A 54,659-nucleotide genomic window follows, 5' to 3' on the forward strand; every position below is an offset into this window, starting at 1 on the left:
GTCGGCTGGTTGGCGAGGATGACCCGTGGTTCGCGTTCGAGCACGCGCGCGAGGATGAGCTTCTGCACATTACCGCCCGAGAGGAGGCGTGCCTCAGCGTCAGGACCAGGGCAGCGAATGTCGTAATCGGCAATAGCGCTGGTGGCACGGGCCTGCATGGCCTTGCGGTCAAGCAAGCCGGCGCGGGAGAAGTTGCGGTTGCGGACTTGCTCGATGGCAATGTTGTCGGCGACGCTCATCGTGCCAACGACGCCGTCCTGCTGCCGGTCCTCGGGCATGCGCGCCACACCGGCGGCCACCATCACGCGGGGATCAGCCTGGATAACCGGCTTACCGTAGAGGCGCAGGGCGCCGGCGTCGGGAATGGCAAGGCCGGAAATCACCGCGGCGATACCCCCCTGCCCGTTGCCAGACACGCCAGCGAGACCGACGATCTCGCCGGCTCGAAGGCGGAAGCTGACATTGCGCAGGGATTGGCGCGTGGAGGACTGGCGCAGGTGGACCGCGTCGAATTCGAGCAGGACCTCTGCCGGATGGGCTTGCGTGCGGCTGATCTCGGCCACGGCCTTGCCCACCATAAGGTCGGCGATGGCGCGGCGGTCTGCATCTGCAGTGACCAGCTCGCCAGCCTTGCGACCGGCGCGCAGCACGAGGATGCGGTGGGACACCGAGAGCACTTCACCCAGCTTGTGCGAGATGAAGATGACGCCGAGGCCGCCCGCCGCCAGCCGGCGCAGCACGGCGAAGAGACCCTCGGATTCCTGCGGGGTCAGCACCGCGGTAGGCTCGTCGAGGATCAGCACGCGGACATTGCGATAGAGCGCCTTGAGGATCTCGACGCGCTGTTTCTCGCCCACAGTGAGAGCGGCAACCGGTCGGTCGAGATCGACCTCCAGCCCGCTTTCCGCGATGATCTGCCGGACTTTTCTGCGGGCCCCGGATTTGCCACCCAAAGCCAACAGGCCTTCGGTGCCGAGACGGATATTGTCGAGGCCGGAGAGATTTTCGGCGAGCGCGAAATGCTGGTGCACCATGCCGATACCGGCGGCAAGGGCCGCGCCAGGCGAGCCACTGGGCAGGGTATGCAACTGACCGTCCCCGGCCGCGACGTGCACCACGCCTTCGTCCTGTACGTAGTGGCCAAAGAGAATGTTCATCAGCGTGGTCTTGCCGGCGCCGTTCTCACCCAGCAGCGCCAGGATTTCGCCTCTACGGAGGCTGAGATCAATCCTGTCATTGGCCATGAGCTTGCCGAAGCGCTTGGTGATGCCCTCGAGCGAGAGCACGACATTCGCCTGCTGATGCTGCATGACTGCCCCGGAACGAAGTGAGCCGGGCACCAAAGGCGCCCGGCAGAAGACTACATGGTCGAAGACGGCTCGGCGTCGTTGATTTCGACCGTAAAGGCGCCGGATATGATCTCAGCTTCCTTTGCCTTGGCCGCAGCGACGACTTCGGCGCCTGCCAGCGCTTCGTCATAGACGGCGCTCGAACCGCCATGCTCCATGAAGGCGTAGATGCCGTAGTCGGAGGCGGCAAAGGTGCCGGCTTTCACGTCGGCAATGGCCTTGTCGATCATTGGCTCGCCATGCCAGAGCGCGCTGGCCAGGATGATGCCGGGATAATCGGCGGCCGTATCGATGACGTTACCGATGGCGAGGATACCGCGTTCCTTGGCGGCGTCGCTGACGCCGAAGCGCTCGGCATAGAGGATGTCGGCTCCCGCATCGACCATGGCGAAGGCGGCTTCCTTGGCCTTGGGTGGATCATACCAGGAGTTGATGAAGCTGACGGAGAACTTGACGTCCGGGTTCACCGACAGCGCGCCAGCCATGAAGGCGTTCATGAGCCGGTTCACTTCCGGAATGGCGTAGCCCCCGACCATGCCGATGACGTTCGACTCCGTCTTGCCGCCTGCCACCATGCCGGTGAGGTAGCTTGGCTCATGGATGAAATTGTCAAAGGTAGCAAAGTTCGGCTCAACCGGCGGCAGCGACGAGCCCATGAGGAACATGATCTCGGGGTATTCAGACGCCACAGCACGAGCCGGCTGTTCCACGCCAAAGGCCTCGCCGACCATGAGCTTGACGCCCTGCTCGGCATATTCGCGCATCACCCGCTCATAGTCGGTATTGGTGACGTTTTCGGAATAGACATATTCGATCTCGCCGCGGTCCTGCGCCGCGACCAGCGCGTTATGCAGACGGCTGGCCCATTGCTGCTCGACCGGCACCGTCCAAATCGCGGCGACTTTGGTCACATCCTGCGCAAGGCTCGCGCCCGACAGGGCCAGCGCCGTACCCAATGCCAGCGCCGACACAAAGGCGCGCCGTTTCATCATCATCTTCGTCATCAGCATTCCCATGATTGTACAAAAAAACGCCCAGAATTCCTCGCTGCCTATCTAGGAGGCAAGACTTGGCCGTTTGCAAGATCAAAAGCCGCTGCTTGCTTGCTGAACAAAAGGGGATCGAAATGACATCTCGTGCATTGACTTTGACCGCCGGACCTCCCTTCAGAAGCCTTTGCCACGCGAGTCATCTAATGCGCTAGGCACCGACCGTGGGGCTTGCCGGACGGCGCCGTGCCCATGTCAGCTACGTTGTCCACGAACTAGCTTCCAGGAGCAGGGCCGAGCCAGTGCTGGGGTCGCCCGCCTCGCGGCCGGGAGCAGGATCCCTCGGCGTAGCCGCGTCTGCAACTCCTACAGGAGATGACCATGACAGAAGCTGTTTCCATTACGAGACGACATGTCGTCGCCGGGTTGACCCTGACTGCCGCCTCGGTGGCGGCACTATCGGTGGCGGGACGATCCACCGGCGCACTCGCGCAGGACAAGCCCCTCTATGAGCGGCTGGGCGGGGTATTCGCCATTGCCGCTGTGGTCGACCACTTCAGCGATGCTGTCGTCGCCAACCCGATCGTCGGGCAGAACTCGGAGAACCCACAGCTCAAGGAATGGCACACCAGCAATCTGGGAAGATTGCCGGGTCTCAAATTCATGCGAACGCTCTGGGTCTGCGAGGTTTCGGGCGGCCCGTTCCAGTTCTCGCCCACCAAGCCCGGCTCAACCCCGCTCGGCCTCGAGGAAGCCCACCGCGACCTCAAGATTTCGCCCGCGGAATTCGACGAGGTTGCCGCCGAACTCGGCCGGACGCTCGACTTCTTTGAAGTCCCGGAGGCGGAAAAGAACGAAGTGCTCGGCGCCTTTGCTGCGCACAAGGACGAAGTCACCGCCGGCTACGTCGCCAGCTAGAGTGCCGCTCGCCTCGCGTCGTCGGTACTGATGTCCCTACCCCCTGGCGCCTCCGCGACACGGGGTACGACTTACTGCGCCATTCTGGACACGCCCGTCGTCACGACTAAGGTTACAGTGCGGCCGAAGGCAACACTGTCGCCCACGGGCGCCTATGCCGTTCGCGGACGCAGCATCTCGAATAGGCTGGAGGCCTGTTCCGTCGCCGGAAACCAAGTCGGTCGGCAATGAAGTGCCTAGCGGATCGCCACGATCTCAACCTCGCGGCCGCCCACGCTCACCTCGTCGCCCACGACCTTCCCCATCATCGCGCGCGCAATCGGGGAGGCAAACGAGATCGAGCCGACCTTGGGATTCGCCTCGTCCTCACCGACGATGGCGTAGGTCTGCACCCGCCCGTCATCGCGAGTGAAGGTCACCGTGCTGCCGAAGGCAACAACCTCATTCGTCGCGGGCGGTGGAATGAGTTGGGCGGTGCGGACGCGTTCGGCGAAATAGCGCAGGTCGCGCAGCGGGCCGGCGGCCTGGCGGCGCTTTTCGTTGACGTCCTCGATCAGCATGGCGGCCTCATAGGCGTCACGCGCCGCGGCGAGCTGCCGTTCCAGGGCGGCAAGGCCTGCCGCCGTGACGAGGTTTGGTTCGGTCGAGATCGGCCGGTCGGGCAGCAGGGTCTCCGCCGCCGTTTCGGCACTGTCTTCCTTGGTGAAAGCGACGCTCACTGCAATCTCCGTCTCGACGCGGCGCCGATCGCGCCCTCAGCGGCATAATACCAATCGTCCGCTGCATGCAAATGCGCGCCAGACAAACCTATCCTCCCCGCCGACAAGCAGCCAGCGGGGATGCAGGTGCATGCAATCCGGGAGGGCTCACGCCGCCTTGACGATCTCGACAAGTTCGACGTCGAAGACCAGGTCCTTGCCGGCCAGCGGGTGGTTGGCGTCGACCTTGACGCTGGCGTCGTCGATTCCCACCACCGTGATCGGCAGCACGCCGCCATCGGCAGTGCGGGCCTGCAGCTGCGTGCCCACGCGCACGTCGATGCCGGAGGGCACCTTGGCGCGGTCTAGCGTCTGGATCGCCTCGGGGCGATGGGGGCCATAGGCCTGGTCGCAGGGAATGGTCACCGTGCTCTTGCTGCCCGGCTCCATGCCGGCAACATGGGCCTCGAGGCCCTTGATCACCTGACCGAGCCCGATGGTGAATTCCAGCGGCTCCTTGCCGGTCGAGGAATCGAACTGGGTGCCGTTGGTCAGGCGCCCGGTATAATTGATGCGTACGACGTCGCCCATCTTGGCTTCAGTCATGGCTGTTTCCTTCTGAGATTGTGGGCGTGGAACAGGCTGCCCAATCTAGGTAGGCCGCACGGCAAAGCGCGCGACAGCGATGGGTCAATGTAGGGACTGAGGCCGGTATGTAAACCTTTGGGGCGAAAAAGCTGGCCGGCAGCGCCATTCGATTTGGGGTATCTATAATATTCCTTGACAAGCATATTCCTTGTTTGGAATATATGGCCATGTCCATTTTCACCGCCATATCCGACCCCGTTCGCCGCGACATTCTTGCCCTCCTGCGGGACGGCGAGCAGCCCGCCGGCGCTTTGGTCGACACGCTCGCCTTGCCCCAGCCGAACGTTTCCAAGCACCTCAAGGCCCTGCATACGGCCGGGCTGGTGCGGATCCGGATCGATGGTCCGCGCCGCCTCTACAGCCTCGACACGGCGCCGCTGGCGGAGCTCGACGAATGGCTTGCCCCCTATCGGGCCTTCTGGGCCGGCAAGCTCGATGCCCTGGGCGACCACCTCAGCAGGAGTGATTGATATGGCGGCCAGCGAAGATCTCGGCACCTTCGAGCGCCAGGGCGAGCATATCGATGTCCGCTTCGAGCGTCACTATCCGCGCCCGGTCGAGACGGTGTGGAGCGCGCTGACCGATCCGGCGCGCCTCGCCGACTGGATGGGTGCCTCCCTTGTGGAGCCGCGCGTCGGGGGTCGCTTCGAGTTGATGGTTGACGGGTCGCACCCGATGACGGGCCGCGTGCGCGTCTGGGAGCCGCCGCATGTGCTGGAGTTCAGCTGGTCCAATACCCATGCCCCCGACTCCGTGGTGCGCTACGAGCTGGAACAGCAGGGCGGCACCACCCGCCTGGTCTTCACCCACCAGGGCATGCCCTATGCCAATAGCGCACTGATGCTGCCCGGGTGGCACGATTTCCTGGCCCATCTGGGCCGCCTGCTCGACGGGTCGGCCCCGCCGGTCGACCTCAATGGTTGGCGCAGGATGCAGGCAGTCTATGTCGATCACTACAAGCTCGACGGCGTAAGGCTCACACCCTAGCCGAACACCGACAATCACCCGAAATGCCAGACCCGGCGCATGCGGCGCCGGCAATGGCTGGACTATGCCTCAAACCGGAGAAAGCCCATGAACGATCTCAGCTATACCACCCGTTTCACCGTCCCCCAGAGCCCCGCCGAAGCCTACGCCGCCATCATCAATGTGCGCGGCTGGTGGTCCGAGAATATCAACGGCCCCACCGACAGGGCGGGCGAAGCATTCGACTACCGGTTCCGGGATGTGCATCGCTGCCGCATCGAAGTCACAGGCCTGGTTCCAGCCAGCAAGGTGACCTGGCACGTCCTCGACAATTACTTCAATTTCACGGCCGACAAGAGCGAATGGACGGGCACCGACATCGTCTTCGACATTTCGAGCACGCCGGAAGGCACTCAGGTCACCTTCACCCATATCGGCCTGGTGCCGGATTACGAGTGCTTCGACATCTGCTCGGACGGCTGGGGCACCTATATCCGCGGCAGTCTGCAGGCGCTGATCATCACTGGCCAAGGCCACCCCAATGTCGGCGAGCCGCTCAACGACAGAGAACGGTCGCTGACGGCGTGACCGCATTGGCTTGAAACCCGGCGCCCGCCTGTCGCGGCACGCTCATCCCAGCGTGATCGATCCCGGCGCGGCCGTCTCGGTCCGCAACGGGATGCAGAGGGGCCGGCCATGCACCGGATCGGTGATGATGCGGCAGCGCACGTCGAACACGCTGGCAATGGTATCCTCGGTCATCAATTGCTCGGGCGTGCCGGCGGCGGCGATGACGCCGTCGCGCAGGAAGACCAAGTGATCGGCATAGCGCGCCGCCAGATTGAGATCATGCAGCACCAGGACCACGGTGCGGCCGAATTCGTCGCGCAGCTGGCGCACCAGATCGAGGCAATCGAGCTGATGGGCCATGTCGAGATGATTGACCGGCTCGTCGAGACAGACGACGTCGGTCTGCTGGGCCAGCACCATGGCGATCCAGACGCGCTGCAACTGCCCACCCGACAGCGAGCCCAGGCGGCGCTCGCGCAGATGGGCCACGCGGGTGCCGGCCATGGCCAGTTCCAGCGCCTCACCATCGTCGCGGCTCCAGGGCTGCAACATGGACTGATGCGGATAGCGGCCGAGCCGAACCAGTTCTTCCACCGTCATGTCTTCGGGTGCCGAAGGGCTCTGCGCCAGAAGGCCGATCTGGCGGGCCAGCGCCTTGTCGCCAAGGCGGGCGATATCGACCTCCTCGAGCAGGATATGGCCGCTGGTCGGCTTGTGCAGCCGCCGAAGCGCCCGCAGCAGAGTGGATTTGCCGCAGCCATTGGGTCCGGCCAGCACCGTGATCTTGCCCCGCTCGATGGGCAGCGACAGGGCCTTCAGCACGCTCAGATTGCCGTAGCCCAGGCTGAGGTCTCGCACCTCTATGCGATAAGGGGAGCCGTTATCCGTCATGGCGTTGCTTGCCCATCAGCAGGAACAGGAAATAGGGGGCGCCAATGATCGCGGTCACCGTGCCGGCCGGAACCTCGATCGGCGCGAACAGGACCCGCACGATGAGATCGGCGCCCACCAGCATGATGGCGCCGAGCAGAAAGCTGCCAACCAGGCCCGCGAAGATGTTGCGCCCCACCAGGAGCCGCGCCAGATGCGGTGCCATCAGGCCGATAAAGCCGACGCCACCGACAAAGGCCACCGACAGCGCAGTCAGCGCCGCCGCCAGCGCGAAGATCAGGATGCGAAAGAGTGGCAGGTCCAGCCCGATGCCGCGCGCCGAGACCTCGTCGAGATCGGCCGGCGGCAGCTTGCGCCCTGCCGCCAGCACCAGCAGCATGATCGGCACCATGGCAATGGCAGTAATCTGGATTTCGCCCCAGTTGACCTCGTTGACGGCCCCCGCCAGCCAGCGCGCCGCCTGGCTGGTCTGATAGATCGGCCCGATCAGCATCAGGATCATGGTGAGCGACTTGGCGACGGCCGCCACGGCAATGCCGAACAGCAGCAGCCGGATTGCCGACGAGGCCTGCCGGCCGGACAGGATGAAGACCAGGCTGATCGCCACCAGCGCGCCGATCGTCGCCGCGACGGGCTGATAGGCGATAGAGGTCACCAGCGCATTGGATTCGTTGGAGAGCGCGGCCAGGAAAATGACCACGCCCAGCGCCGCGCCATCGATGACCCCCAGCACGCCGGGCGAGGCCAGCGAATTGCGGGTGATCTTCTGCAGCAGGAAACCGGCCACTGCCATGCCCCCGCCGGCCAGGATGGCAATGGCAACGCGCGGCAGGCGCAGCTGCAGGACGATGATCTGCTGTGTCCTGTCACCCGCCCCCAGGATGACGCCGGCCACTTGGTCAAGCGCGATCCAGGTCGACCCGAAGGCCACCCCGCTCAGCGCCAGCAGCACGAAGGCAAGGCCCATTATGGCCAGGGCCACCGGCGTCCGTATCGTCGCGACGGTATTGGGCAGGCCGCTCATGCCGCCCTCCGCTTCAACAGCACCAGCAGCACCAGACCGCCGACAACCGCGGTGATCGCGCCCACCGGGGCTTCGGTGGGGTAGATGACGAAGCGGGCCGCCACATCCGCCAGGGTCGCGTAGATGGCCCCGATCAGTGCCGCCACCGGGATCAGCCTTCCGTGGCGCAACCCCACGAGCCAGCGCGCCGCATGGGGCACCACCAGCCCCACAAAGCCCACCGGCCCCGCCATGGCCACGGCGGCGCCGGTCAGCAGCGATACCGCGACAAAGCTGCCGCCCCTGACCAGGAATAGCGGCACCCCAAGGCCCGTAGCGGTGGAATCATCGGCCTGCAGCGCATCGAGCTGCCGTGCCAGCAGCAGCGCGAGGATGACGCCAAGCCCGATGATGGGCGCCCCGGTCTGCGCCAGCGCCATCGGGCGGTCGACAAAGGCACCCGACAGCCAGAACAGCAATTGTTGCAGTTGAGCCTCGTTGGTGGTCAGCACCACTTCCACCAGGGAATGACCAAGCCCGGCAATGGTCACGCCAATCAGCACGATGCGAAGGGGTGAAAGCCCTCCAGCCCCCGCCGCGATGGCAAAGACCAGCAGGCTCGCGGCCAGCGCACCAAGCGCCGCAGCCAAAGACAGGCCCACAAGCGAGCCGATACCCAGCCAGAAGCTGGCAATGACCACGCCGAGCGAGGCCCCTGCATTGAGTCCAAGTGTGTCGGGAGAGGCGATGCGATTGCGCGACAACGTCTGCACGATCACCCCGGCCACGCCCAGGCCCGCCCCGACCAGCGGCGCAATGATCGCCCGCGGCAGCCGCAAATTGGCAATGACCACCGCCGTCTCCGAACCATCGAAGGCGACGAGCGTGGCCCAGACCTGATCGAGGCCGTAGAGCCGGTATCCAAGCGTCATGCTGACCAGCAGCACGCAGCATAGCGCGGTGCCCAGCCCGGCATAGATGGCTGGCATTGGCAGAGCTTGCCGGGTTGAGGGAATGAAAGTCAGGACAGGCTCGTAATGTTGATATTGACAGTCCGGATAAAGTCTGGTGATTGCCCAAATCATTCATGATGACTCTTGTCAAGTTAGAGGATGCGATGCGCACCATTCAGACTGTCCTGACCGCCGCGACGGTCGCGTTTGCCCTGGCGCTGGCTCCGGCGGTCGTAGCGCGCGAAGTGATCCACTCCATGGGCACGGCCGACGTGCCGGATGCGCCACAGCGAGTGGTCGTCCTGACCAACGAAGGAACGGAAGCGCTGCTGGCTGTCGGCATTACACCGGTCGGCGCCGTGCGTTCCTGGCTGGGTGATCCCTGGTACGACCACATTGCCGTGCAGATGGCCGATGTGACCGTGCTGGGCGAGGAATCCGCGGTCGATCTCGAATTGCTGGCTGCTCTTGAGCCAGACCTCATCATCGGCACCATGATCCGACATGAAAAGATCTACGAGCAGCTCTCGGCCATCGCGCCGACCGTGATTTCGGAACGCCTGCGCGGCGACTGGAAGGTCAACATGGCGCTCTACGCGGAAGCGGTGGGCAAGACGGCGGAAGCCGAGGCAGCCTTTGCTGCCTATGACGCACGCGTCGCGGCGATTAGCGACCAGCTGGGCGAGGCCAAGGCCGAGCAGATTTCGCTGGTGCGCTTCATGTCTGGCCGCACCCGCATTTATCTCAAGGATACTTTCGCCGGGACCGTGCTGGGCCAGATCGGCTTTGCCCGCCCGACCAATCAGGATCGCGATGAATTCGCCGACGAAGTGACCAAGGAACGCATCCCCGAATTCGGCGGCGATCGCCTGTTCTACTACGTCTATGAGACCGGCGATGGCGCGGCCGACAGCGCCGCTGCCGAATGGATGGCCGATCCGCTCTGGGCCGCCCTTCCCGTGGTGCAGGCCGGCAAGGCGCAGCCCGTGTCGGACGCCATCTGGAACACCGCGGGCGGCATCATCGCTGCCAATGTCATGCTGGACGATATCGAAACCATCTACGGGCTGACGCCCACCCGCTGACCATCGCAACCGGGCTGGCATTGCCGGCCCGGTTCTTTTTTCACTCCAGACGAGATTGCCCGATGTTCAGAATGATCCTTGCCGCCGCCCTGACGGGCTCGACCCTTGCCCTCGGCCTTGCCGGCGTCGCGAATGCGCGCGAGATCACCCACGCCATGGGCGTGACCGAGGTGCCCGACGCGCCGCTGCGCGTGGTGATTCTGACCAATGAGGGTACCGAAGCGCTGCTGCATCTTGGTGTGCATCCGGTGGCCGCGGCGCAGTCCTGGGAGGGCAATCCGTTCTATCCGCACCTGGCAGACCAACTCGGCGACGCGGTGTCACTCGGTACGGAAACGGCGATCAACCTGGAAATGTTGGCCGCGCTTGAGCCCGACCTGATCATCGGCACCAAGGTGCGCCAGGAAAAGATCTATCCGCAGCTCTCGGCCATTGCACCGACGGTGATGTCGGAGACCATCGGTTCTGCCTGGCTGGACAATTATCAGTTCTATGGCGAGGTGCTGGGGCTCGGCGACGAGGCGAAAGCCAATGTCGCGGCGCTCGAAGCCCATGCCAACGCACTTGCCACGGCCATCGGTGACGCCACCAGTGAGACTATCTCGCTGGTGCGGTTCGCGCCCGGCCGGACCCGAATTTATTCGGACCATTCCTTCCCCGGTGTGGTGCTCGATCTGGTGGGCTTTGCGCGGCCGCCGCTGCAGCGCAGCGAGGAGACCTTCGTGCAGATCGGCAGGGAGCGCATTCCGGAGATGGCGGGCGACCGCATCTTCTACTTTGCCGCCGACGCCGACGATGCGGAATCGCTGACCAATCTGGAAGAGTGGCTCAACGATCCGCTCTGGCTGGTCCTGCCGGCCGTGGAGGCTGGCAAGGCGACACGCGTCGAGGAACTGGCCTGGAACCTGGGTGGTGGCATTTATAGCGCCTACATGATGCTCGACGACATCGCCGAGATCTATGGCGTGCCGGCGCCCGCAGCCGACTGATCGGTTCCAAGGATGCGCGCCGGACAGGTTTTCTGCACCGATTTCGCCCTCGCCCAGAAGGAGCCGCTAGCCGGCACCGGGGCGATGGCCGAGCGCCATCTGTTCATACGCTGGCCGAAGGGCAAATGGCGCCGGCCGCGCTATGAATCGGCCGGCATGGACGCGGCGTTGCAGCAGGCAATCCACCAATCCTATGGTCCGGGCCGCTATGTGGGCCTGCTCGAAAGCGATGGCCAGCCCGATCTGCAACTGGTGTCATTTCCCGACGGCCGCACGGCCTTGCCGTCGAGCCAGCAGGAGGCCGCCGGGCTGATCCGCGCCTGGGCAGGCGGCACCGCTCTCGAGGGCCCCGCTCTGCCCCGGCCGGTGATCCTTTGCTGCACCGACGCCAAGGTCAATGCCTGCTGCGCCCTCTATGGCTTCCCGATCTACAAGGCATTGCGCGAACAGGCTGGCGGCTTTGGCTTTGACGTGATGCAGTGCACCCACTTTGGCGGGTGCCATTTCGCGCCATCGCTGATCGTGATGCCGCAGCGCTCGCGCTACGGCCGTCTGACACCAGCCGATATTCCCGCTTTCCTCGCGTCCATCGCCGCCGGCGACTATTATCTTCCCGCCTTCAAGGGGCGCCCCGACCTCAGCGAAATCGACCAATGCGTCGAGATTGCCGCAGCGCAATGGGCCGAGGCACAGGGCTACCGTCAACGCGACATCCGACTGCTGGGCCCCGCGCTCGATACGCCCACAGGCGCAACCGCCCATGCCCAGGCAGGACCGGCACGTCTGCGCGTCGAGCTGCAGCAGCAGAGCTTTCACGTGCACGGCACCTGTCGGTCGGTCGCGGAAGACGATGGCAAGATAGTGTTGCGCTGGGTGGTCACCTCGATCGCCGAGACGACGGAGCTAGGGCTGGCCTAGTGCCCGCCAAAAAATCTGCTTGCCCATGTCGATCCGGCACGGCCTCATCCGTCTAGAGGATGACAACCTCAGGGGACGTGAAAAATGGATACGCGATATGGTTGGGTCATCGTTGCCACGGGCGCGCTGATCACCTGTGTGGCCTTCGGCGCCATGTTTGCCTTGCCGGTCTATCTGCAACCCATGGCCGACGACACCGGCTGGACGCGCGCCGGCATTTCCGGCGCCATGACCGTGGGCTTCATTGTCATGGGCGTCGCCGGCTTCGGCTGGGGCACGCTCAGCGACCGCATCGGCGCCAGACCGGTGGTGCTGGTTGCCTCAATCCTGCTTGGATGCGGCCTGTTCCTCGCCAGCCGCGCCACCGACCTGCTGCAATTCCAGCTCGCCTATGGCGGACTGATCGGCGCGGCCGGCGGCGCCTATTTCGCGCCGCTGATCTCCACCACCCTCGCCTGGTTCGACAAGAACCGCAGCCTTGCGGTCTCGCTGGTGTCGATCGGCGCCGGTGTTGCTCCCATGGTCGTCACGCCGCTGGCCAGCGTGTTGATCGAGGCCTATGGCTGGCGCAGCGCCATGCTGATGATCGCCATCGGCGCCTGGGCGATCCTGATCCCGGCCAGCTTCCTCATCCGCCGCGCTCCCGAGGCCCTCAACGTACCGGCGCCCGCGGACGCTACGGAGCAGACAGCCCGCCCGGCATCGGTCTTCGCTGCGCTGCGCACGCCACAATTCGCCGTGCTCGCTCTGGTATTCTTCCTCTGCTGCGGCGCCCATTCCGGGCCGATCTTCCACACCGTCAGCTACGCCATGATCTGCGGCGCCTCGGCGCTCGCGGCCGCCAGTATCTACAGTGTGGAAGGCGTCGCCGGACTGTTCGGGCGGCTCATATTCGGCCTGCTGGCCGACCGGATTGGCGTCAAGCGCGTCATTATCGGCGGGCTGGTGCTGCAGGCCGCCGGCATCTACACCTACATTTACGTCACCCAACTCACCGAGTTCTACATGCTCGCCGCGGTGCTGGGCATGGCCTATGGCGGCGTCATGCCGCTCTATGCCGTACTGGCCCGAGACTATTTCGAGCCGCAGGTCATGGGCATGGTGCTGGGCGGCATCACCATGACCTCGTCGATCGGCATGGCCTTCGGCCCGGTTGGTGGCGGCTGGATCTTCGATACGTTCGGGGATTACCACTGGCTCTATGTCAGCTCGGCCGCCATTGGCATCGCCGCAGCCGCCATGGCACTGGCCTTCCCGCGGCCGCAGGGTGAGGTGGGGAAGCTGCAACCCGCGTAGAGAGCGGCGGCGCTAGGCCGGGCTTTCCGCCGCTGCTTCGCCGGCGTCAGCGGGAGCCCGGGCATAGGCCGCCGACAGTTCGCGGTAATGGCGCGAATTGAGCGCCAGAATGGTCACGCCGACGCCGACAAAGCCGGCGACGGTAAAGACCAGCGCGATACCCCGATCGGGCCCGGTGCCGAACCAGCCGCCGATGGCATCGGCACCGGCCCCATCGGTCATGAAGGGAATGACGATGAATTGCGTCAGCGGCCCGATCAGGAACGCGGTCAGCGGCGAGGCCGCCTGCTCGATCGATTGGGCAAAGCCGAAAACACGGCCCTGGCGCTCGAGCGGCACGACCTTTTGCAGCGTCGTATGTTCCGCCGCCTCGGCATAGGGCCCCAGCAGCATCCAGATAAAACACCCGCCCGCCAGCAGCCAGAAGGAAGGCTGGATCGTGAACACGCAACACACCGACCAGGTAATAAGATTGACCAGCAGCAGCGTGCGCAGCGGATTCCTGCCCAGGCCAGTCTTGGCGATGATGATGCCGCTGAGAATGAAGGCTGTGGAGAGCACGCCGAAGGTCAGCCCCCAGATCTGAACCGACACCAGCGACAGGCCATAGGCATCGAGCAGCGCCATGAAGATGCCGCCGAGGAAATTGTTGAAGGTGGCAAAGAAGATCAGCGCGAACAGCCCCGGCACCGCCGCGATCACCGCAATGGTGCCCTTGATGTCGACGCGTTTCGGCTCAGGCGGTACGCCCGGCTCCGGCACCGCGCGCCGCTCGTCGATCTGGACGAAATGCAGATGCGCGAAGGCTACGAGTGTCAGGCACAGCGCCAGCACCAACGTCGCCAGCATGCCGCCCCAGGCGACGAGGAACCCGCTGATCACCGATGTCGTCAGGAAGCCGATGCCTGAAACCATGCCCACCAGGCCATTGGCCTTGTCGCGGCGATCTTCGGGAATCAGCACGGTCACCAGCGTGGGCAGCGCGATGGAGCGGATATTGCCGGCAATGACGCCCAGCATGACGAGAAACACGAAGGCCCAAAGGTAGGCGCCATAGGGGTTTTTGAACGCCCCCTCGGGCTCCAGTAGCACCATGGCCAGCGTCAGCGTGTAGAACCCCGCTGAGACAACACTCGACCCCATCATGGCGAGCTTCTTGGGATTGTGATCCACGATGCTGCCGAACCAGAAGCCGAACCCCGCCGTAAGCACCAGATAAACGCCGGCGACCATGCCGGTCGCGAATACCGAACGGGTCTCGAGAAAGACCCAGAAGGTCAGCGCGAACCAGACGGTGAAGTTGGTGATGTTGGCAACGAGATTGTTGCCGAGGATCTGATGGAAGGGGTTCCGCATCGTCTTGCCTGTCGCTCTGCGCCATCGCGCAAGGTTATCGGGAAATCGGGCTATCCCCAACCATTGATGCACGCCAGTGTGCCAGCCCACGTCAGCAGGGCCTTGCCAAGGACGGCCGAACCGGCAGCGATCCGACAATTGTTCATCCTCCCGGAACCATGTTCGGGCATCTTCAGCCGATCAGTCAGCACGAGGTTACCGATGGAAAATCAGATCCGACGCCGTGCCTATGAGATGTGGGAGGCCGATGGCCGTCCCGAGGGGCAGGATCAGCAATACTGGTTCAAGGCCCTGGCCGAACTGGCCGGGGCCGCTGCCGCCACGATCAAGCCGCCACGCAAACGCGCGCCGCGCGCCGGCAAGGCCGCCTGATCCAATCGCCCGGCGACAATGTTGCCGGGCTCAGAGATCCAGCATGCGCGGCCAATAGACGTCGCTGTCGAAATCCTCGGGAATGGGCGAGAGCCGCGAAATCGCCTGTGCGGCAAATTCCACCTGCAGCGCAAAATGGCGGACATCATCGGGCATCGGGCGGCCAGTGATGAATTCACGGGTGCGCCACTCCTGGATGCGACAGGATCGGAGACGGCGGCGGGCCTCGGCTTCGACATCCTCGACGAGAATGGACACCGTCGCAGACCGCGTTTCGGGCCGTGCCGGCTCGGTCCACTCCCTGCTACCCTCGATCACCGCGAAACGCACTTTTCTGGCCCCTGAACTGCTGACATTCATCAGATTGTCACACCCCCCTTACCGAACCGGTAACGAGAAGGCTTGGCAAGCCATCCGGCCATGCTAGCCTTGCACCCATGAGCATCCTCTATGTCATGGCCGCCGAGGCCGAATATGGCCCGCATCTGCGCGCCCGCATTGCCCCGATCATGACCGGCGTCGGCCCGGTGGAGGCCGCCATCGCCGTCACCAGGGCGCTCGCCGACCGGGCTGGCGCCTTGCCCGAGCTTGTCGTCTCACTCGGCTCGGCCGGTTCGCGCCGGCTTGAACAATGCGGGGTCTACCAGGCCAGCAGCGTCGACTATCGCGACATGGATGCCTCGGCGCTCGGCTTCCCCAAGGGCCAGACGCCGTTCCTCGATCTGCCACCTGTGCTGCCGCTGCACACCATGGCGGGCATCCCCTTGGCCACCCTGTCCACCGGCGCCAATATCGTGTCAGGCCCGGCCTATGATGGCATCGAGGCGGAGATGGTGGATATGGAAACCTACGCGGTCCTGCGCGCCTGCCAGGCCTTCGGCGTGCCCCTGTTGGCATTGCGCGGGATTTCCGATGGCGCGGACGAACTCGGCCATGTCGATGACTGGACGCGATATCTGCATATCATCGATGAGAAGCTGGCTGACGCCGTCGACCTGATCGAGGCGTCACACCGCGCCTAGTTGTCGCCCCCGGCCTTCTTGTCGCGGCGGGCGCGACGCCAGGTGCTCAATTTGCGCGTGCCGCGCACCACGGCGGAGTTTACCGGCCCCTGCAGAAACACCAGGTCCAGCGCCAGCAGCAGCAGGCCCAGGGGTAGCATCCAGATGCCCAGCACCGGCAGGAAGCTGAATATGCCGCCCAAGACCAGCAGTATACCGAGCGGAATGCGTATCAGCCGCGCTCCCGGCCGGCGGATCCGCTCAAGCCAGCGGGCGGCAAAGTCCGGGATGCGCCGCTGCAAGCGGTCGAACTGGCGATTGAGGCGGGCGCGGCTCTTGGATGCCATGGTCGGGTCCCCTCGTATGGACGTGTCCCTTTCGCATCTGGGGAGCGAAACGCCAAGCGCCAAGGGGAGCATGGTCAATTTTTCGCGGTCGACGCCGCCAAAACGTCCCGCTGCGAGCAGCTGCCGGAACTTCCCGCCCGGGGCAGAGTTGAGCCAGCAACTGAAAATCAACTCCGGAGCGTCACATGGCTACCGCTGCTAGAAGAACTCTCAAGACTGTGGAAGACGCGAGCGACAGCGTCTCCGATGCGCTGTTCGATCAGATTGCCGCGCTGCGCAAGGAAGTTGCTTTGATCTCCGATGCTGTCAGCGATTATGGCGGCCACGCGCTCAACGACGTCCAGCACAATGCCGTCGCCCTCGCCAAGGAAGTCCGGCACCAGGGTGCTGTCGTGGCCCGCGAGGCCAACCGTCAGGCCCATGCCGCAGGCAAGGTGGTGCAGGAAAATCCGGTGCCGGTGCTTGTCGTGCTCGGGACGATCGTCCTGCTCTCGACTTTGCTGTTCAGGCGCGACTAGGCTCGGCCCGTTCAGGAATTGTTAACCCTTTGAGGCAAGGCAGCCTTAAGCCTATTGGGGCATTTTCGGTCACACTTGCATCGACGCAACAGACCGGAGCGGCCCCATGGCACCGATATCGCGGCTTATCCTGAATGCGCTGACGCTGGCCGTGTCGGCGTCGGTGCTTGGCGGTTGCAGTTTCCTGGGCCTCAATTTCGGCATGGCGCAGCTCAGCGAGAAAGAGTGCCTGATGCGCGCCATGTATTTCGAGTCCAACCGCTCCAGTTCGGAAGGCATGTTGGCCGTCGGTACCGTGGTGATGAATCGTCAGGCCGATCCCCGCTATCCCAAATCCGTCTGCGGCGTCGTTGGCCAGAAAAACCAGTTCGCCCAAGGGGTTCTCACCCGCAGGATGACCGACAGCGGCGCGGTACTGGCGTCCCAGATGGCCGATCACGTGTTGCGGGGTGCGCGCCATCCGGGGGTACAGAATGCCCAGCACTTCCACACCGCCGGTCTGCGCTTTCCCTACAACAACATGTATTACGTGCTCGAAGCGGGCGGCAATGAGTTCTACGAGAAGCGCCAGCCCGCCCGCTAGGCGCGCCTAGAAGCCACCGCCGAAGTCGAAATCGTCCCCGCCGCCAAAATCGTCGCCTCCGGCATCGAAGTCCTGGTCCTCCGACGGATCGGCACCTTCCCCTGCGCTGGGCTCAGCTGCATGGGCGCCGCCGGTCAGCATGCCGGCAATGGCGCTGCCCAGCAGCACGCCGCCGGTTACGCCCAGGGCCGTTTGCGCCGCGCCGGCAAGAAAGCCGCCCCCCTGCCCGCGCCGGTCGTCATAGTCCTGCTGCTGGCGATCCCATGGTCCGCGACTGCGGGCCGGCCGATGCTGCGGCTCGGCATCGCCGAACAGGCCGCCCAGAAACCCGCCTGCCGGGCGCTGGCTGGCTTCCAGCTGCTCGATACGCTCCTGGGCCTGCCGCAGGGCCTGTTCCTGAATCAGGATGGTCTGCGCCATGTAATAAGGCGCCGGCGGATATTCCCGCAGCCGGTGCTGGATCAGCGCCTCGGCGTCGCGATCGCGCGGCGGACTTTTTCGCGCCACGTCCTCGATGCGGTCGAACAGGCCATCGATGGCCTGCTGGTCTTGCTGATTCGGCATGTGCCCACTCCATGAGCGACTGGTGAGGTCTTCCAAATGGGAAAGCCAGCATGTCGTTGCAATGGGTGAGTAAGCAGATTTGCAGGGCTTTACTTGGTCGTCGCGAAAAAGCCATCAATTCGCCAAAACTCTGCCGGGACTCCCAGTGTAACGAGCCTGTGATCGGTCATCCGTCTTGGCCGCAAAATCATTGGAAAAACAAATGACTGCAAAGATCCTGCTGCCGTTGGCCGCTATTGCCATGCTGACCCTTGCTGCCTGCAGCAACCCTGAGACGCCGGCCGAAGCAGCGGCCGAAACGCCCGCGGTCACCGCGCCCGCTGCAGCTCCCGTCGCGGCCGAGCCTGCCATGGCTCCCGCAGCCAACGCAACGACGGTGACTCCGGAGCAGGCCCTGCAGGCTGTCCAGGCGCAGGCCGCGTCCATGACACCCGAGCAGAAGACCCAGGCCATCGCCACAGCACGCAAGGCGGCAGAAGACGCGGGCAAGGCACAGGGCCTGACCGACGCGCAGATCAAGCAGCTTGGCGATGCCGCCGAACAGGCCACCAAGCAGATGCTCGGCGTTCAGTAAGCCGGACTTGAATGCGGGCCCCGCAATTCCGTTGCGGGGCCTATTTCTGTGCGCTCACCCGCAAAACATAACCGATGACAATCGCCACGGCCTCATAGAGCTCAAGCGGGATCGTGTCGTCGATCTCCACCCCGCTCAGGGCCTCGGCCAGCACCGGATTGGCCTCGACGATGACGCCATTTTCCTGCGCCAGCTCGACGATGCGATCCGCCAGCAGTCCCCTGCCCTTGGCGACGACGCGCGGCGCTTCGCGCGTGCCCTTCTCATATTGCAGCGCCACGGCCAGCGCGCGGGGCTTGGGGTCATCGCTCATGTGCGGGCGTCCACGAAATGGCCGGTGGGTGCGGGCGGTGGAGTGGGCGGTTCGCCGTGCCGGACGATAACGGCGCCAGGGTTCAGGCCAGCGGCGGCCAACGTATCCCTGAGCGATGCCACCTCGCCTTCGAGAGCTGCGGAGGTGCCAGGTTCGGTGGCCCAGAGCATGATGCCAGTGACGCCGGCCCGCAGGGACACCTGCGCCCCCACCTCTCCCATGCCCGGCAGGCTGATCGCGAACCGCATCTGCCAGCCGCGCTCTGCAGTGGCGTCGGATTCATTGTGTTGATCGCGGTGGATCTGAAGTTGCAGCAGGGTTTGCTGCGAGCCGATCAGGACTGGCAGATCCGTGCTCCAGTCAGCCGTCCTGGCCATGGCGTCGGGCAGCGATGCGTGCTGATGCAGGCGCACCCGCGCCAACGCGGATTCAGTGCGCTCCAGCAACTGCTTGCCGACCTCCTCGGGGGCGGCCGACGGATCGACCGGCGGGGCCTCTGCACCGCGGGCCCGGGGCACGCCACCCTTGAGCGGGGGCGGGATATGGGCAACGGCCGCCACCGGGGCCTGCGGGCCGAGCCAGGTGACCAGGGTCTGCCTCAGGGCCAGCAGGGCCGACTTCATGTCGGTTTGCGGCAGTGGCATCTGGCCGCGCGCTAATCCGGCCTCCTGGAACACGCCGGAACGCTTGACCGCGGTCTGCAGCATGGCACCGTCGAATTTTGGGGCGTCGATCGCCACTCGTCTCGCCAATACCTGCTGGGCCGCACGGGCCACCGGCTCAGGCAGGACAACCTTGCCGGCAATACCGGTGAGTGCCGCCGTCAGGCCGGTTGCCGCGCCTTGCCGGGGAACCGAGGCCTGCACCATTTGGGCAAGAGCTGCCTGTGCAGTGGCTGGCGGACTTGCTGCCGGTTGCTGGGACGTTGCGGTCGGCAGGGGATTGCCGACCGCATTTGCGGCGGGCGTCGTCGGCGAGACCGGCACCACCGGACGAATACCGGCAGGCGCAGCCGCCGCGGAAGGCTGTGCCGGCACCGCCGGACCGGTGCTTGCCGCCGCTACCGGAATGGGCTGGGGCGCCGGCGTGGCAGCCTGGGGATACGGCGAGACTGGGGATGCGGTTGCGGATGGTGGTGGTGCGAGAGTCGTCGGCGCGCTCGCCTGCCCGGCTGGAGCACCGGTAGGCTGCGGCAAAGTCGACGGACTGGAAGGGGTTGCCGGCGGTTGCACCGGGGGGCCGGCCGCTTGTGCAGGTGCCGGTTGTGTCGCCGCGGTGGCCGGGTTGGTGGATAGGGGCGCCGGCGGCGCAGGCAGCGTCTGAGCCTGCGTCATCGGCATCGATGGCGGGGGCGCCTGCTGCGGGACGGCGCTGGCCTGCGGCAATGGCGGCGCTGGGCTCGGTGTGGGCGGCGCAGCGCTGGGTATCGACGGCGTGGTGGTTGGCAGTTGCAGCGCCAGACGCAACTGCTGGCCGCTACCCTGGACCTCGAACTTGAGCGTCTCACCGGCCTTGGCTGCCAGCGGCAGCAGCAGGTTCAGCATCTGGCCGCGGATTTCCACCTGCGTGCCGCCATTGGGGGCCGCGCCGACGACCCTGCCGTCCAGCACCTGCCCGGCCTGCAGAGCCAATGCCTGCAGGGCCCCGGAACGGGCCGCCGTCACGATCTGGGGTAGCTGCGAGGGGATCGTCGTCACGTTCCGGCCCTCTGCCGCACCATGCGGCAACCCATCCTAGCGCAGGCCCAGCATCCGATGATTCCCCCACTGTTGGGAAACTTAACGTTGCCTCACCGGTAACAGCTATATTTCCCCGAATGGTGGGCTGGCCGCCGCGTCAGTCTGGCCGGATATCGGTGTATTTCTTGGTCGCCGGCTTGCCGCGGAAGGTTACCCAGAAGAAGTTCAGCGTATAGGTGCCCGCGGTCCGGAACACGCCCTCCTTCTCCAGGCGACGGCCCGATGTCATCATCTTGAGGGCAAAGGTCCATTTGACCCCGCCGACCTTGGACAGCCGCACAGCGACGTCGGTATCCTCGCCGAAGAACTCGATCGAGCGGTCGTAGCCGCCGACCTGCTGCCAGGCGGCGCGCTTGAAGACGAAATTGCCCCCCTGCACCACCGAGCCCACCCGCAGCACGAAGCGGTTGAGAATGTAGATCAGGTAGGTCAGGCCATAGAACATGTTGACCAGGAACCGGCTCCACGCACTCATGTCGTAATAGACATAGGGCCCGCTCAGGCAGACCAGCTTGGGGTCGCGGCCGAATTCAGCCAGCACGGTATCGAGCCAGCCCGGGGGCACGATGGTATCGCTGTCGATATTGGCGATCAGCTCGAAGCCCTCGCTGGCGGCAAAGCCGGCGTCGCGCGCGTTCACCAGGCCCTTCTTGGGCTCATCGACAACCCGGACGCCGGGAAAGCTGCGGGCAATCTCGCCGGTGCGGTCGCTCGAGGCATTGTTGACCACAATGACCTCGGCATCGGCCCCGGAACGCGCGATTTCCGCAATCACCGATTCAAGGCATTTGCCGATCAGCGCTTCTTCATTGTAGGCCGGGATGACGAATGCCAGTCTCATGATTGCCTCTTGCTGGGCTGGAGCGGCTTGCCGCAATGCGCTGCAAATAGCGCCTGCCCGAGGCCACGGCAACAGACGGCGATGCTTTTCCAAGGTGCAGGCTGGAACCGCAGGCGGCGGCTTGTCTCCGCGCCATGACCGTGAATACTATCGTTCATTCGGCATTCAGCTGCGCATTGCGACAAGCGGAGCCATGATGAAACAGTTTTTATTGGTACATTTGCTTGGTCTGTGCCTGTCGCTTGCGGCACCGGCCGCCCATGCGGCGGGCGAAGGGACCGCGGTCGGGGTCAACCCCGACGCGGTAGCGCGGCTCAGCTCCACCGATCGGCTGCTGCATGTTGGCACCGATGTGTCGGTCGGCGAAATGATCATCACCGGCTCGTCCGGGCAGGTCCAGATCGTCTTTGATGACGATACCAGACTAGTGGTCGGTCCACGCAGCTCACTGCTGATCGAAACCTATCTGATGGCAACCAGCAACACCGCGCAGAAGCTGACGATCAATGCGCTGGGCGGCTCGTTCCGCTTCATCACCGGCAACAGCCCCAAGCCCGCCTATTCGATCAACACCCCAACGGCGGCCATCGCCGTGCGTGGCACCGAGTTCGACCTTGTCGTCGAGCCGCGCATCACCCGCGTCATGCTGTACGAGGGTGCCTTGCTGATCTGCAACAATGCCGGGGACTGTGAAGTGCTCGACGGCCAGTGCGAGGTGGGGACTGCCGCCAGGCAGCAGACGCTGCTCTACCAGCGGCTTGATCCGGCCCGGGCGCCGCTCAGCGTCCAGTTTCGTTACGCGCGCTTCCAGGGGGGTCTGCTGTCCCCCTTCAGAGTGCGTGGTGCGGGCAGTTGCGTCGAGGACAATCCGGTGGCCGATCCCGGCTCAGACACGCCAGCCACACCCCAGAACAGGACGCAGACGCCGCAGGTCCAGAACCCGGCCTTCGGCAAGAATTAGCCGATATAGTCGCGCTTGCCCACAGGCACGCCGCCATGACGCAGAATGGCGTAGGCGGTGGTGACGTGGAAGAAGAAGTTCGGCAGCGCGCGTTCCGTCAAATAGGTCAGGCCGGGCATGGTAACGTCCTGGCCACCCAGCTTCAGCGTCACCTCGCGGCTCTCGCTGCCGTCCAGGTCTTCGGGCTTGATCGTGGCAAGCAGGTCGAGCGCCTTGTTGAGGCGGGCCCGCAATTCTTCGAAGCTGTGCTCGGTGTCCGGCCATGAGGGGATTTCACGACCAGCCAGGCGGCAGACACAACCCTTGACGTGGTCAGTGGCGATCATCACCTGGCCACGAAATGGGATCATGTCCGGAGAGAGCCGCATGTCGGACAGCACTTTGGTGTCGAACTTGCGCTCGGCAGCGCTGGCTTCGGCCTTGTCCATGATGGCCAGGAGATTGGTCAGCATGCGGGTGAATACCGGCACGGTCACGTCATAGACAGAGATGGTCATCGCAAAGGTTACCTTGATTGTCGCGCCCCGAACGGGGACAGCCTTCTTGCGCCCGCATTGGAAGGCTGGCAAGGCAGTTGGTTATGAGTGCGGAAAAAGACAAGCCGGCCGACGGCATCTCGCCTCTCCCCAAGGGAGGTGACACTACTTCAACACTGCGAGCCTGACACGAAAACACGCCCCGGGCAGCAGGCCCTGCACCAGGTCCAGCGACCCGTTCATGCGGGCGATGATCTGTCGGGAAATCGCCAGCCCAAGCCCCGCGCCACCCTGATCGGCAACGCCACCAGGGCCGCGCCAGAATTTCTCGAAGATCAGCTTGCGCTCACGCTTGGCGATGCCCGGGCCGTTGTCGGCAATCTCCACCACATAGCTCCCCGCCCTGACCGTGGAGGAGATGCGCAGCAGGGGCGCGTCCGAGTCATTGTATTTCACCGCATTGGAGATGAGGTTGATAAAGACCTGGCAGAGCCTGTCGGCGTCGCCCTCGACCATGGTCCTTTGTGCGCGCTCGCCCAGTTCCACCTTCATGCCACGCTGCCGCAACAGCGCCTCGCAAACGGTCAGCGCCCGGTCGAGTGCGGCTTCGGCATCCATCGGCACATTGTCCCAGGCCCGTTCGCCCCGCTCCAGCGCCGACAGGTCGAGGATTTCGTCAAGCAGCTTGGTCAGCCGCAGGCTCTCCTGGTGGATGGTCGAAACGAAGTGCTGGCGCTGTCGGGCGTCGATGTCGTGATCATCGAGCAGAATTTCCGAGAAGGAACGGATCGAGGTCATCGGTGTGCGCACCTCGTGGCTCACCTGGCTGAGGAATTCGTCTTTCTGGCTGTCCAGTTCACGCAACTGGACGTTGGCGTCCTCCAGCTGCTGTGCCGTCGAGCGCAGCTCCGCCGAGGTCTTTTCCAGCTGTTGCGAATATTCGATGACCTGCTGGGTTTCGTCGGCCATCTGCATCATTTCCTCGAGCGACACTTCGCTGCCCGAAACCACCTTGGAGAGCATGACATGCGCCGAGGCGGCGCCGATGGAGCCGGCCAGCTCGCGCTCCAGCCGGCCGATAAATCCGGGCGAGGGCTCCAGCATGTCCGGATCGACTCCGCTTTCGCGTGCCTCGGTTTCAAACAGCGCCGCAGCGCGGCGATCTCCCAGCACCCGCTCGGCCACGAAGAACAGGTCATTGGCCGTGGCCGCCCCCCCCACGAAATTGCCCCGGGCCGCCTGCCCGCGCTTGAACACGTCGACGAAGACGCTGGCCTGGATGCGTTCGAGCGCCGACTGGGTGGTCAGGAGCGAGACGATGGTCAGCGTCAACACGTTGACAGAAATGCTCCAGAAGGCCGCATGGGTAAGCGGGTCGACACCCTCCAGACCAAACAGGGCCTCGGGCCTCAGCCAGGAAATGCCCCAGGGGCCCTGGCTCAGCAACAAGGCTATGCGCGGCGAAACCGATTCGAATGACGGCAGGAAGCTGCACCAGACCCAGACCACGAATCCGGCGGCGATCGCGGCCGTGGCCGCCTTGAGCGAGGCGTCTCGCCAGAACAGTGCTGCTATGACGGCGGGGAAGAATTGGGCGATTGCCGTGAACGAGATCAGCCCGATGGGTGCCAGTGCGTCGGAATCCCGGGTGAAGAAGAAGTAGAAGAAGCCCAGCGACAGGATCAACACGATGGAGAAGCGGCGCGCGATCAACAGCAGGCTGGTCACGCCCTGCCCGTCCCCTCTGCCCGAGCTGAAGCGCAGGATCAGCGGCATGATGATGTGGTTGGAGACCATGATCGAGAGCGCAATCGACTCCAGAATGATCATGGATGTGGCCGAAGAAAAGCCGCCAATGAAGGCAAAGAGCGCCAGCCCGTCCTGCCCGAAGGCCATTGGCAGCGTGAGGGCGAACATGTCGGGGTTGGAGCCTGCCGGCATGCGGGTCAGGCCGAACACCGCGATGGGCAGGATGAACAGGCTCATCAGCAGCATGTAGGCGGGAAAGGCCCAGCTCGCGACGCGCAGGTGGTTCTCGTCGGAGTTCTCGACCACCGTCACCTGGAACTGGCGCGGCAGGCAGACAATGGCGGCTACCGACAGGCCCAGCGTCGTCAGCCAGCGGGCGTCGAAGGTGTTCTCCGCGTCCATGGTGACGCCGATCTCGGCGGCCTGGCTGAAGATGTTTTCGAAGCCCCCACCCACATAGACCACGAAGATGCCGACCGCCACGAGGGCGGTCAGCTTCACCACGGCCTCGAAGGCAATGGCGGCGACGACACCATGGTGCTGTTCCTTTGCGTCCACATGGCGCGTGCCGAAGAGAATGGTGAAGAGCGCCATCCCCGCGGCGATGCCGAAGGCGAGCCCCACATCGTCAATGCCGGCCAGGCTCCCCTGCCCGAATTCGGACGAGCCGGCCACCGCCTGGATGGATGAGGTCACGGCCTTGAGTTGCAGGGCAATATAGGGGGCGATGCCGACCACCGCGATGCAGGTGACCAGTACCGCCAGCCGGTTGGATTTGCCGAAGCGCGACGACAGCAGGTCGGCGACCGAGGTGATGCGCTGCAGGTGGCTGATGCGGACCAGCCGGCGGAGCAGGAACCACCAGCCCACGAAGACCAGCGTGGGCCCCAGATAGATGGTCAGGAATTCCAGCCCGCTGCGCGCGGCGTTGCCGACGGCGCCATAGAAGGTCCAGCTCGTGCAATAGACCGAGATGGACAGCGTGTAGACCGCGGGCGAATGCAGGAACGATTTCTTGTGCGTCCGCGCCCGGCGATCGCCGAAATAGGCCAGCACGAACAGCAGTCCTACATAGCCCACTGCGGTGGCGATGACGAAGTCAGCCGACAGCATCAGCGCTCACCGTCACCGGGCTCGGCATCGGACTCGTCGCGCGGCAGCGCATGCACCAGCAGCGCCGTGGCGCAGATCAGCAGCAGCCAGACCACGAACAGATAGAACACGATCTGCGGGATGCCGAAATGCATGATAGGCTGGTTGAACACATACACCAGCGGCGGCAGCATCAGCATGGCGCCGAGCACCGTCAGCAGCAGCATGCCGCCCTTGAGCCTACGGAGTTCCGCCATCTTTGCCCAGCAATTGTCGCACCGCGCCGACAACGTCGGCATTGGCATAGGGCTTGGTGACGAACACATCCGCTCCGAATTCTTCGGCAATGCGGCGGTCCTGTTGCTGCCCCTTGGCTGTCAGGATCAATACCGGCAGTGATTGGGTCTCAACGTCGGCGCGGATCTGCTTGAGCACCTCGAAGCCGCTGCGCTTGGGCAGCATGACGTCGAGCACCAGTACACGTGGCTTGAGTCGCCGAACCGCCTCCAGCGCCGCGTCGCCGTCGGTGACCGCGCTGATCGTCCAGCCCGCGCGCCGCAGGATGAAGTCGAGCGATTCCAAGATGCTCGGCTCATCCTCGGCAATAAGTACGTCTATTGCCAAAATCCCCCCTCGAACCCGCGGTCTCCCCTCCGCAGATGGTGTCACTTAAGCGCAATCACGGCGGATCGCCAAGGCCGAATTCGGCGGGGACCAGCGGCGCCCGGATTTCCGAGCGGCTTCCGCCAGGTGAAAGTGCCTCTTCCTGGCGGCTGGCACAGTCGCGCCTCGTGCAGAGCCGACAGCTCGGCCCAACCGGAATGTCCGCGGCAAGGTCGGACAGATCGAGGCCCGAACCGTAGATCGTGCGGTCGGCGTGCAGCACGTCGCAGGCCAGCATGACCGATGACAGCACCGGCTGCTCGCGGAACGAACCGGATCGCCGCTGCACCGTGCGGCCGAGAAACAAATAGCGCGAGCCATCGGAGAAGCGCACCACCTGCCGCAACATGGTGTCGGGTACCCGGAATGCGCCATAGATAGCCCAGAGCGGACAGGCATGGCCGCTATTGGGCAGCAGAAGACCGGGCAGTGGAAAGTGCTTGGTCAGTCGACCCGCGGGGTCAGAACGCAGGAAACCGAAGGGAATGCCCTCCTCGCCGGGTCGGCGCAAGGTCACCAGACGGTGCGCCACCTGCTCGAAACTGGCATTGTAGACCTGTCGCAGATGATCGACGTCATAAGCGGACGCCTCTGCGTCATCCAGCACCCGCGCATAGGGGAAGACCATGGCGCCGGCCAGATACGAGCCGACGGCGCGTGACGCCAGCCGGTGCGCTGTGGGCGTTGATAGCGTCGCGCTCTCCAGCGTATGCGCAATTGCATCCGCACCGGCGAGCTCCCCATAGAGGCGGGCCAATTGGAACTGCCGGGTTGCCAGGGTCGATGCGCCCTGAAACCACATTGCGCGGCGCGCGGAGTCGAACTTGTACTGCCCGGGAAACTCCGGGTCGTTGGGTGCACCGCCCACGAGCAACGTCACCCCAAACTTGCTTTCGAGCAGGGCAGCAAGCGTGGCTGTGCCGAATTGTCCGGATTGCTCGATCTCAGCGCGCAGCACGTCCGCAACGCTTTCCAGTTCGGGAAAGTGGTTCTGCCGCTCGATGATCAGGTCATCGATCTCGCGCGCCGGCGAAACGCTGCGCCGGTTTTGACTCGATGTCTCGAACTGGCCGATCAGATTGCGAGCCACGTCCGACAGCGTCCGTGTATCGCGTCCGATGGCACTCAGGAACTGGCGTCGTTCGGCCTCGTCCAGATCGGTCACTTCCTCCAGGATCTCGGCACTGGAACGGACGGCGGTAATCCCGGAGAGGATCTGGTGCAGCAATTGCGACAGCAGCGGGTCCGACCGCAACCGGTCGGCATAGGCATCGGCATGGGCCGTGGCCGATGAATAGGCCCGGTGCATGCGCGCCAGCGCGGCGGCGCTGGCGGGGTATTGCGCCACCAGTTCCCGCCGCTCGTCGGGACGGAAGGCGAGCGACTCGACCAAGGGATCGGCGAAGGCCTCCTCAAGGTCCTGCAGCAGTTTCTGCTCGGTCCGACCGGCCAATTCATCGATATCGATGTCGAGTTGGGCCGCTACGCGGTTGAGCAGAGCCCCGCCAATGTCGCGCTTGTTGTTCTCGATAAGGTTCAGATAGCTGGCAGAAATACCCAAGCTTCTTGCAAGCGAAGCCTGAGAAATCTTCAGCGATTTCCGCCTGTTGCTGATGCGAAAGCCTATTGGCGCGCGCATGGATTCCTGCCCCCTTGTCAACAAATTGACTAGTTCACCTCTCGAACAGGACAATTATTGACAGAATATCACTGCAATTACAAAGACATATTGCCGCCCTTTTCTCAAAGTGGCCATACTCCCGCTGCGGTGAGCTGCTGGCTAAGTATCAGTCGCCCCGCGCCAAAAGGAGGAAATCAATGACACTTTTGAAGCGCGGCTTGTCTCGCCGCAGGGTGCTGCAGACCGGCATGGCCGGTATCATCGGCACGGGCGTTGCCCCCATGATATTCACCAAGGGCGCCTGGGCGCAGGAATTCTGCAACAATCCCACCGGCGATACCGTGACCTTCGGTCTCAACCTGCCGCTCACCGGCGCTTATGCCGAAGAAGGTGCTGACGAGCAGAAGGCCTATGAGCTGGCCGTGAAGCATCTGAACGGCGAAGGCGATGGCGGCCTGATCGGCGTACTGACCCCCACGGCCCTCAAGGGCAACGGCATTCTCGGAAAGAAGGTCGCCTTCGTGACCTCCGACAGCCAGACCAAGGCCGATGTGGCTCGTGCTGGCGCGACCCGCATGATCGAACGCGACGGCGCCATCATGGTGTCAGGCGGCTCATCCTCCGCCGAAGCCATTGCCGTGCAGGGTCTCTGCCAGGAAATGGGCGTCATCTTCATGGCGGGCCTCACCCATTCCAATGACACGACCGGCAAGGACAAGCGCCGCTACGGATTCCGCCACTTCTTCAATGCCTACCAGTCCGGTATCGGCCTTGGGCCGGTGCTTGGCCAGGAATACGGCGCTGACCGCCGCGCCTATCACCTGACGGCCGACTATACTTGGGGCTGGACGCAGGAAGAATCGATGAAGGCAGCCACCGAAGCGCAGGGCTGGCAGACGGTGGAAGCTGTCCGCACCCCGCTCGGCGCCGCCGACTTCAGCCAGTATCTCACGCCGGTTCTCAATTCCGGCGCCGACGTGCTGGTGCTCAACCACTATGGCAATGACATGGTGAACTCGCTGACCCAGGCCGTGCAGTTCGGCATGCGCGATCGCCAGGCCAACGGCAAGAACTTTGAAATCGTGGTTCCGCTGTTTTCAGAGCTGATGGCAAAGGGCGCCGGCGAGAACATCAAAGGCATCTACGGCACCTCCAATTGGCACTGGAACCTGCAGGATCCGGGGACCATTGCCTTCACCAAGTCCTTCGGTGCCGCCTATGGCGCCCCGCCGTCCCAGGCAGCGCACACCGCCTATGTTCAGGCGCTGCTCTATGCCGATGCCTGCGAACGCGCCGGCACCTTCTATCCGCCCGAAGTCATCAAGGCGCTGGAAGGTCACGAGTTTGACGGCATGGGCAACGGCGCGACCCTTTATCGTGCCGAAGATCACCAGTGCATCAAGAACGTGCTTGTCGTGCAGGGCAATGACAACCCGACGAGCGAATATGACGTGCTCAGCGTCGTGCAGGAAGTCGATCGTGAGACCGTTTCCTACGACCCCGCGATCTTCGGCGGCGACCTCGGCCCGGCAGAACCGGCGCCGCTCTGCGCCTGATCATGCCTTGCCCGCCTCGGTCATCCGGGGCGGGCTTCTCTCAGTAGACCTCATGGTGAGCCTGTCGAACCACGAGGGCGTGCCTCAAGGCATCGTGCCACGCCGCGTGGTTCGACCTGCTCACCATGAGGCACCTGAACGGCGCGCTAGGAGCACATCATGTTCGAAGTCATCTTTCTGCAATTCCTCAACGGCCTCGACAAGGGCGCGGCCTATGCGCTGATCGCCCTGGGCCTGACGCTCGTTTTCGGCACCCTCGGCGTCGTCAATTTCGCGCATGGCGCGCTGTTCATGCTGGGCGCCTTCTGCGCCGTGCTGTTCCGCCAGTTGCTGACGCTTGAAACGATCACCGTCGATCCAAACCAGCTCTCGCCCTGGGGGGCGCCGCTCGAAGTACGTGCCCCGCTAGTGCAGGCGTGGTTTGGCGACTTCGGTGCCGTACTGGTGAACTACTCGGTGCCGTTCAGCATCATCTTCACCATTCCGATCATGCTGCTGGTTGGAATCGGGCTCGAGCGCGGCATCATCAAGCACTTCTACAAACGCCCGCATGCCGAGCAGATTCTTGTGACTTTTGGCCTGGCCATTGTGGCGCAGGAGCTCATCAAATCCTTCTTCGGTCCCAATCCCATCCCGCAACCCATGCCGACCGACTTGCGCGGCGCCGCCGATATCGGCGCCTTTCTGGGCATGCAGGCCAACGTCATCACCTATCCGATCTGGCGCCTGGTCTACTTCCTGTTCTCGTTCGCGATCATTGGCGGCGTCTTCGCCTTTTTGCAGTTCACCACCTTCGGCATGGTGGTTCGCGCCGGCATGGCCGATCGTGAGACCGTTGGCCTCTTGGGCATCAATATCGACCGGCGCTTCACCATCATGTTCGGCCTGGCGGCGGTTGTCGCAGGCCTGGCGGGGGTGATGTACACCCCGCTGCTGCCGCCCAACTACCATATCGGCATGGACTTTTTGGTGCTGAGCTTCGTGGTGGTCGTGGTGGGCGGCATGGGCTCGCTGCCCGGCGCCGTGGCAGCAGGTTTCCTCCTGGGGATCCTCCAATCCTTTGCGTCCATGACGCAGGTGAAAGCCCTTATCCCCGGCATCGACCAGATCATCATCTATCTCGTCGCCGTCGTCATTCTACTGGTTCTTCCGCGAGGCCTGTTCGGTCGGCGCGGCGTGATGGAGGCCTGATATGCTGGCCATGTCCCGCAACGACATTCTGCTCTTTCTGGGCTTCACCATTGCGGTGCTTGCCATGCCGATCTGGTTGCAGCCCTTCGGGGCTGCCTATCCGGACCTGCTGCAGCGCTTCATGATCTTCGGCATCTTCGCTGTCGGCTTCAACATCCTGTTCGGCTTAACGGGCTATCTCAGCTTCGGTCACGCCGCCTTCTTCGGCGTGGGCTCCTACACCGCGGTGTGGTCGTTCAAGCTGCTCAGCCTTGATGCCATCCCGGCAATGCTCTTCGCCATTGCCATCTCGGGCGTCTTTGCCCTCATCATCGGCTATCTGAGCCTGCGCCGCTCGGGCATCTATTTCTCCATCCTGACGCTGGCTTTCGCGCAGATGAGCTACAACCTGGCCTATTCGGTGCTGACGCCTATCACCAATGGCGAAACCGGCCTGCAGCTGACCCTGAACGATCCGCGCCATGTCGATCGCATGTTCGGCGAAGCCATGCCGGGCCAGCCGGTGCCGACCCTCTTGGGTCAGTCGCTGGGTGGCTTTGCCGGCTTTTACTTCTGCGCCGGCTTTCTCATCGTCGCCTTCTTCATCGCCCAGCGCATCACCAACTCGCCCTTCGGCATGATGCTCAAGGGCATCAAGTCCAACCAGACGCGGATGAACTATACCGGCTTCAACACCAAGCCCTATACGCTGGCCGCCTTCGTCATCTCGGGCATGTATGCCGGTCTGGCGGGCGCTCTCCTTGCGGTTACCGATCCACTCGCTGGTGCCGAGCGCATGCAGTGGACGGCGTCCGGCGAAGTGGTGCTGATGACTATTCTGGGCGGCGCCGGCACGCTGGTCGGTCCGGTGATCGGCGCCTGGTTGATCAAGTATTTCGAGAACATCTTCTCGGCGATCAACGAAACCATCCTGCACCGGTTCTGGGACTTCCTGCCCGAAGGCGTCGACAGCGTGTTCGTCACCATCTCCAGCAAGTTCGTCGGCGAAGGCTGGTTCCTGACGCTGGGCCTGGTCTTCGTGCTCATCGTGGTCTTCCTGCCCGGCGGCATCATGGAGGGCGTGCGCCGCATCGCGCATCTCTTCACCCGTCCGGACAAGTCGTCCGCGACGCCCGGCAAAGCCGCGCCGCACCCCCAACCTGCCGAATAGGACGCCGAAGCCATGACCACACCCAATGTCGTCCTGCACGTTGCCGACGTCCACAAGCGCTTCGGAGGGCTGCATGCCCTCGCCGATATCGACCTGCAGGTGGAGGAAGGCCAGACTCACGCGATCATCGGCCCCAACGGGGCCGGCAAATCGACCCTGCTCAATGTCATCATCGGCAAGCTGGCCCCGACCAGCGGCCAGGTGGTGTTCGACGGGGCGGTCCTTACCGGCCGCAAGCCCTATCAGATCAACCAGCTCGGCATTGCCCGCGTGTTCCAGACGCCGGAAATCTTCGCCGATCTCAGCGTGCTGCACAATGTGATGATCCCGGCTTTGGCCAAGCGTGACGGCGCCTTCAAGCTCAACATGCTGCGCTCGCTCGACAGCGAGACCGGCATCCGCCAGGAGGCCGAGCATATGCTGGAAGACGTGGGCATGCACAGCAGCCGAGACATGCATGCCGGCAGCCTCAGCCGTGGCGACAAGCGCCGCATGGAGCTGGCCATGTGCCTGATCCAGCATCCGCGCCTGCTGCTGCTCGACGAGCCCACGGCGGGCATGAGCCGGCACGACACCAACACCACCATCGAGTTGCTCAAGAAGATCAAGAGCCGCGGCATGACCAAGGTCATCATCGAGCACGACATGCATGTGGTGTTCTCGCTGGCCGACAAGATCTCAGTGCTGGCGCAGGGCCGCATTATCGCCGACGGCACGCCCGATCAGGTGCGCGGCAATCCCAAGGTCCAGGAAGCCTACCTCGGAGGAACCCATTGATGAGCGCTATCGCCATGGAAACTCAGATAGTGGCCAATAGCCACGCCGCGTCGATCGAAACCACGCGGCCGTTCTTCTCGATCCGGGACATGCACGCCTATTATGGCGAGAGCTATATCGTGCAGGGGGTTTCGCTCGATGTCCGCCAGGGCGAAATCCTCGCTTTGCTGGGCCGCAATGGCGCCGGCAAGACCTCGACGCTCCGCACTATCGCGCGCACCGACACTCCGCAGATGCGACAGGGCGAAATCTGGCTCGATGGCCAGCCGATCCACCAGATGAAGGCCTTCGAAGCGGCCCGCGCTGGCATCCAGCTGGTGCCGGAAGATCGCCGCATCATTGCCGGCCTCACTGTCGAGGAGAACATCACTCTCGCCAAGGTCGCGCCCGGCAATGGCTGGAGCCTGGAGCAGATCTACCAGAGCTTCCCGCGCCTGGCTGAACGTCGCAAGCAGGAGGGCGTGACGCTATCGGGCGGCGAGCAGCAGATGCTGGCTATTGCCCGTGCGCTGGCACGCGATCTCAAGCTGTTGCTGCTGGACGAGCCCTATGAGGGCCTGGCTCCGGTCATCGTGCACGAGATCGAGCGGATTCTTCATTCGATCAAGCCGCTGGGCATCACCACCATCATCGTCGAACAGAACGCCGTCGCCGCGCTCAAGCTGGCCGATCGCGCTGTCATCCTCGATACCGGGGAAGTCGCCTTCTCCGGTACCGCCAAGGAGGTTCTCGACAATACCGAGCTTCGCCACGAATACTTGGCTATCTGAGTATCTTGGCGATCTGACATCCTTACCCTGGGTCTTTCGGCACAAGGCATTCCGCCGATCTCACCCTCTCCCCACCGCGAGGCCCAGGGTACGGATTTCTAGTCCTCCGCCGGTTCCGGCGGCATGGCGGCGATGGTGATCCCCTCGCCTTCCAGCGCATCGCGGACGTCGCGTGCCAGATCGACCGCACCCGGCGTATCGCCATGCAGGCATATCGAGCGGGCCGAGGATTTCAGCACCGTTCCGTCGATGGCGACAATCTCGCCGTCCCTGGCCAGCCGCAGGCAGCGTTCGATCACCGCCTCGGCGTCATCAATGACAGCCCCCTCCTGCGCCCGCGGTACCAGCAGCCCCTCGGCGGTATAGGCCCTATCGGCATAGGCCTCGCGGATCAGCGGCATGCCGACGGCCTTGGCGGCGCGTACCTGCTGGCTGTTATCGAGCGCCAGTACTGCCATTTGCGCATTCATCGCCTGGATCGTCGCGAAGATACCGACCGCAAATGCCAGCTCCTCGGCGGTCTGGTTGGCTAGCGCACCGTGCAGCTTCACATAGGACAGCGGTATGCCCACTTCGTCGGCGATGAAGCGAACGAGGAAAAGCTGGCTCCTGATCTGTCCCAGCAATTGGTCGAGCGGCATGACGACCCGGAAGCGGCCGAACCGCTTGGGGTCGGCATAGCCCGGATGGGCGCCCGCACGCACGCCGCGTGCTTTGCAGAGCTTGAGGATATGGCGGATCGTCGGCGCATCGCCAGCATGGCCGCCGCAGGCGATGGAGGCGCTGGAGACGATCTCGAGCAGATCTTCGTCGGTGCCCATCCCCTCGCCCAGATCGGCGTTAAGATCGATGGAGGTCATCTCGGGCGGCTCCGCAACAACTGGTGGGCATGGTCGACAGTGACTGGCATGAAGGCAACGCTGCTGCCCGGCCGCAACTGAGCGAAGCGGTCGATATCGACAGTCGCCACCGTGGCAATGCGCGGATAGCCGCCTGTGGGCTGATGGTCGCGCATCAGCACGATCGGAGTACCGTCCCCCAGGATCTGGATATCGCCCGGCACGATGGCGTCGGAAACCAGCGAGAGGATCGTTGCAGCGGCAAACACCCCGCCCGGGTCCTCCAGCCGCACCCCCATGCGATCGAGGCGCGGCGATATGACGAAGGTCGCTTCGACAAAGCGCTGGCGCAGGGACTGCGGAAACAGGTCTGCATGCAGGCCCCAGACCACGCGGATCGGCCCCTCGGGCTGCTCCGACCTGACCGGTTCCATGGGCGTTTCCCCCGTACCGGAGAGCTCGATGACTTCGCCGACCCGCAGGGCGCGCCCGTCAAGACCGCCCAGTCCCGCCCGGCTGCTGGTGGCGATGCTGCCCATCATCGGCTTGGCGACAATGTCCCCGCCGAACCGCAGATAGCCATAATTGCCCCAGCTGCCCGGCGTCACGGCCAAGGCATCGCCGGCTGACAGCGCCACCGTGCCTGGCCAGTCGAGAACGGTACCATTGTGCCGAACGACGAAATCTCCGCCCGCAAAACCCACCACGCAGCTGCCACTCGTCAGCCGGATATCGAGCCCTGCCGCGGTGAATTCGATGCCGCCCCGTCCCCAGCCGGACAGCTGCCCGGCTACGGCAAATGCCGCGCGATCCATCGGCCCCGAGGCGCTGATGCCGTGCCGCAGCATGCCGAAGCGACCGTCGTCCTGGATGCTGGTCAGGGGGCCTGCCCGCATGATGGTCAGGATGACGTTCATGGCGCCACCTCAAACCGGATCACATCGCCGGCTGCCAGCCGAGTCGGCGGCTGCTTTAGCGGCTGGAAATTGCTGAAATCGGTGCGGCCGATAACATGCCAGCCCGTTGGCATTTCGGTGGCGGTAATCGCCGTCTGGCCCGCGGCGAACAGTACGCTACCGGCGGGCACCGCTGACCGGACATCCGTGCGCCTTGGCAGCACCAGGCCTTCCGGATGCAGTCCGCAATAGACAAAGCCCGGCGCAAAGCCCGTGGCGAGTACGCGCAGCGGCGATGCATTGTGGGCGGTGATGAAGGCCTCGGCCGTCATCCCAAGGGAGGTCGCGGCCTCATCCAGATCGGGACCGTCGAATACGACCGGGATCGTCCAGCGGTGCGCCTTTCGCCTGTCGGTGGCGAGGCCAAACAAGCGCAGGCGCAATTCACCCTGGATCATGGCCGGCGATGCCGCGAGCGGGTCGTAGCGCAGCAGCACTGATACAAGATTGGGCATGATTTCCACGACGCCAGGAACCGGCACGCGCGTCAGCTCTGACGCCAGGGCTATGGCGGCGCGGTTGGCGCTATCGGTGAGCACCGTGCCAAAACGCACCAGAAAGGAACTGTCGCCGAGCGGGATCAGCGTCGGCATCGGGAACGTTTCGGAGGCGGACGAGCCTGCCACGACGCAGCCTCCTCGGCTGGAACATGCAGCAAGTCCTGTCGGACCCGCCCGGATCAGTCAACCCGGTCCATAAGCGTGAGGCTCTGCCCCGCTCGGAAGACCGTTCGTTGGCGCCAATGTCGCCTGGGCGCATTGGCCGGATTTGACCTGCCGGGACGATTATGTCCGGTCAGTTCGGGTCTTTGCCGTCCTGTTCGACCACGGCGTCGAAAAGCTCTCTGGCCTGCCCGGCCCCGATCGCCTCAATGGCGACCGCGGCAATGGCAGCAAACAGCTCTGCGATTTCCTGGGGATCGGTGATTTCGGCGTCGTCGTCTTCGGCGTCGGCGTTAATCAGAGTGAACACAATAACGCGCCTCCAAGTTAGCCAATGGAGTGATTGTGCGGCGATTCCCGTTACGGAATAAATAATGGAAATTGGCGGTTGCCCGCGCTGAGGGCGATTGTCAGAAGGGGCAGCGACCCTTACTCTTGCCCCGCTTCGAGATTGTCGAGATAGGATTCGATTTCGTCGAGCGTCGCCGAAAACGGCTGGGGCACATTTCCGTAAATCACCTTGAAGCTCTCGTCCTCGCGCAGCGCGTGGCCGCCCTTGCCGCCCTGCACCTTGATCTTTTCAGCGGTGAGGATGGTCAGGCCATGCCGGGCGGCAATGCGCTTCATCCGGCGCATGCGCGATGCATCAAATTCCTTCCGGCTCACTTGTCTTCCTTTGCTTCAACGCAGCCCTGGATGGCGCTGTCCGGCCAATCCGCTATCGGTGCGCAGCGGGCGTCTGGCGAACAGGTTTCGCCCTTGTGGCACGCCACGACGACCGCGGGCAAGGTTGCCCGATTTTGATCTGGATCAGTTATTGGTATCGGCAAGGTGGTAGCTTCATGCGTGTTGGCCAGTCATTCGACTGGTATGAAGGTGCAAAATGACCGACCCAACCAATTATGCCGCCCGTCTTGAGGTCGACTACCCGGGCCAACTCGACAGGCTGACGACCTTCTTCCGTCCCCTATGGGCCATTCCAATCGTCATCGTGCTTGGCCTCGTCACCGGTCCGGGCGGCGGCCAGCATATTGACCACGCAGGCCGCGTGGTCGGGTCAACGGGCGGCGGCATATCCGCCGGCCTGTTTCTGGCCACCGTCCTGATGATCGTGTTTCGGCAGCGTTATCCGCGCTGGTGGTTCGATTTTTCCCGGGAACTGGGGCGGTTTGGAGCGCGGGTCGCAGCGTATCTCTTCCTGCTGACCGACCGATATCCATCAACCGTCGATGAGCAATCCGTCCATCTGGAAGTAGACTACCCGGACGTGGAGCGGGATCTCAATCGCTGGCTGCCTCTGGTGAAGTGGCTGCTGGCGATCCCGCACTACCTCGTCCTGGTCGTGCTGGCCCTGCTCGCCATACTCGCGACGATCCTGGCCTGGTTCGCGATCCTGTTCACCGGATCCTATCCGCGTCCCCTGTTCGATTTCGTCGTTGGGGTGGGCCGGTGGGCTGTTCGGGTATGGGCCTATGCCTTCCTGCTGATAACCGACGTCTATCCGCCATTCATTTTGCGTTAATGGCGGTGACCAAATCGTGGCAGCGGAAGCTTGGCGGGTAGAGAGGGATTCGAACCCCCGGAACGCTTTCACGTTCGCCGGTTTTCAAGACCGGAGCAATCAACCGCTCTGCCATCTACCCGTTGGGTGAGCGTTTAGCGATAGAGCGCCGGGCTGTCCAGCCCGGCGCGCGGCCTTATGGCAGTAGGATTACCGAGCCGGTAGTCTCCCGGCTCTCCAGCGCCCGATGCGCCTCCGCGGCGTCCGCCAGCGCGAAAGTGCGGCCGATCTCGATCTTGATAGCGCCACTCGCAACCGCATCGAACAGGCGCTTGGCCCCTTCGACCAGCTCCGCGCGCGTCCCCAGATAGTGGCCGCCCGTCGGCCGCGTCACATAGAGCGAGCCCTTGCGCGACAGCAGCGTGATATCGGGAATTGAAACCACGCCCGAGGCATTGCCGAAGCTGACCATCAAGCCACGGGGTCGCAGGCAATCGAGGGATCTTTCGAATGTCGCCTTGCCGACGCCGTCATAGACCACGTCGACGCCCCTGCCCCCGGTCAGTTCGCGCACGCGGGCCGCAAAATCCTCGGTCTGGTAATTGATGACATGGTCGCAGCCATGCGCCTTGGCCAGCGCCACCTTGTCGGCGCTGCCGGCCGTGCCGATCACGGTAGCGCCGAGTGCCTTGGCCCATTGCGTGGCTATGAGTCCGGTTCCGCCCGCGGCAGCATGCCAGAGAATGGTCTCGCCTCTGGCCACTGGCCAGGTCTTGAACAACAGGTAATAGGCCGTCAGCCCCTTGAGCATGATCGCTGCGGCCGTCTGGTCGGAAATGCCATCCGGAATGGCCACCATCCGGTCGGCTGCGGCCAGACGCTCAGCCGCGTAGGCGCCGATCTGGCCCTGATAGGCGACGCGATCGCCGACGCGGAAGCCGGTAACGCCCTCGCCCAGGGCGGTGATGACGCCCGCTCCCTCATTGCCGGCAACGAAGGGCAGTTGCACCGGATAGAGCCCGCTTCGTTGGTAAGTGTCGATGAAGTTCAGGCCGATCGCGGTCTGGCGCAGCGCCACCTGGCCCGGAGCGGGACTGGCCAGTGGCCAGTCCTCCAGGCTCAGAGCCTCGGGGCCGCCGAGTTGGCGGACGACGACTGCCCGGGTCACTTCGGCGTACGGGGCTTGCGGGGCGCCGATTTCGGCCGCGCCTGAGCGCGGGCGGTCGGCGTGGTCTTGGGCCCGGGCTTTCTGCCGGTGACGGCGGCGACGCCCGCCGCGGCGGAGACCGAGCCGGTGTCACCGGTGAAGGGGGTGAAGCCGGGTTTGGCCGATCCGCCCTTGCTGGCCAGCCGGCGCTGCTTGGCGATGATGTTGATCGACTCCACCAGAACCGAAAAGCCCATCGCGGCGTAGACATAGCCCTTGGGGATGTGGAATCCGAGGCCATCGGCTACCAGCGTCACGCCGATCATCAGCAGGAAGGCCAGTGCCAGCATCTTGGTGGTTGGGTGATCGGCCACGAATTTGGCGACCGGGCCGGAGGCCACGAACATCACGCCCACGGCGACGATGACGGCGGCGATCATGACCTCGACATGCTCGGCCATGCCGACTGCGGTCACGATCGAGTCGATAGAGAACACCATGTCGATGACGATGATCTGCGCGATGATTGCGGCAAAGGTCGCCGTAGCCTTGGAGGCCATGCCTGCTTCATGCGGCTCCTCGATGGCGGCATGCATCTCGTGGGTGGCCTTGTAGACCAGGAAGACACCGCCCGCGATCAGGATCAGGTCCTTCCATGACAGGTCAAGGCCGAAGGCGGAAATGGCAGGCTGCGTGAGGCTGATGATCCAGCTGATGACCAGCAGCAACAGGATGCGGAAGACCAGCGCCAGTGACAAGCCGAGCTTGCGCGCCTGATCGGCCTGCTCCTTGGGCAAACGCGACACCAGCACTGAAATGAAGACGATGTTGTCGATACCGAGCACGATTTCCATCACCGTGAGGGTACCAAAGGCGATCCACACATTGGGATCGGCCAATAGCTCTAGCATTGTCGGCTCCATTTCGAGTCTTGTTGGTCTGCCTATCTAAGCGGAGCTTGGCGCGGGCGAAAGGTCGTGCAGCAGAGTTTTCCTCCAAGTGTGGCTTTCGGCAGCACAAACTGCGCGCCGAAAGGCTGGCTTAGGCGCGGCGACGGATGATAGCCTTGCCGGCGATCAGCATTGCGGGTGACTTCATGGAATCGTTCACGCCTCTCACCGCCACTCTTGGCGGCGGCCTTATCGGCCTCGCCACGGCCGTCCTCTGGCTGGGCAATGGCCGCATCGCCGGAATATCCGGCATTTTCGGTCAGTTGCTCCCGCCAGCCCAGACCGTGGTCTGGCGCCTGGTGTTCCTGATTGCTCTCGTTGCAGCAACCTTTGCCGCGGCATGGCTCTTTCCCAGCCTGGGTGTCGGAGGCGAGTTGCCGGCTCAGCTCGTGGAGGCACCGCCCGCCTGGGGCGTGCCCACGCCAGTCTGGCTGGCCATTGCCGGTCTGCTGACAGGCATCGGCACCAAGATCGGCAATGGCTGCACGTCCGGCCACGGCGTCTGCGGGCTGGCGCGGCTGTCGTTGCGCTCGCTGGTGGCAGTCATCGTGTTTTTCGGCGTGGCGATCGTCACGGTCGCGGTAACGGGAATCGTCTGATGGACAATCTCAAGCTCCCTTATCTGGCGACAGCCGCCCTCAGCGGCGCGCTGTTCGGCGCCGGGCTCTATGTCTCGCAGATGGTCGATCCCCTCAAGGTGCTGCGCTTCCTCGATTTCGGCGCCATTCCGGCGGGCGGCTGGGACCCTAGCCTTGCCTTCGTTATCGGCCCGGCGATCCTCGTCATGTTCATCGCCGTCCGCCTTGGCCGGCGCCGCGAAGCGCCATTGTTCGACAGCAGTTTCCATGAGCCTGAATACAGGAAGGTCGATGGCAGACTGATCGGTGGCGCCGCGATGTTCGGTATCGGTTGGGGCATGGTCGGCTTGTGCCCGGGCCCGGCCATCTCGCTCATCGCCTTCATGCCCGACAATCTCTGGATCTTCCTTGCCGCCATGTTTGCGGGCTCGCTGGCGGGCAGCGTGATCGTTCCAAGCGGCCATGCCAGACGCCTGGCCGACGCAAAATGAGCGCCTATGACGCCGACGCCATTGTGGTTGGCGGGGGCCTTGCCGGGGTCGCTGCCGCCATTGCAGTCGCCAAGGCAGGGCTCAAGACCATCCATCTGGCTCCGGCCGGCCCGCCGGATCGGCGTACATCCGCGCTGATGATGCCCAGCATCGATTATCTGCGCAGCGCTGGCCTCGTCGACGACCCCGCAGGGATCGGCCACGCGCTGACACAGATCCGCATCATCGATGCCACCGGCCGGCTCATCCGAGCGCCCGAGACGTTGTTCGGTGCAGCCGAGGCTGGGCTCGATGCCTTCGGCTGGAATTTCGCCAATATCAGGCTGATGGAGCGCTTCCACGCCGTTGCTGCGGGGCTGGGAGGTCTGGAAACCCGCAATGTCGGCGTTACCGGATTTGGTGCAGACCAAGCGTTGACGCTGGCTGACGGGACTATCCTGCGGGCGCCTTTAATCATCGGCGCGGACGGCAAGAAGTCACTGATCCGCAGCGCCGCCGGTTTCCACATAAGGGAGACCGAGTTCAGTCAGGCAGCGCTGGTATGCGACCTAGATCTCGACCGCCCCATCGGCGGCACGTCGATCGAATTTCACTATCCCCAGGGCCCCTTCACCCTGGTGCCCGCCGGTGGCACTCGCGCCAACCTGGTGTGGATCGATGACGGCGCTGTGCTCGAGCGGGCGCGGGCTGGCGGCCCTGAAGCACTGGTCGCAACGTTCCTCGAAAAGTCGCAGCGGCTGTTTGGCACCATCGCCTTGGCTACCCCGGCCTTTGTTTTTCCGCTCAGTACGCTTAGCGTCGATACGGCCGGGGCCAACGGCGTGGTGCTGGTAGGCGAAGCGGCCCATGCGTTTCCCCCGATCGGGGCGCAGGGACTCAATCTGGGCCTGCGCGATGTTGCTGACCTGGCTGCCGCGCTGGCCGCGGCCGATCGCAGCAGGCCCGATTGGGCCATCGGGGTCAGCACCGATTATTCAGCCCGCCGTGCCAGCGATCTGGCCCGCACCGGCGGTATGGTTGATACGCTGTTCCGTTCCTTGCTGGCCGAGATGATTCCGGCCCAGGCACTGCGTGCTGGGGGGCTGTGGGCGCTCAAGCTCGCGCCCAGCCTGCGCAAGCAGGCCTTCGCCATCGGCATGGGTCGGCGCTGACCCTCGGGCAAATAAAAAGGGCGCGGTTGCCCGCGCCCTTTTCACATCAGATTGCCGAACTTTACTGAGCGGCTGGCTCAGCCGGCGCTTCCGCACCTTCGGCCGGCGCAGCGGCGTCGCTATCGAGCTGCTGACGCAGCTGCTCGGCGCGATCCTGCAGCACCTGCTCCAGCGCGTTCTCGCCCGAAGTTTCCTGACGGAATTCTTCGAAGGTGAGCGCGGCGTCGCCATCATAGGCAGCGGTGAAGCCGGCCAGGGTAATGTCGATGGTCAGGTCCTGATTCTGGCGGTTCTTGGCGGTGAGCTTGAGCACGCCGCCCTTCTTGAGCGAATTGACATACTGCTCGTTGATCACGAGCTGGGTCGCGCAGGAGGTGGGGTCGCACAGCATGTAGGGCACGCGGATGGGCTTGGCGCCATCGATCTGCCAGGTCAGGCCAAACGGCAGCAGCACGCCAAGCGGCACGGCGGCAACCGCCAGCAGTCGGCTCTCCTGGCCCGGATCGTCACGCAGCAGGAACGAGCCGAGGAACTGGCCATTGGCCAGAACCACCTGACGCATGATGCAGGCCTTCTGTCCGTCAGGCAGCGGGTCACAGACCTTGAGCCAGTTCTGGCTGCCTGCGGCGGCATCCGTCGGCGCAGCTGCGTCAGGCGCGGCAGGCGCATCAGCCGGTGCCTCGGCAGCCGGCGCCTCGGCGGGGGCAGCCTCCTGAGCATAGGCTGACAGGGGGGACAGCATGAGCGCGGCCACCGCAATACCGGCGACGAGGGGTTTCCTGAAGTTCATAGAATTTCCTTGGCTTCTTTGGCAGTCCCGGTGGCCTGATGCCACCTTGAAAATCGAACTGCCCTTCAAGTGCTGAATTCGGGCAATAACATGACCAATACAGCTTGCCAAAGGATTATGGCAGGACAGGGTTGATGCGGGCTGCTCAGGCAACATTTTCTGCCAGTTTTGCTAGGCGCGACAGGATTGCTGCGGCGCCCTTGAGGCGGTCATTGGGGGTGGGCCAGTTGCGCGCGAACACGAGTTTCTGATCGGGTTTGATGCGCACTTGGTTGGCCGGATCGCTGACCAACCGGACCAGCGCGGCCGGATTGGGGAATTCCTTGTTGCGCAGCGAGATGACCGCGCCCTTGGGGCCGGCATCGACCTTTTCGACATTGGCCTGCCGGCACAGCGCCTTGACCAGGATGACCTTGAGCAGCGCCTCGACCTCTTCCGGCAGCGGGCCGAAGCGGTCGATCAATTCTGCGCCAGCCGCGTCGATATCGCGGATATCGGTGAGGTCACCGAGACGCCGATAGAGCTGCATGCGCAGCTGCAGGTCAGGGATGTAATGCTCGGGGATCATCACCGGCATGCCCAGCGAAATCTGCGGACTCCACTCGTTGCGGTCCTCGTAGTCTTCCTCACCGCTCTTGAGATTGGCCACAGCCTCCTCCAGCATCGACTGGTAGAGCTCGAAGCCGACCTCGCGGATATGGCCGGATTGCTCGTCACCCAGCAGGTTCCCCGCCCCACGAATGTCGAGATCGTGGCTGGCCAATTGGAAACCGGCGCCCAGGCTCTCGAGCGATTGCAGCACGCCAAGCCGGCGCTCGGCCGTGTCAGTCAATTTTCTGTCAGGCGGCACCGTGAACAGCGCATAGGCGCGTGCCTTGGCCCGACCGATGCGGCCGCGGATCTGGTAGAGCTGGGCCAGCCCGAAATGGTCGGCGCGATGCACGATCAGCGTATTAGCGTTGGGAATGTCGAGCCCCGATTCCACAATGGTGGTTGCCACCAGCACGTCGAACTTGTTGTCGTAAAAGGCATTCATGATGTCGTCGAGTTCGCCCGGCGGCATCTGGCCATTGGCGACCACGAACGACACCTCGGGCACCTGCGCCTTGAGGAAATCGGCAATCTCGTGCTGATCAGTGATGCGCGGCACGACATAGAAGCTCTGGCCGCCGCGATATTTTTCGCGCAGGAGCGCCTCGCGCACCGAGAGCGCATCGAACGGCGCGATGAAGGTGCGGATGGCAAGACGATCGACCGGCGGCGTCGCCAGCAGCGACAGGTCGCGCACGCCGGTCAGCGCCAGTTGCAGCGTGCGCGGAATCGGCGTCGCCGTCAGCGTCAATACGTGCACATTGGCCTTGAGCTCCTTGAGACGCTCCTTGTGGCCGACGCCGAAGTGCTGCTCCTCGTCGATGATCAGCAGTCCGAGGTCCTTGAACTTGATGGTTTTGCTCAGCAGGGCATGGGTGCCGACCACGATGTCGACCTGCCCATCGGCCAGTCCGTCCTTGGTGGCCTTGAGTTCGGCGGCGCTGACCATGCGCGAGGCATGGCGCACGCGCACCGGTAGGCCGGTGAAGCGTTCCGAGAAGGTTTTGAAATGCTGCCGCGCCAGCAGCGTCGTCGGCACCACCACGGCCACCTGCTTGCCGCTCAGCGCCACGGCGAAGGCGGCACGCAGCGCCACCTCAGTCTTGCCGAAGCCCACGTCGCCACAGACCAGCCGGTCCATGACGCGGCCCGTGGTCACGTCATCGAACACCGCCTCAATGGCGGCCATCTGGTCCTCGGTCTCCTCATAAGGGAAGCGCGCGGCAAATTCGTCATAGGCGCCGGGGTTGATCTCAACCACATCCGCCTTGGTGAGCAGGCGCGCCGCGGCGATCTTGATGAGCTGCTCCGCCATTTCGCGGATGCGCTTCTTGAGCTTGCCCTTCTTGGCCTGCCAGGCCACGCCGCCCAGCTTGTCGAGCGTGACATGGCCGTCATCCGAGCCATAGCGGGTCAGCAGCTCGATATTTTCGACCGGCAGATAGAGCTTGGTGTCGCCGCCATATTCGAGCTCGACGCATTCATGCGGCGCGCCGCCGGCCTCGATGACCTTGAGGCCGAGGAAGCGGCCGATACCGTGATCGACGTGAACCACCAGGTCACCTGCCGCAAGACTGGCGGCTTCAGTCAGCGCGTCGCTGGCTTTTTTCTTGCGTTGAGGCCGCAGAATTCTTTCGCCAAGAATATCCTGTTCCGACAGAACCAGCAGGTCCTTGGTCTCGAAGCCTGTCTCGAGCGGCAGCACCACCAGCGATGTCGTCGAGGCGCTCGTGGTCTCGGCGTCGCGCCAGTTCTCCGCCATGCGCGGATTGGTCAACCCATGATCCTTGAGCACCTGCACCATGCGGTCGCGGGTGCCCGTGCTCCAGCAGGCGACGACGGCGCGGCGGCCGTCACGGCGCTCGGCCAGCAGCCGATCGACGACCGACTGGAACAGATTGGTATCGGTGGCCTGGCGTTCGGCGGCGAAGCTCGGGGCGATGCGGCCTCCGGCGTCGTCCGCCGCCTTGGTGCCGGGTGCCACGAACTGGCTGAGTTGCGTCACCGAGGCGCCGGCCAGGGTGTAGGGATGCTCGTCTACGGCATAAAGCAGCTCGGGCTTGATGGGCTTGTAGGGTGCCCCCGTCCCAGCCACGACAGGCAACAGCCGTGCCGCCTCGCGTGCATCGTAATAGTCGCGCACCTGCGCCACGCGATCGGCATAGGCCTCTACTGCCTGTTCGTCGAATACGAATGGCGCATCGCCCACATAGCCGGCCAAGGTATCGAGATGATCGTAGAAGAAGGGCAGCCAGTGCTCGGTGCCCGAATAGCGCGAGCCGCCGCTGACCGAAGCGTAGAGCGTGTCGTCGACCGTATTGCCACCAAAGGTCGCCGTGTAGTTCTGGCGGAAGCGCTTGATGGTCTCGTCTGTGAGCACCACTTCGCTCATCGGCGTCAGGTCAACGCGCTTGAGCGTGCCGGTAGTGCGCTGGGTATCGGGGTCGAAGGTACGGATGGATTCGAGCTGGCTGCCGAAGAAGTCGAAGCGTAGCGGGGCCCCAGCGCTGGCCGGGAACAGGTCCACCAGCCCGCCTCGCACCGCATATTCGCCGCTTTCGCGCACCGTCGGCACGCGCAGATAGCCATTGTTGGCCGCCCATGCGATCAGCTTGTTGCTGTCGACAATCCGGCCGGTCGCCGCCGAAAACGACATGGTCTCTACCACATCGCGCGGCGGCAGCTTCTGGATCAGCGCATTGACCGCCGTCAGCACCACGGCGCCCTTGGTCCCGCTGGTCAGCGCCGCCAGGGTGTTCATTCGCGCGGCAATGGTGACGTTGTTGGGCGAAACGCGATCATAGGGAAGGCAGTCCCAGGCCGGCAGGGTCAGCACGGGGTGCCCCGGCATCATAGCGGTCAGGATATCGGCCATGCGCTGCAGCCGTCGCCCGTCGCGCGCGACGAACACGATACTGGCCGCATCGTCCGGCGCCGCCTCGATGCGCTGCTGCACCAGGCGCGCCAGCACCATGGGCTGCATGCCGTCGGGCACATTGGCGATCGGGCGCGTCGGGCGCTGGGAAACCAGTTCGTTCATTTGGCGAGCCGCGCCTGATGGTCGGCGATAATCTCGGCAAGAAAGGCGCGATCTACATTGGTCGGTGGCTCTTCCTGGCCCATCACCCATTTCAGCAGCGGCGGGTCTTCCTCGCTCATCAAGGCTTCCAGCCGGTCGAGCTGGGTCGTGTCCATGGCTTCGGTATGGGCGTCGGCATAGGGCCCAAGAACGAGGTCCATCTCCCGCGTGCCGCGGTGCCAGGCCCGGTAGCGCAGCTTCTTGCGGCGCATAGCAATATCTTCACCGGCAGTCATTGACGCGCCATGATCCCGAATGGTGGTTGATTGAGGCAAGTGTTTACCCGGATTGGGTGGGGTTGTCAGCCGTCAATGCCACAAGGGGTGACGGGGTTGCGGCGGGCAGCTAGTTTTGCCGCGCCAAGGAACTCAAACGAATCGTGTCCCGCCCCGAAAGCCTTTCTCCGCTATTTCGCTCGCTACACTCCATCAAGGGTGTCGGCGACAAGCTGGCTGCGCTGCTAACCCGTTATTTCGGCGCGCCAGATGGGCAGGAGGCCATTGCCCTCGATATCCTGATGCACATGCCCTCTGGCGTCGTCGACCGACGCCGGCAGGTCGGCATCGCCGAGGCCTATCTCAACCAGATCGTCACCCTGCGGCTACATATCGACCGCCACCAGCCGCCGCCTCGTGGCAAGGAGCATGTGCCCCACCGCGTCTTTGCTCATGACGAGACCGGCGATGTGCAACTGGTGTTCTTCCGCGCCCAGGGTGGCTGGGTGGAAAAGGCCCTCCCCCTCGGCGAGGAGCGCTTCGTCTCCGGCACGATCGGCTTCTTCAATGGCGAAAAGCAGATCACGCACCCCGACTACATCGTCGAACCCGACAAGTTCGCCACCCTGCCGCTGGTCGAGCCGGTCTATCCGCTGACGCAGGGGCTGGGCTCCAAGGCACTGGCGAAGCTGGTCCGGCAAGTGCTCGACAACCTACCCGACCTGCCGGAATGGATCGATGCCGCGACCATGGTGGAGCGCAACTGGCCCAGCTTTAGCGACGCCATGCGCATGGTCCATACGCCGTCCTCGCCCGGCGAAGCCGAGCTCTGGGCCCCTGCCCGCATGCGCCTGGCCTATGACGAATACCTCGCCGGCCAGCTCACCCTGCAACTCATCCGCTCGACCATGGTCGCGGCGCGCGGCGTGTCCCGGCAGTTCACTGGCGCGATCACGCAACGTGTAGCGCAGTCGCTACCCTTCTCCCTTACGGAGGGCCAGCAGCAGGCCGTCGATGAAATCCGCGCGGATCTCGCCTCGCCCGATCGCATGTCGCGCCTGCTGCAGGGCGATGTCGGCGCCGGCAAGACCGTGGTTGCCCTCATGGCCATGGCTGCCATGGCCGAAAGTGGCGCGCAGTCGGCCATGATGGCGCCCACCGAACTGCTGGCATCGCAGCATTTCAAGACGCTGAAGCCGCTCTGCGATGCCGCAGGCCTGGGCTGCGAACTGCTGACCGGCAAGATGCCGGCCGCCGAACGCCGTGCAAAGCTTGCCGGCATTGCCAGCGGCGAAACCACCGTAGTCGTCGGCACGCATGCCTTGTTCCAGTCCGGCGTGGAATTCCACAATCTGGGCCTCACCGTTGTCGACGAGCAGCACCGTTTCGGCGTCCACCAGCGCCTCGCCCTCTCCGACAAGGGCAAGCATACCGACCTCCTGGTGATGACCGCGACGCCGATCCCGCGCACCCTGGTGCTCACCCATTTCGGCGACATGGACGTTAGCGTGCTGCGGGAAAAGCCCCGAGGCCGCCAACCCATTGACACAGCGGTGCTTTCCATTGGCGACTACGCTCGCGTGATCTCCCGGCTGCAGTCGCGCCTGGCCGAAGGTGCGCAGGCCTTCTGGGTGTGCCCGCTGGTCGAGGAAAGCGAGCATCTCGACGTCGTGGCCGCGGAAGACCGCTTTGCCGAACTGCAAAAAGTCTTCGGCGATCAGGTGGCCCTGGTCCACGGCCGCATGAGCGCCGCCGCCAAGCAGGAGGTGATGCAGCGCTTTGCCGCCAATGAGCTCAAGCTGCTGGTCGCTACCACGGTCATCGAAGTGGGCGTCGATGTGCCCAATGCCTCGATCATGATCATCGAGCATGCCGAGCGCTTCGGCCTCGCCCAGCTGCATCAGCTCCGCGGCCGCGTCGGCCGTGGCTCACAGCGTTCGGCCTGCCTGCTGCTCTACAAAGACCCGCTGAGCGAAACCGCCAAGGCGCGGCTGGAAACCATCAAATCCACCGAAGACGGGTTCGAGATTGCCGAGCGCGACCTCGAACTGCGTGGCCAGGGCGACGTGCTCGGCACCCGCCAGTCCGGCATGCCCGGCTACCGGCTCGCGGTGCCCGATGTGCATCGGCATCTGCTGGACTATGCGCATGACGATGCAAAAGCGCTACTCGCGCGCAATCCGGGACTGTCTGGTCCGGAAGGCGAAGCCGCGCGGACGGCGCTGTATCTGTTCAGAAAGGACCTCGCGATCCCGCTCATCCGGGCGGGCTAGAAGCGCGCTACTCCACCGTCACCGACTTCGCCAGGTTCCTCGGCTGGTCCACGTCAGTGCCCATGAACACGGCCGTATGATAGGCCAGCAATTGCACCGGAATACAGGCCAGGATCGGTGCGACGAAGCTGGAAACGTGTGGAATAACAATGATATCGGCCACGCCATGACCCACCGTCTCAGCGCCTTCGGCATCGGTGATCAGGATGATCTTGCCGCCGCGGGCCGCGACTTCCTGCATGTTGGATAGGGTCTTGTCGACCAGCTCGTCGGAGGGCGCCACCACGATCACCGGCATGTCCTCGTCCACAAGCGCAATCGGGCCGTGCTTGAGTTCACCTGCTGCGTAACCTTCGGCGTGGATGTAGCTGATTTCCTTGAGTTTCAGCGCGCCTTCCATGGCGATGGGGAACATCGGCCCGCGGCCGAGATAGAGCACGTCCTTGGCCTTTGACAGGCGTTTGGCGATGTCGATGATCTGGGTTTCGGTCGCCAGTGCTTGCGAGACTGCTGCCGGCAAGCTGGTCAGTGCCCGCACGCATGCCTGCTCTTTGCTTGCATCCAGCACGCCCCGGGCGCGGCCCGCCGCGATGGCGAGGCTGGCCAGGGCCGTCAGCTGCGCGGTCAGCGCCTTGGTCGAGGCCACGCCGATTTCGGGACCGCAGAGAATGGGGAAGACCACGGCGGATTCGCGGGCGATGGTCGATTCCAGCGTGTTGACCAGCGACGCCACATGCTGCCCCTGCCCCGCGCAGTAGCGCAAGGCCGCCAGGGTGTCGGCTGTCTCGCCCGACTGGGAGATGAACAGCGACAGCCCGCCTTTTTCCAGTGGCGGCTCGCGGTAGCGGAATTCGGAGGCCACATCGATATCGACCGGCAGGCGCGCATAGCGCTCGAACCAGTATTTAGCGACGGCGCCGGCCAGGTAGGCCGTGCCGCAGGCGCTGATGGTGAGCCGGCTCAGGTCGGCGAAATCGAAGGGCAATGCCTCGCGGATGGCTACCTTTTCGGCGCCCATGTCCACGTAGTGGCTCAGCGTGTGCGAAATGGTCTCGGGCTGCTCGTAGATTTCCTTGGCCATGAAGTGGCGATGGTTGCCCTTGTCCACCATCAGCGCCGAAGTCTGCGAAATCAGCTGTTCGCGCTGCACGATGGCGTCCTTGCCATCGCGGATGGTGACGCCCTGGGGGGTGATGACCGCCCAATCGCCGTCCTCGAGATAGGTCAGGCGCGAGGTGAACGGGGCCAGCGCCATGGCGTCGGAGCCCAGATACATTTCCGTCGTGCCATAGCCGACGGCCAGCGGCGCACCGTGACGGGCAGCGATCAGCAGTCCCTCCTCGCCCTTGAACAGAAAGGCGAGCGCGAAAGCACCCCTGAGTTGCTTGAGCGTGCGGGCCACGGCCAGTTCGGGGTCGGCGCCATTGGTCAGTTCGCGACTGACCCAGAGCGCCACGGCCTCCGTGTCAGTCTGCGTCTTGGGCAGATAGCCGTCCTTGGCGAGGTCCGCCAGCATATCGCGATAATTCTCGATAATGCCGTTATGCACCACGGCCACGCGGTCGGTGGCGTGGGGATGGGCATTCTGCTCGGTCGGCGCACCATGGGTCGCCCAACGGGTGTGGCCGATGCCGATACGGCCGCCAAGCGGCTCGAAGCTCAGCTTCTGCGCCAGATTGCCCAGCTTGCCCTCGGCGCGGCGGCGGGAAATGTCCCCGCCTTCCAGCGTCGCGACGCCGGCGCTGTCATAGCCGCGATATTCGAGGCGCTTGAGCGCATCGACGAGACGGATGGCAACCGGTTCAGTGCCTACGATGCCGACAATACCGCACATACTATTTGTCCCTTTTCGCCTGCTGGGTCGCCAGCTTCTTGGCCGCGGCCGTCGCAAAAATTTCCTTGGCCCGGCCAGGCTTGACCACTTGCCGCGCGCGGCCCAGCGCCAACGCGTCCGCTTCTACATCTTCAGTGATCACGCTGCCACTGGCCACCAGCGCTCCGGCGCCCACAGTCACCGGCGCTACCAGCGAGGCGTTGGAGCCGATGAAGGCGTTGTCGCCGATGACGGTGCGGTGCTTGTTGTAACCGTCATAGTTCACCGTGATGACGCCGGCACCGATATTCACGTCGGCCCCGACTGTGGCGTCGCCCACATAGGTCAGATGGCTGATCTTGGCGCCTCTGCCGATGTCGGCCTTCTTGATCTCGACGAAATTGCCCACCTTGGCGCCTTCGCCGAGGCTTGCCTCCGGCCGCAGCCGCGCGAACGGCCCGACACTGGCATTCCTGCCGACATGGGCGCCTTCGAGGTGGCTGAAGGCATGGATCACCGCGCCCTCTTCGATTTTGACCCCCGGCCCGAACACAACGTTAGGCTCAATGGTCACGTCGCGGGCGATCTCGGTATCATAGGAGAACCAGACGCTTCCGGGGTCCTTAAGCGTCACGCCGGCCTTCATGAAATCCTCGCGGCGCAGATCTTGGAACAGACCCTCGGCCCGGGCCAGCTGGCTGCGGTCATTGACGCCCATGACGTCGTTTTCCGGCGCGAGGCCATAGCCGACCTTCTTGCCGGCCGCATTGGCCAGGCCCACCAGATCGGTCAGGTAATATTCGCCCTGCGCGTTGTTGGTCTCGACCTTGTCGATCAGCTCGCGGAACACCTCGGCACGGAAGGCCAGGATGCAGGCATTGCACAGCCGGATGCGGCGCTCGTCCTCGGTGGCGTCCTTGTGCTCGCGGATGGCCAGCAACGTATCGCCGTCGGTGATGAAGCGGCCATAGCCGGTCGGGTCCTTGGGCTCAAAGCCGAGAATAGCGACGTCGAGGCCGGCATCGAGCCGGTCCAGCACAGCCCTAAAGTTGATGCCGCGCAGCAAGGGGTGATCGCCATAAACCACCGCCACATAGCCTGTCGCCTTGTCGAACAGGTCACGCGCCATGGCGGCGGCATGGGCCGTGCCCCGCGCCACGGCCTGCTCGAAATGCACCACATCAGGGTGCATGGCCGTCACGGATTTGCGGATAGCATCATGGCCGGGACCGGTCACCAGCGCGATCTGAGTCGAGCCGGCTTCACGCGCAGCGCGGGCCACATGGCCCACAATCGGCATGCCACCGACCGGATGGAGAACCTTGGGCATAGCCGATCGCATGCGCGTGCCCTCGCCCGCAGCAAGAATGATCGACAGCAGTTCGGTCATGTGGGTTCTCCGGTGCGACTCTTAAACAGCGCATTTTCACAACATTATGGCACGCAACCGTTGGCGAACAGGTAACGGCGGCGTCATGGTCAAGACTGGTGCAGCGCCTGATTCGACGGCACCCATCGGGGTATTGCATTGGCTAGAGCATCGGAACAATTCCGGCAATCGGACGTGACCACCTGGGCCATCGTCGCCCTGGTGCTGGCCGGCATCGCCGTGATGGGGGCCAATGTGTCGGCTCTCATGCCGCAAAGCCTGCTAGCCGGCCTGCACAAGACCCGGATCGGAGGCGCCTCGCTGGAGCAGTTGCGCGGCCAGGTTGCGGACTTGCGCGAGGAAACCCAGCGGCTCAAGCGCGAGAACAGCATACTGGCGGCCCGCTTTGCGCTCGAAGAGCAGCAGGGCAATGAAGTCACCCGCCGCGTCGGCGCGCTGGAGGTCAGTCTGCCGCAACTGCTCGAAACGCTGCCCGACAGTGCCGGGGTCGACCGGTCTAACACGGCGGCCATTGGCGGGGCGGCACTGGTTTATGACGCTGCTGGCGGATCGGTCGCAATTCGCCAGCAACCCATGGCCGAGGCCACGCCGCAAAACCAGCCGCTACCCGCTTCGGTCCAGCAGGTCGCCACGATTGCGGCGCCCGGCCAGGCTAGCTATGGCATTGCGCTGGGGCCTTCCATTGGCGTCGAGCAAGCTCCGGAGGCCTGGCGCGACCTGTCGATGAAGCTGGGACCGCTGCTGTTTGGACTGGCGCCGGTGCTCGCCGATGAGTCCAGCAGCAACGACAAGCGCATCATTGTGGGACCGATCACGCAGCTGTCCGAGGCGAGTGCGCTATGTGCCCGACTGGAGCGCATGTCGGTCTCGTGCCTGCCCATGCCATTCGCCGGGACACCGTTGGTCTATTGAGGTGACGCAATTGCGGTTGACAGCACAGGCAACGTGGCTATGTTCCGCCGCGACGCCAGCAGCGTCTGACTTGGTGCGTGCCGGTAGCTCAGTGGTAGAGCATTCGACTTTTAATCGAATGGTCGAGGGTTCGACCCCCTCCCGGCATACCAATCCTCTTCACACCATCTGATCGGGCTCCCTGCAGTGTCACAGGATACCATCGATCTGCTCAAGGTGCTGGCGGCGACTGCGCTTGTGTTCGCAGCCGGCACGCTGGTGATGCTCTATGTCATCTACCTGATGGCTCAGTATGGCGCGGACCTGCCCATGGTTGGTTCGCTCCCCTTGCGAGCGCCACCCGAGATGGTGCCCCTGCTGGCCGACAACCGCATTTTCACCACCCTTGCCGCCGTACATGTCACAGCGACCGGACTGGCGCTGCTCATTTCCAGTCACACGGTCGACATGGCCCTGCTGATCACCTCCAAGGCGGTGGCCGTGGTCATCGTCGCGTTGCTCGGCTTCGTGGGCGGGCACATGATCTATCTGCAGCTGACGGAAAACGCCTCGTTCGCACTTGCCCCGCTTTCCCCCGTGCTGGTGGCACTGGTCGGCTTTCTGGTGCTGTCGACGCTGCTCAGCGTGCCAACCCTGCGCGGGCTGGGTAATCTGCGCTTCGCGGTGGCCATCGGGCTGGTGGTGATGGGACCGATGCTGCTGGTCTGGCTCTAGCCTGCCAGTGTCACCACGACGGCGCCGCGGGGCGTTGCTACCACGGTATGCTCATATTGGACGCAGGGTGCCGCGGGACGGCTGATCAGCGTCCATTCGTCATCGGCCGATTTCTGGTCGGCCATTTTGCCACCTAGTGACAGGAATGGCTCGATGGTGAACACCAGCCCATTGGTCATGCGCCGGCGTTCCGACTTGTCCGGCCAGGTTGCGATTTCGGCCGGTTCGTCGTGAAGGCTGTCGCCCACGCCATGGCTGGCCAGGTTGCGGATCAACGTATAGCCGCCCTTTTTGGCGAACTTGCCTATGGCTTCCCCGATATCGGCCAGCGGCGCACCGGCCTTGACCGCGTTGATGCCGGCCCACATGGCTTTTTTGCCGTCGCGGCAGAGCGCCACGAGGCGCTTGTCACCCTCGCCCAAAATGAAGGACGAGCCGCAATCGGCGAAGATACCGTCCTTTTCCGCCGAGACATCGATATTGACCAGGTCGCCTTCGGCCAGCACACGGGTACCGGGAATGCCGTGGGCGATTTCCTCGTTGACCGAAATGCAGGTGGCGCCGGGGAAGTCATAGGTCACCATGGGAGCAGAAAGCGCGCCGTTTGCTGCCAGCATGCTGGCGCCTATCTCATCGAGCTCGGCTGTCGTCATGCCCACACGCATGGCCGAAGCCATGGCGTCGCGGGTAATGGCGCAGATGCGGCCGATGGCCTTGAGCTTTTCGAGCTGTTCTTCGGTGGTGATGGTCAAGCGATCAGGCCTTGTTGGCGAGGTAATAGGCCAGCAGACCCTGGGTGGAGCTGTCGTGCCCTTCCCCGCTCTGCTTGCCCTCGACCTTGGGCAGCAGGGCCTTGGCGAGCTGCTTGCCCAGCTCCACGCCCCACTGGTCGTAGGAATTGACGTTCCAGATCACGCCCTGGGTGAACACCTTATGTTCGTAGAGCGCCACCAAAGAGCCCAGCGTCTCTGGTGTCAGCTGCTCGTAGAACAGGGTGTTGGACGGACGATTGCCGGGGAACACCTTGTGCGGGGTGAGTTCCTTGATCTTTGCCTTGTCGAGGCCCTGGGCCTTGAGCTCGGCGACGACCTCTTCCTCGGTCTTGCCGAGCATCAGCGCT

The 54,659-nt window shown here is 64.1% G+C and carries 57 protein-coding genes, 2 tRNA genes and 2 pseudogenes (1 of these 61 running past the window's edge); 27 read left to right on the top strand and 34 right to left on the bottom strand.

The genetic code is table 11. The annotated features are described in order from the left end of the window. Positions 1 to 1,310, bottom strand: a 1,310-nt coding sequence (locus tag V6M52_RS00935) for an ABC transporter ATP-binding protein (protein WP_332698467.1), incomplete at its 3' end; no start/stop codon positions are given. 50 nt (positions 1,311 to 1,360) lie between these two features. Beyond that, positions 1,361 to 2,353: a BMP family protein gene (locus V6M52_RS00940; protein ID WP_442881795.1), complete on the bottom strand. Its 993-nt coding sequence runs from the start codon at positions 2,351 to 2,353 to the stop codon at positions 1,361 to 1,363. A 366-nt stretch (positions 2,354 to 2,719) separates the two neighbouring features. Between V6M52_RS00940 and V6M52_RS00945 the strand changes: the two genes are divergently transcribed. Beyond that, complete coding sequence (locus V6M52_RS00945; RefSeq protein ID WP_332698470.1) at positions 2,720 to 3,256, top strand: group I truncated hemoglobin; 537 nt, start codon at positions 2,720 to 2,722, stop codon at positions 3,254 to 3,256. Between the two features lie 236 nt (positions 3,257 to 3,492). Here the strand turns inward: V6M52_RS00945 and greA are convergent, their stop codons facing one another. Together greA and V6M52_RS00955 are read right to left on the bottom strand one after the other, a co-directional pair. Then, positions 3,493 to 3,975 (bottom strand): transcription elongation factor GreA, encoded by a 483-nt coding sequence (gene greA / locus V6M52_RS00950; RefSeq protein ID WP_332698473.1) that lies wholly within the window; start codon positions 3,973 to 3,975, stop codon positions 3,493 to 3,495. A gap of 147 nt (positions 3,976 to 4,122) precedes the next feature. Beyond that, on the bottom strand, positions 4,123 to 4,560 hold the full coding sequence (locus V6M52_RS00955) for an FKBP-type peptidyl-prolyl cis-trans isomerase (RefSeq protein WP_332690000.1): 438 nt from the start codon (positions 4,558 to 4,560) through the stop codon (positions 4,123 to 4,125). A gap of 209 nt (positions 4,561 to 4,769) precedes the next feature. Between V6M52_RS00955 and V6M52_RS00960 the strand changes: the two genes are divergently transcribed. The 3 genes from V6M52_RS00960 to V6M52_RS00970 all read left to right on the top strand — a co-directional run bounded on the left by V6M52_RS00960 (position 4,770) and on the right by V6M52_RS00970 (position 6,156). Then, positions 4,770 to 5,072: an ArsR/SmtB family transcription factor gene (locus V6M52_RS00960; protein ID WP_332689997.1), complete on the top strand. Its 303-nt coding sequence runs from the start codon at positions 4,770 to 4,772 to the stop codon at positions 5,070 to 5,072. Position 5,073: 1 nt separating this feature from the next. Beyond that, complete coding sequence (locus V6M52_RS00965; protein WP_332689994.1) at positions 5,074 to 5,589, top strand: SRPBCC family protein; 516 nt, start codon at positions 5,074 to 5,076, stop codon at positions 5,587 to 5,589. An 87-nt stretch (positions 5,590 to 5,676) separates the two neighbouring features. Continuing rightward, the gene (locus V6M52_RS00970) at positions 5,677 to 6,156 is read left to right on the top strand and encodes an SRPBCC family protein (RefSeq protein WP_332698476.1); all 480 of its coding nucleotides are present in this window, start codon (positions 5,677 to 5,679) and stop codon (positions 6,154 to 6,156) included. 42 nt (positions 6,157 to 6,198) lie between these two features. On the opposite strand, the gene V6M52_RS00975 is transcribed toward V6M52_RS00970, so the two are convergent. Genes V6M52_RS00975 through V6M52_RS00985 form a run of 3 tightly spaced genes read right to left on the bottom strand, consistent with a single transcriptional unit; the run spans position 6,199 to position 9,021 of the window. Continuing rightward, complete coding sequence (locus V6M52_RS00975) at positions 6,199 to 7,029, bottom strand: ABC transporter ATP-binding protein (RefSeq protein ID WP_332698479.1); 831 nt, start codon at positions 7,027 to 7,029, stop codon at positions 6,199 to 6,201. Continuing rightward, positions 7,019 to 8,053 carry a FecCD family ABC transporter permease gene (locus tag V6M52_RS00980; RefSeq protein ID WP_332698482.1) on the bottom strand — a complete coding sequence of 345 codons (1,035 nt, stop codon included), beginning with the start codon at positions 8,051 to 8,053 and terminating at the stop codon, positions 7,019 to 7,021. The genes V6M52_RS00975 and V6M52_RS00980 overlap by 11 nt, the downstream gene beginning before the upstream one ends. Continuing rightward, positions 8,050 to 9,021: a FecCD family ABC transporter permease gene (locus V6M52_RS00985; RefSeq protein WP_332698485.1), complete on the bottom strand. Its 972-nt coding sequence runs from the start codon at positions 9,019 to 9,021 to the stop codon at positions 8,050 to 8,052. Before V6M52_RS00985 ends, V6M52_RS00980 begins: the two co-directional genes overlap by 4 nt. 128 nt (positions 9,022 to 9,149) lie before the next feature. Here V6M52_RS00985 and V6M52_RS00990 point away from each other — a divergent pair, with 128 nt between their 5' ends. From V6M52_RS00990 to V6M52_RS01005, 4 genes are all read left to right on the top strand, one after another. Further along, complete coding sequence (locus V6M52_RS00990; protein ID WP_332689979.1) at positions 9,150 to 10,070, top strand: ABC transporter substrate-binding protein; 921 nt, start codon at positions 9,150 to 9,152, stop codon at positions 10,068 to 10,070. A 62-nt stretch (positions 10,071 to 10,132) separates the two neighbouring features. Continuing rightward, the gene (locus tag V6M52_RS00995; RefSeq protein WP_332689976.1) at positions 10,133 to 11,059 is read left to right on the top strand and encodes an ABC transporter substrate-binding protein; all 927 of its coding nucleotides are present in this window, start codon (positions 10,133 to 10,135) and stop codon (positions 11,057 to 11,059) included. Positions 11,060 to 11,071: 12 nt separating this feature from the next. Next, a complete protein-coding gene (locus tag V6M52_RS01000) occupies positions 11,072 to 11,977 on the top strand; it encodes a sucrase ferredoxin (RefSeq protein ID WP_332698488.1) in 906 nt (301 codons plus the stop codon). 84 nt (positions 11,978 to 12,061) lie between these two features. After that, complete coding sequence (locus V6M52_RS01005; protein WP_332698491.1) at positions 12,062 to 13,273, top strand: MFS transporter; 1,212 nt, start codon at positions 12,062 to 12,064, stop codon at positions 13,271 to 13,273. A gap of 12 nt (positions 13,274 to 13,285) precedes the next feature. On the opposite strand, the gene V6M52_RS01010 is transcribed toward V6M52_RS01005, so the two are convergent. Further along, positions 13,286 to 14,629, bottom strand: coding sequence for an MFS transporter (locus V6M52_RS01010; protein WP_332698494.1), 1,344 nt, complete (start codon positions 14,627 to 14,629; stop codon positions 13,286 to 13,288). 201 nt (positions 14,630 to 14,830) lie between these two features. Here V6M52_RS01010 and V6M52_RS19930 point away from each other — a divergent pair, with 201 nt between their 5' ends. Beyond that, a complete protein-coding gene (locus tag V6M52_RS19930; protein WP_442881796.1) occupies positions 14,831 to 15,001 on the top strand; it encodes a DUF2934 domain-containing protein in 171 nt (56 codons plus the stop codon). 30 nt (positions 15,002 to 15,031) lie between these two features. Here the strand turns inward: V6M52_RS19930 and V6M52_RS01020 are convergent, their stop codons facing one another. After that, positions 15,032 to 15,361 carry a hypothetical protein gene (locus tag V6M52_RS01020; protein ID WP_332698497.1) on the bottom strand — a complete coding sequence of 110 codons (330 nt, stop codon included), beginning with the start codon at positions 15,359 to 15,361 and terminating at the stop codon, positions 15,032 to 15,034. A 77-nt stretch (positions 15,362 to 15,438) separates the two neighbouring features. Between V6M52_RS01020 and V6M52_RS01025 the strand changes: the two genes are divergently transcribed. Then, complete coding sequence (locus tag V6M52_RS01025; RefSeq protein WP_332698500.1) at positions 15,439 to 16,023, top strand: 5'-methylthioadenosine/S-adenosylhomocysteine nucleosidase; 585 nt, start codon at positions 15,439 to 15,441, stop codon at positions 16,021 to 16,023. Here V6M52_RS01025 and V6M52_RS01030 read toward each other — a convergent pair. Then, positions 16,020 to 16,349, bottom strand: a complete 330-nt coding sequence (locus V6M52_RS01030) for a hypothetical protein (protein ID WP_332698503.1) — start codon at positions 16,347 to 16,349, stop codon at positions 16,020 to 16,022. The genes V6M52_RS01025 and V6M52_RS01030 overlap by 4 nt on opposite strands. A 185-nt stretch (positions 16,350 to 16,534) precedes the next feature. Here V6M52_RS01030 and V6M52_RS01035 point away from each other — a divergent pair, with 185 nt between their 5' ends. Beyond that, positions 16,535 to 16,867 (top strand): hypothetical protein, encoded by a 333-nt coding sequence (locus tag V6M52_RS01035; RefSeq protein ID WP_332689955.1) that lies wholly within the window; start codon positions 16,535 to 16,537, stop codon positions 16,865 to 16,867. 202 nt (positions 16,868 to 17,069) lie between these two features. After that, positions 17,070 to 17,435: pseudogene (locus V6M52_RS01040) on the top strand (cell wall hydrolase); the annotation flags it as partial. Positions 17,436 to 17,456: 21 nt separating this feature from the next. On the opposite strand, the gene V6M52_RS01045 reads toward V6M52_RS01040, so the two are convergent. Beyond that, on the bottom strand, positions 17,457 to 18,014 hold the full coding sequence (locus tag V6M52_RS01045) for a DUF2076 domain-containing protein (RefSeq protein ID WP_332689952.1): 558 nt from the start codon (positions 18,012 to 18,014) through the stop codon (positions 17,457 to 17,459). Between the two features lie 202 nt (positions 18,015 to 18,216). Here V6M52_RS01045 and V6M52_RS01050 point away from each other — a divergent pair, with 202 nt between their 5' ends. Further along, positions 18,217 to 18,588, top strand: a complete 372-nt coding sequence (locus V6M52_RS01050; protein WP_332698506.1) for a hypothetical protein — start codon at positions 18,217 to 18,219, stop codon at positions 18,586 to 18,588. A 40-nt stretch (positions 18,589 to 18,628) separates the two neighbouring features. On the opposite strand, the gene V6M52_RS01055 is transcribed toward V6M52_RS01050, so the two are convergent. The 3 genes from V6M52_RS01055 to V6M52_RS01065 all read right to left on the bottom strand — a co-directional run bounded on the left by V6M52_RS01055 (position 18,629) and on the right by V6M52_RS01065 (position 21,481). Continuing rightward, on the bottom strand, positions 18,629 to 18,901 hold the full coding sequence (locus tag V6M52_RS01055) for an EscU/YscU/HrcU family type III secretion system export apparatus switch protein (RefSeq protein ID WP_332689948.1): 273 nt from the start codon (positions 18,899 to 18,901) through the stop codon (positions 18,629 to 18,631). Beyond that, the gene (locus V6M52_RS01060; protein ID WP_332698509.1) at positions 18,898 to 20,511 is read right to left on the bottom strand and encodes a flagellar hook-length control protein FliK; all 1,614 of its coding nucleotides are present in this window, start codon (positions 20,509 to 20,511) and stop codon (positions 18,898 to 18,900) included. The genes V6M52_RS01055 and V6M52_RS01060 overlap by 4 nt, the downstream gene beginning before the upstream one ends. Before the next feature lie 226 nt (positions 20,512 to 20,737). Continuing rightward, the gene (locus V6M52_RS01065) at positions 20,738 to 21,481 is read right to left on the bottom strand and encodes a glycosyltransferase family 2 protein (RefSeq protein WP_332698512.1); all 744 of its coding nucleotides are present in this window, start codon (positions 21,479 to 21,481) and stop codon (positions 20,738 to 20,740) included. 193 nt (positions 21,482 to 21,674) lie between these two features. On the opposite strand from V6M52_RS01065, the gene V6M52_RS01070 reads away from it, so the two are divergent. Further along, positions 21,675 to 22,442, top strand: a complete 768-nt coding sequence (locus tag V6M52_RS01070) for a FecR family protein (RefSeq protein WP_332698515.1) — start codon at positions 21,675 to 21,677, stop codon at positions 22,440 to 22,442. On the opposite strand, the gene V6M52_RS01075 is transcribed toward V6M52_RS01070, so the two are convergent. From V6M52_RS01075 to V6M52_RS01095, 5 genes are all read right to left on the bottom strand, one after another. Then, positions 22,439 to 22,939: a DUF1993 domain-containing protein gene (locus tag V6M52_RS01075; protein WP_332690306.1), complete on the bottom strand. Its 501-nt coding sequence runs from the start codon at positions 22,937 to 22,939 to the stop codon at positions 22,439 to 22,441. The genes V6M52_RS01070 and V6M52_RS01075 overlap by 4 nt on opposite strands. 144 nt (positions 22,940 to 23,083) lie before the next feature. Further along, entirely contained in the window at positions 23,084 to 25,780 is a 2,697-nt protein-coding gene (locus V6M52_RS01080) for a sensor histidine kinase (RefSeq protein WP_332698518.1), read from the bottom strand. Then, positions 25,780 to 26,016, bottom strand: coding sequence for a hypothetical protein (locus V6M52_RS01085; RefSeq protein ID WP_332690312.1), 237 nt, complete (start codon positions 26,014 to 26,016; stop codon positions 25,780 to 25,782). Before V6M52_RS01085 ends, V6M52_RS01080 begins: the two co-directional genes overlap by 1 nt. Further along, entirely contained in the window at positions 26,000 to 26,428 is a 429-nt protein-coding gene (locus tag V6M52_RS01090) for a response regulator transcription factor (RefSeq protein WP_332690315.1), read from the bottom strand. The genes V6M52_RS01085 and V6M52_RS01090 overlap by 17 nt, the downstream gene beginning before the upstream one ends. Before the next feature lie 10 nt (positions 26,429 to 26,438). Then, on the bottom strand, positions 26,439 to 28,061 hold the full coding sequence (locus V6M52_RS01095) for a helix-turn-helix domain-containing protein (protein ID WP_332698521.1): 1,623 nt from the start codon (positions 28,059 to 28,061) through the stop codon (positions 26,439 to 26,441). A 179-nt stretch (positions 28,062 to 28,240) separates the two neighbouring features. On the opposite strand from V6M52_RS01095, the gene V6M52_RS01100 reads away from it, so the two are divergent. From V6M52_RS01100 to V6M52_RS01120, 5 genes are all read left to right on the top strand, one after another. Beyond that, entirely contained in the window at positions 28,241 to 29,599 is a 1,359-nt protein-coding gene (locus V6M52_RS01100; RefSeq protein ID WP_332690321.1) for a substrate-binding protein, read from the top strand. Between the two features lie 159 nt (positions 29,600 to 29,758). Continuing rightward, a complete protein-coding gene (locus V6M52_RS01105; RefSeq protein WP_332690324.1) occupies positions 29,759 to 30,790 on the top strand; it encodes a branched-chain amino acid ABC transporter permease in 1,032 nt (343 codons plus the stop codon). A gap of 1 nt (position 30,791) precedes the next feature. Beyond that, on the top strand, positions 30,792 to 31,940 hold the full coding sequence (locus V6M52_RS01110) for a branched-chain amino acid ABC transporter permease (RefSeq protein WP_332698524.1): 1,149 nt from the start codon (positions 30,792 to 30,794) through the stop codon (positions 31,938 to 31,940). A 12-nt stretch (positions 31,941 to 31,952) separates the two neighbouring features. Next, positions 31,953 to 32,717, top strand: a complete 765-nt coding sequence (locus tag V6M52_RS01115) for an ABC transporter ATP-binding protein (protein ID WP_332690330.1) — start codon at positions 31,953 to 31,955, stop codon at positions 32,715 to 32,717. Between the two features lie 14 nt (positions 32,718 to 32,731). After that, entirely contained in the window at positions 32,732 to 33,487 is a 756-nt protein-coding gene (locus V6M52_RS01120) for an ABC transporter ATP-binding protein (protein WP_332698578.1), read from the top strand. Between the two features lie 98 nt (positions 33,488 to 33,585). Here the strand turns inward: V6M52_RS01120 and V6M52_RS01125 are convergent, their stop codons facing one another. The 5 genes from V6M52_RS01125 to V6M52_RS01145 all read right to left on the bottom strand — a co-directional run bounded on the left by V6M52_RS01125 (position 33,586) and on the right by V6M52_RS01145 (position 36,610). Further along, the gene (locus tag V6M52_RS01125; protein ID WP_332690333.1) at positions 33,586 to 34,347 is read right to left on the bottom strand and encodes a LamB/YcsF family protein; all 762 of its coding nucleotides are present in this window, start codon (positions 34,345 to 34,347) and stop codon (positions 33,586 to 33,588) included. Then, positions 34,344 to 35,243 carry a biotin-dependent carboxyltransferase family protein gene (locus V6M52_RS01130; RefSeq protein WP_332690336.1) on the bottom strand — a complete coding sequence of 300 codons (900 nt, stop codon included), beginning with the start codon at positions 35,241 to 35,243 and terminating at the stop codon, positions 34,344 to 34,346. Before V6M52_RS01130 ends, V6M52_RS01125 begins: the two co-directional genes overlap by 4 nt. Further along, positions 35,240 to 35,908 (bottom strand): 5-oxoprolinase subunit B family protein, encoded by a 669-nt coding sequence (locus V6M52_RS01135; protein ID WP_332698529.1) that lies wholly within the window; start codon positions 35,906 to 35,908, stop codon positions 35,240 to 35,242. The genes V6M52_RS01130 and V6M52_RS01135 overlap by 4 nt, the downstream gene beginning before the upstream one ends. A 169-nt stretch (positions 35,909 to 36,077) precedes the next feature. Beyond that, positions 36,078 to 36,254, bottom strand: coding sequence for a hypothetical protein (locus V6M52_RS01140; protein WP_332690342.1), 177 nt, complete (start codon positions 36,252 to 36,254; stop codon positions 36,078 to 36,080). A gap of 119 nt (positions 36,255 to 36,373) precedes the next feature. Beyond that, on the bottom strand, positions 36,374 to 36,610 hold the full coding sequence (locus V6M52_RS01145; protein ID WP_332690345.1) for a hypothetical protein: 237 nt from the start codon (positions 36,608 to 36,610) through the stop codon (positions 36,374 to 36,376). A 217-nt stretch (positions 36,611 to 36,827) separates the two neighbouring features. Between V6M52_RS01145 and V6M52_RS01150 the strand changes: the two genes are divergently transcribed. Further along, positions 36,828 to 37,466 (top strand): DUF4389 domain-containing protein, encoded by a 639-nt coding sequence (locus tag V6M52_RS01150; RefSeq protein ID WP_332698532.1) that lies wholly within the window; start codon positions 36,828 to 36,830, stop codon positions 37,464 to 37,466. 31 nt (positions 37,467 to 37,497) lie between these two features. Here the strand turns inward: V6M52_RS01150 and V6M52_RS01155 are convergent. The 3 genes from V6M52_RS01155 to V6M52_RS01165 form a co-directional block, all read right to left on the bottom strand. Further along, positions 37,498 to 37,587: transfer RNA gene (locus V6M52_RS01155), tRNA-Ser, on the bottom strand. 54 nt (positions 37,588 to 37,641) lie between these two features. Beyond that, on the bottom strand, positions 37,642 to 38,613 hold the full coding sequence (locus tag V6M52_RS01160; RefSeq protein ID WP_332698535.1) for a quinone oxidoreductase family protein: 972 nt from the start codon (positions 38,611 to 38,613) through the stop codon (positions 37,642 to 37,644). Next, positions 38,610 to 39,503 (bottom strand): TerC family protein, encoded by an 894-nt coding sequence (locus V6M52_RS01165; RefSeq protein ID WP_332698538.1) that lies wholly within the window; start codon positions 39,501 to 39,503, stop codon positions 38,610 to 38,612. Before V6M52_RS01165 ends, V6M52_RS01160 begins: the two co-directional genes overlap by 4 nt. A 185-nt stretch (positions 39,504 to 39,688) precedes the next feature. Between V6M52_RS01165 and V6M52_RS01170 the strand changes: the two genes are divergently transcribed. From V6M52_RS01170 to V6M52_RS01180, 3 genes are read left to right on the top strand one after another with little or no spacing between them, the layout of a single operon-like run. Then, positions 39,689 to 40,141 (top strand): YeeE/YedE family protein, encoded by a 453-nt coding sequence (locus V6M52_RS01170; RefSeq protein ID WP_332690372.1) that lies wholly within the window; start codon positions 39,689 to 39,691, stop codon positions 40,139 to 40,141. Then, on the top strand, positions 40,141 to 40,611 hold the full coding sequence (locus tag V6M52_RS01175) for a DUF6691 family protein (RefSeq protein ID WP_332698541.1): 471 nt from the start codon (positions 40,141 to 40,143) through the stop codon (positions 40,609 to 40,611). Before V6M52_RS01170 ends, V6M52_RS01175 begins: the two co-directional genes overlap by 1 nt. Further along, entirely contained in the window at positions 40,608 to 41,762 is a 1,155-nt protein-coding gene (locus V6M52_RS01180) for an FAD-dependent monooxygenase (RefSeq protein ID WP_332698544.1), read from the top strand. Before V6M52_RS01175 ends, V6M52_RS01180 begins: the two co-directional genes overlap by 4 nt. A 61-nt stretch (positions 41,763 to 41,823) precedes the next feature. Here the strand turns inward: V6M52_RS01180 and V6M52_RS01185 are convergent, their stop codons facing one another. The 3 genes from V6M52_RS01185 to V6M52_RS01195 form a co-directional block, all read right to left on the bottom strand. Then, the gene (locus V6M52_RS01185) at positions 41,824 to 42,552 is read right to left on the bottom strand and encodes an invasion associated locus B family protein (RefSeq protein WP_332698547.1); all 729 of its coding nucleotides are present in this window, start codon (positions 42,550 to 42,552) and stop codon (positions 41,824 to 41,826) included. 145 nt (positions 42,553 to 42,697) lie between these two features. Then, the gene (gene mfd, locus V6M52_RS01190; RefSeq protein WP_332698550.1) at positions 42,698 to 46,183 is read right to left on the bottom strand and encodes a transcription-repair coupling factor; all 3,486 of its coding nucleotides are present in this window, start codon (positions 46,181 to 46,183) and stop codon (positions 42,698 to 42,700) included. After that, positions 46,180 to 46,458, bottom strand: coding sequence for an FAD assembly factor SdhE (locus tag V6M52_RS01195; RefSeq protein WP_332698553.1), 279 nt, complete (start codon positions 46,456 to 46,458; stop codon positions 46,180 to 46,182). The genes mfd and V6M52_RS01195 overlap by 4 nt, the downstream gene beginning before the upstream one ends. Before the next feature lie 143 nt (positions 46,459 to 46,601). On the opposite strand from V6M52_RS01195, the gene recG reads away from it, so the two are divergent. Then, positions 46,602 to 48,710 carry an ATP-dependent DNA helicase RecG gene (gene recG, locus V6M52_RS01200; RefSeq protein ID WP_332698556.1) on the top strand — a complete coding sequence of 703 codons (2,109 nt, stop codon included), beginning with the start codon at positions 46,602 to 46,604 and terminating at the stop codon, positions 48,708 to 48,710. Positions 48,711 to 48,717: 7 nt separating this feature from the next. On the opposite strand, the gene glmS is transcribed toward recG, so the two are convergent. Together glmS and glmU are read right to left on the bottom strand one after the other, a co-directional pair. Further along, complete coding sequence (gene glmS, locus V6M52_RS01205; protein WP_332698559.1) at positions 48,718 to 50,544, bottom strand: glutamine--fructose-6-phosphate transaminase (isomerizing); 1,827 nt, start codon at positions 50,542 to 50,544, stop codon at positions 48,718 to 48,720. A 1-nt stretch (position 50,545) separates the two neighbouring features. Further along, positions 50,546 to 51,913: a bifunctional UDP-N-acetylglucosamine diphosphorylase/glucosamine-1-phosphate N-acetyltransferase GlmU gene (gene glmU / locus V6M52_RS01210; protein WP_332698562.1), complete on the bottom strand. Its 1,368-nt coding sequence runs from the start codon at positions 51,911 to 51,913 to the stop codon at positions 50,546 to 50,548. Between the two features lie 174 nt (positions 51,914 to 52,087). Here glmU and V6M52_RS01215 point away from each other — a divergent pair, with 174 nt between their 5' ends. From V6M52_RS01215 to V6M52_RS01225, 3 genes are all read left to right on the top strand, one after another. Further along, positions 52,088 to 52,825 (top strand): hypothetical protein, encoded by a 738-nt coding sequence (locus V6M52_RS01215; RefSeq protein ID WP_332698565.1) that lies wholly within the window; start codon positions 52,088 to 52,090, stop codon positions 52,823 to 52,825. Positions 52,826 to 52,902: 77 nt separating this feature from the next. Beyond that, a tRNA-Lys gene (locus tag V6M52_RS01220) sits at positions 52,903 to 52,977 on the top strand. A 34-nt stretch (positions 52,978 to 53,011) separates the two neighbouring features. After that, the gene (locus V6M52_RS01225) at positions 53,012 to 53,539 is read left to right on the top strand and encodes a hypothetical protein (protein ID WP_332698568.1); all 528 of its coding nucleotides are present in this window, start codon (positions 53,012 to 53,014) and stop codon (positions 53,537 to 53,539) included. Here V6M52_RS01225 and map read toward each other — a convergent pair. Further along, the gene (gene map, locus V6M52_RS01230; RefSeq protein ID WP_332690115.1) at positions 53,536 to 54,291 is read right to left on the bottom strand and encodes a type I methionyl aminopeptidase; all 756 of its coding nucleotides are present in this window, start codon (positions 54,289 to 54,291) and stop codon (positions 53,536 to 53,538) included. The two genes, V6M52_RS01225 and map, sit on opposite strands and share 4 nt — an antisense overlap. A 4-nt stretch (positions 54,292 to 54,295) precedes the next feature. Continuing rightward, a pseudogene (locus V6M52_RS01235) lies at positions 54,296 to 54,659 on the bottom strand (glucose-6-phosphate isomerase) (its annotated part continues 485 nt past the right edge of the window); the annotation flags it as partial.

It is taken from the genome of Devosia sp., assembly GCF_036676215.1.
Lineage (GTDB): Bacteria > Pseudomonadota > Alphaproteobacteria > Rhizobiales > Devosiaceae > Devosia.

Coding starts and splice junctions, on each gene's coding strand:
- V6M52_RS00940 (WP_442881795.1), bottom strand. CDS start 2,353: ATGACGAAGATGATGATGAAACGGCGCGCCTTTGTGTCGGCGCTGGCA.
- V6M52_RS00945 (WP_332698470.1), top strand. CDS start 2,720: ATGACAGAAGCTGTTTCCATTACGAGACGACATGTCGTCGCCGGGTTG.
- V6M52_RS00955 (WP_332690000.1), bottom strand. CDS start 4,560: ATGACTGAAGCCAAGATGGGCGACGTCGTACGCATCAATTATACCGGG.
- V6M52_RS00960 (WP_332689997.1), top strand. CDS start 4,770: ATGTCCATTTTCACCGCCATATCCGACCCCGTTCGCCGCGACATTCTT.
- V6M52_RS00965 (WP_332689994.1), top strand. CDS start 5,074: ATGGCGGCCAGCGAAGATCTCGGCACCTTCGAGCGCCAGGGCGAGCAT.
- V6M52_RS00970 (WP_332698476.1), top strand. CDS start 5,677: ATGAACGATCTCAGCTATACCACCCGTTTCACCGTCCCCCAGAGCCCC.
- V6M52_RS00975 (WP_332698479.1), bottom strand. CDS start 7,029: ATGACGGATAACGGCTCCCCTTATCGCATAGAGGTGCGAGACCTCAGC.
- V6M52_RS00980 (WP_332698482.1), bottom strand. CDS start 8,053: ATGAGCGGCCTGCCCAATACCGTCGCGACGATACGGACGCCGGTGGCC.
- V6M52_RS00985 (WP_332698485.1), bottom strand. CDS start 9,021: ATGCCAGCCATCTATGCCGGGCTGGGCACCGCGCTATGCTGCGTGCTG.
- V6M52_RS00990 (WP_332689979.1), top strand. CDS start 9,150: ATGCGCACCATTCAGACTGTCCTGACCGCCGCGACGGTCGCGTTTGCC.
- V6M52_RS00995 (WP_332689976.1), top strand. CDS start 10,133: ATGTTCAGAATGATCCTTGCCGCCGCCCTGACGGGCTCGACCCTTGCC.
- V6M52_RS01000 (WP_332698488.1), top strand. CDS start 11,072: ATGCGCGCCGGACAGGTTTTCTGCACCGATTTCGCCCTCGCCCAGAAG.
- V6M52_RS01005 (WP_332698491.1), top strand. CDS start 12,062: ATGGATACGCGATATGGTTGGGTCATCGTTGCCACGGGCGCGCTGATC.
- V6M52_RS01010 (WP_332698494.1), bottom strand. CDS start 14,629: ATGCGGAACCCCTTCCATCAGATCCTCGGCAACAATCTCGTTGCCAAC.
- V6M52_RS19930 (WP_442881796.1), top strand. CDS start 14,831: ATGGAAAATCAGATCCGACGCCGTGCCTATGAGATGTGGGAGGCCGAT.
- V6M52_RS01020 (WP_332698497.1), bottom strand. CDS start 15,361: ATGAATGTCAGCAGTTCAGGGGCCAGAAAAGTGCGTTTCGCGGTGATC.
- V6M52_RS01025 (WP_332698500.1), top strand. CDS start 15,439: ATGAGCATCCTCTATGTCATGGCCGCCGAGGCCGAATATGGCCCGCAT.
- V6M52_RS01030 (WP_332698503.1), bottom strand. CDS start 16,349: ATGGCATCCAAGAGCCGCGCCCGCCTCAATCGCCAGTTCGACCGCTTG.
- V6M52_RS01035 (WP_332689955.1), top strand. CDS start 16,535: ATGGCTACCGCTGCTAGAAGAACTCTCAAGACTGTGGAAGACGCGAGC.
- V6M52_RS01045 (WP_332689952.1), bottom strand. CDS start 18,014: ATGCCGAATCAGCAAGACCAGCAGGCCATCGATGGCCTGTTCGACCGC.
- V6M52_RS01050 (WP_332698506.1), top strand. CDS start 18,217: ATGACTGCAAAGATCCTGCTGCCGTTGGCCGCTATTGCCATGCTGACC.
- V6M52_RS01055 (WP_332689948.1), bottom strand. CDS start 18,901: ATGAGCGATGACCCCAAGCCCCGCGCGCTGGCCGTGGCGCTGCAATAT.
- V6M52_RS01065 (WP_332698512.1), bottom strand. CDS start 21,481: ATGAGACTGGCATTCGTCATCCCGGCCTACAATGAAGAAGCGCTGATC.
- V6M52_RS01070 (WP_332698515.1), top strand. CDS start 21,675: ATGATGAAACAGTTTTTATTGGTACATTTGCTTGGTCTGTGCCTGTCG.
- V6M52_RS01075 (WP_332690306.1), bottom strand. CDS start 22,939: ATGACCATCTCTGTCTATGACGTGACCGTGCCGGTATTCACCCGCATG.
- V6M52_RS01080 (WP_332698518.1), bottom strand. CDS start 25,780: ATGCTGTCGGCTGACTTCGTCATCGCCACCGCAGTGGGCTATGTAGGA.
- V6M52_RS01085 (WP_332690312.1), bottom strand. CDS start 26,016: ATGGCGGAACTCCGTAGGCTCAAGGGCGGCATGCTGCTGCTGACGGTG.
- V6M52_RS01095 (WP_332698521.1), bottom strand. CDS start 28,061: ATGCGCGCGCCAATAGGCTTTCGCATCAGCAACAGGCGGAAATCGCTG.
- V6M52_RS01100 (WP_332690321.1), top strand. CDS start 28,241: ATGACACTTTTGAAGCGCGGCTTGTCTCGCCGCAGGGTGCTGCAGACC.
- V6M52_RS01105 (WP_332690324.1), top strand. CDS start 29,759: ATGTTCGAAGTCATCTTTCTGCAATTCCTCAACGGCCTCGACAAGGGC.
- V6M52_RS01110 (WP_332698524.1), top strand. CDS start 30,792: ATGCTGGCCATGTCCCGCAACGACATTCTGCTCTTTCTGGGCTTCACC.
- V6M52_RS01115 (WP_332690330.1), top strand. CDS start 31,953: ATGACCACACCCAATGTCGTCCTGCACGTTGCCGACGTCCACAAGCGC.
- V6M52_RS01120 (WP_332698578.1), top strand. CDS start 32,732: ATGGAAACTCAGATAGTGGCCAATAGCCACGCCGCGTCGATCGAAACC.
- V6M52_RS01125 (WP_332690333.1), bottom strand. CDS start 34,347: ATGACCTCCATCGATCTTAACGCCGATCTGGGCGAGGGGATGGGCACC.
- V6M52_RS01130 (WP_332690336.1), bottom strand. CDS start 35,243: ATGAACGTCATCCTGACCATCATGCGGGCAGGCCCCCTGACCAGCATC.
- V6M52_RS01150 (WP_332698532.1), top strand. CDS start 36,828: ATGACCGACCCAACCAATTATGCCGCCCGTCTTGAGGTCGACTACCCG.
- V6M52_RS01165 (WP_332698538.1), bottom strand. CDS start 39,503: ATGCTAGAGCTATTGGCCGATCCCAATGTGTGGATCGCCTTTGGTACC.
- V6M52_RS01170 (WP_332690372.1), top strand. CDS start 39,689: ATGGAATCGTTCACGCCTCTCACCGCCACTCTTGGCGGCGGCCTTATC.
- V6M52_RS01175 (WP_332698541.1), top strand. CDS start 40,141: ATGGACAATCTCAAGCTCCCTTATCTGGCGACAGCCGCCCTCAGCGGC.
- V6M52_RS01180 (WP_332698544.1), top strand. CDS start 40,608: ATGAGCGCCTATGACGCCGACGCCATTGTGGTTGGCGGGGGCCTTGCC.
- V6M52_RS01185 (WP_332698547.1), bottom strand. CDS start 42,552: ATGAACTTCAGGAAACCCCTCGTCGCCGGTATTGCGGTGGCCGCGCTC.
- mfd (WP_332698550.1), bottom strand. CDS start 46,183: ATGAACGAACTGGTTTCCCAGCGCCCGACGCGCCCGATCGCCAATGTG.
- V6M52_RS01195 (WP_332698553.1), bottom strand. CDS start 46,458: ATGACTGCCGGTGAAGATATTGCTATGCGCCGCAAGAAGCTGCGCTAC.
- glmS (WP_332698559.1), bottom strand. CDS start 50,544: ATGTGCGGTATTGTCGGCATCGTAGGCACTGAACCGGTTGCCATCCGT.
- glmU (WP_332698562.1), bottom strand. CDS start 51,913: ATGACCGAACTGCTGTCGATCATTCTTGCTGCGGGCGAGGGCACGCGC.